General features: G+C 68.4%; 48 protein-coding genes and 1 pseudogene (1 of these 49 cut by a window edge). 33 read left to right on the forward strand and 16 right to left on the reverse strand.

Going from position 1 to position 46683, the window contains the following annotated elements:
- Positions 1 to 212 carry the final stretch of an acyl-CoA dehydrogenase gene (locus tag ACFWF2_RS04175; RefSeq protein WP_379304447.1) on the forward strand. 1618 nt of this gene lie to the left of the window's left edge, so only the last 212 of its 1830 coding nucleotides appear in the window; the start codon falls outside the window, past its left edge; the stop codon is at positions 210 to 212.
- 25 nt (positions 213 to 237) lie between these two features.
- On the opposite strand, the gene ACFWF2_RS04180 is transcribed toward ACFWF2_RS04175, so the two are convergent.
- Positions 238 to 609: a hypothetical protein gene (locus tag ACFWF2_RS04180; protein WP_379304449.1), complete on the reverse strand. Its 372-nt coding sequence runs from the start codon at positions 607 to 609 to the stop codon at positions 238 to 240.
- 237 nt (positions 610 to 846) lie between these two features.
- Here ACFWF2_RS04180 and ACFWF2_RS04185 point away from each other — a divergent pair, with 237 nt between their 5' ends.
- Together ACFWF2_RS04185 and ACFWF2_RS04190 are read left to right on the forward strand one after the other, a co-directional pair.
- Positions 847 to 1191, forward strand: coding sequence for a hypothetical protein (locus ACFWF2_RS04185; protein WP_379304451.1), 345 nt, complete (start codon positions 847 to 849; stop codon positions 1189 to 1191).
- A 19-nt stretch (positions 1192 to 1210) separates the two neighbouring features.
- Entirely contained in the window at positions 1211 to 1456 is a 246-nt protein-coding gene (locus ACFWF2_RS04190; RefSeq protein WP_379304453.1) for a ribbon-helix-helix protein, CopG family, read from the forward strand.
- Positions 1457 to 1471: 15 nt separating this feature from the next.
- Here ACFWF2_RS04190 and ramB read toward each other — a convergent pair whose 3' ends face one another.
- Positions 1472 to 2878 carry an acetate metabolism transcriptional regulator RamB gene (gene ramB, locus ACFWF2_RS04195; RefSeq protein WP_379304455.1) on the reverse strand — a complete coding sequence of 469 codons (1407 nt, stop codon included), beginning with the start codon at positions 2876 to 2878 and terminating at the stop codon, positions 1472 to 1474.
- A gap of 94 nt (positions 2879 to 2972) precedes the next feature.
- On the opposite strand from ramB, the gene ACFWF2_RS04200 reads away from it, so the two are divergent.
- From ACFWF2_RS04200 to ACFWF2_RS04220, 5 genes are all read left to right on the forward strand, one after another.
- On the forward strand, positions 2973 to 4490 hold the full coding sequence (locus ACFWF2_RS04200) for an ATP-dependent DNA ligase (RefSeq protein WP_379304457.1): 1518 nt from the start codon (positions 2973 to 2975) through the stop codon (positions 4488 to 4490).
- 64 nt (positions 4491 to 4554) lie between these two features.
- Entirely contained in the window at positions 4555 to 5730 is a 1176-nt protein-coding gene (locus tag ACFWF2_RS04205) for an anion permease (protein WP_379304459.1), read from the forward strand.
- A gap of 12 nt (positions 5731 to 5742) precedes the next feature.
- On the forward strand, positions 5743 to 6024 hold the full coding sequence (locus ACFWF2_RS04210; protein WP_379304461.1) for a hypothetical protein: 282 nt from the start codon (positions 5743 to 5745) through the stop codon (positions 6022 to 6024).
- An 11-nt stretch (positions 6025 to 6035) separates the two neighbouring features.
- Positions 6036 to 6377 (forward strand): DUF3349 domain-containing protein, encoded by a 342-nt coding sequence (locus ACFWF2_RS04215; protein WP_379304463.1) that lies wholly within the window; start codon positions 6036 to 6038, stop codon positions 6375 to 6377.
- A 97-nt stretch (positions 6378 to 6474) separates the two neighbouring features.
- Positions 6475 to 7134, forward strand: a complete 660-nt coding sequence (locus ACFWF2_RS04220) for a TetR/AcrR family transcriptional regulator (RefSeq protein WP_379304465.1) — start codon at positions 6475 to 6477, stop codon at positions 7132 to 7134.
- Between the two features lie 59 nt (positions 7135 to 7193).
- On the opposite strand, the gene ACFWF2_RS04225 is transcribed toward ACFWF2_RS04220, so the two are convergent.
- Positions 7194 to 8213: an alpha/beta hydrolase gene (locus ACFWF2_RS04225; RefSeq protein ID WP_379304467.1), complete on the reverse strand. Its 1020-nt coding sequence runs from the start codon at positions 8211 to 8213 to the stop codon at positions 7194 to 7196.
- Between the two features lie 246 nt (positions 8214 to 8459).
- Between ACFWF2_RS04225 and ACFWF2_RS04230 the strand changes: the two genes are divergently transcribed.
- The 4 genes from ACFWF2_RS04230 (at position 8460) to ACFWF2_RS04245 (ending at position 11945) form a co-directional block, all read left to right on the forward strand.
- Positions 8460 to 9254: an ABC transporter ATP-binding protein gene (locus tag ACFWF2_RS04230; protein ID WP_379304469.1), complete on the forward strand. Its 795-nt coding sequence runs from the start codon at positions 8460 to 8462 to the stop codon at positions 9252 to 9254.
- Complete coding sequence (locus ACFWF2_RS04235; protein WP_379077959.1) at positions 9251 to 10012, forward strand: ABC transporter permease; 762 nt, start codon at positions 9251 to 9253, stop codon at positions 10010 to 10012. The genes ACFWF2_RS04230 and ACFWF2_RS04235 overlap by 4 nt, the downstream gene beginning before the upstream one ends.
- Positions 10009 to 10812: an ABC transporter permease gene (locus tag ACFWF2_RS04240; RefSeq protein ID WP_379304471.1), complete on the forward strand. Its 804-nt coding sequence runs from the start codon at positions 10009 to 10011 to the stop codon at positions 10810 to 10812. The genes ACFWF2_RS04235 and ACFWF2_RS04240 overlap by 4 nt, the downstream gene beginning before the upstream one ends.
- A 68-nt stretch (positions 10813 to 10880) precedes the next feature.
- Positions 10881 to 11945, forward strand: coding sequence for an ABC transporter substrate-binding protein (locus tag ACFWF2_RS04245; RefSeq protein WP_379304473.1), 1065 nt, complete (start codon positions 10881 to 10883; stop codon positions 11943 to 11945).
- A 3-nt stretch (positions 11946 to 11948) separates the two neighbouring features.
- Here ACFWF2_RS04245 and ACFWF2_RS04250 read toward each other — a convergent pair whose 3' ends face one another.
- The gene (locus ACFWF2_RS04250) at positions 11949 to 12965 is read right to left on the reverse strand and encodes an XdhC family protein (RefSeq protein WP_379304475.1); all 1017 of its coding nucleotides are present in this window, start codon (positions 12963 to 12965) and stop codon (positions 11949 to 11951) included.
- Between the two features lie 14 nt (positions 12966 to 12979).
- On the reverse strand, positions 12980 to 13567 hold the full coding sequence (locus ACFWF2_RS04255; RefSeq protein ID WP_379304477.1) for an NTP transferase domain-containing protein: 588 nt from the start codon (positions 13565 to 13567) through the stop codon (positions 12980 to 12982).
- A gap of 126 nt (positions 13568 to 13693) precedes the next feature.
- Between ACFWF2_RS04255 and uraD the strand changes: the two genes are divergently transcribed.
- The 13 genes and pseudogenes from uraD to ACFWF2_RS04320 all read left to right on the forward strand — a co-directional run bounded on the left by uraD (position 13694) and on the right by ACFWF2_RS04320 (position 26505).
- Complete coding sequence (uraD, locus tag ACFWF2_RS04260; protein ID WP_379304479.1) at positions 13694 to 14188, forward strand: 2-oxo-4-hydroxy-4-carboxy-5-ureidoimidazoline decarboxylase; 495 nt, start codon at positions 13694 to 13696, stop codon at positions 14186 to 14188.
- A complete protein-coding gene (uraH, locus tag ACFWF2_RS04265; protein ID WP_379304481.1) occupies positions 14185 to 14502 on the forward strand; it encodes a hydroxyisourate hydrolase in 318 nt (105 codons plus the stop codon). The genes uraD and uraH overlap by 4 nt, the downstream gene beginning before the upstream one ends.
- A 7-nt stretch (positions 14503 to 14509) precedes the next feature.
- Positions 14510 to 15415: a factor-independent urate hydroxylase gene (gene pucL, locus ACFWF2_RS04270; protein ID WP_379304483.1), complete on the forward strand. Its 906-nt coding sequence runs from the start codon at positions 14510 to 14512 to the stop codon at positions 15413 to 15415.
- Positions 15403 to 16764, forward strand: coding sequence for an 8-oxoguanine deaminase (locus tag ACFWF2_RS04275; protein WP_379304485.1), 1362 nt, complete (start codon positions 15403 to 15405; stop codon positions 16762 to 16764). The genes pucL and ACFWF2_RS04275 overlap by 13 nt, the downstream gene beginning before the upstream one ends.
- A gap of 136 nt (positions 16765 to 16900) precedes the next feature.
- Positions 16901 to 17746: an FAD binding domain-containing protein gene (locus ACFWF2_RS04280; RefSeq protein WP_379304487.1), complete on the forward strand. Its 846-nt coding sequence runs from the start codon at positions 16901 to 16903 to the stop codon at positions 17744 to 17746.
- Between the two features lie 16 nt (positions 17747 to 17762).
- Positions 17763 to 18158, forward strand: a pseudogene (locus tag ACFWF2_RS04285) ((2Fe-2S)-binding protein); the annotation flags it as partial.
- A gap of 360 nt (positions 18159 to 18518) precedes the next feature.
- Positions 18519 to 20927, forward strand: a complete 2409-nt coding sequence (locus tag ACFWF2_RS04290) for a xanthine dehydrogenase family protein molybdopterin-binding subunit (RefSeq protein WP_379304536.1) — start codon at positions 18519 to 18521, stop codon at positions 20925 to 20927.
- Positions 20924 to 22168, forward strand: coding sequence for a DUF6986 family protein (locus ACFWF2_RS04295; RefSeq protein WP_379304489.1), 1245 nt, complete (start codon positions 20924 to 20926; stop codon positions 22166 to 22168). The genes ACFWF2_RS04290 and ACFWF2_RS04295 overlap by 4 nt, the downstream gene beginning before the upstream one ends.
- The gene (gene alc, locus ACFWF2_RS04300; RefSeq protein WP_379304491.1) at positions 22165 to 23142 is read left to right on the forward strand and encodes an allantoicase; all 978 of its coding nucleotides are present in this window, start codon (positions 22165 to 22167) and stop codon (positions 23140 to 23142) included. The genes ACFWF2_RS04295 and alc overlap by 4 nt, the downstream gene beginning before the upstream one ends.
- Positions 23139 to 24044: an allantoinase PuuE gene (gene puuE, locus ACFWF2_RS04305; protein WP_379304493.1), complete on the forward strand. Its 906-nt coding sequence runs from the start codon at positions 23139 to 23141 to the stop codon at positions 24042 to 24044. The genes alc and puuE overlap by 4 nt, the downstream gene beginning before the upstream one ends.
- Before the next feature lie 196 nt (positions 24045 to 24240).
- Positions 24241 to 25110: an NAD(P)H-binding protein gene (locus ACFWF2_RS04310; RefSeq protein WP_379304495.1), complete on the forward strand. Its 870-nt coding sequence runs from the start codon at positions 24241 to 24243 to the stop codon at positions 25108 to 25110.
- A 54-nt stretch (positions 25111 to 25164) separates the two neighbouring features.
- The gene (locus ACFWF2_RS04315) at positions 25165 to 25599 is read left to right on the forward strand and encodes a winged helix-turn-helix transcriptional regulator (RefSeq protein ID WP_379304497.1); all 435 of its coding nucleotides are present in this window, start codon (positions 25165 to 25167) and stop codon (positions 25597 to 25599) included.
- A gap of 90 nt (positions 25600 to 25689) precedes the next feature.
- Complete coding sequence (locus ACFWF2_RS04320) at positions 25690 to 26505, forward strand: MBL fold metallo-hydrolase (protein ID WP_379304499.1); 816 nt, start codon at positions 25690 to 25692, stop codon at positions 26503 to 26505.
- 39 nt (positions 26506 to 26544) lie between these two features.
- Here the strand turns inward: ACFWF2_RS04320 and ACFWF2_RS04325 are convergent, their stop codons facing one another.
- Positions 26545 to 27693: a lipase family protein gene (locus tag ACFWF2_RS04325; RefSeq protein ID WP_379304501.1), complete on the reverse strand. Its 1149-nt coding sequence runs from the start codon at positions 27691 to 27693 to the stop codon at positions 26545 to 26547.
- A gap of 475 nt (positions 27694 to 28168) precedes the next feature.
- Here ACFWF2_RS04325 and aceA point away from each other — a divergent pair, with 475 nt between their 5' ends.
- The 3 genes from aceA (at position 28169) to metE (ending at position 33070) form a co-directional block, all read left to right on the forward strand.
- On the forward strand, positions 28169 to 29458 hold the full coding sequence (aceA, locus tag ACFWF2_RS04330; RefSeq protein ID WP_379029185.1) for an isocitrate lyase: 1290 nt from the start codon (positions 28169 to 28171) through the stop codon (positions 29456 to 29458).
- Between the two features lie 181 nt (positions 29459 to 29639).
- A complete protein-coding gene (locus tag ACFWF2_RS04335; RefSeq protein WP_379029182.1) occupies positions 29640 to 30512 on the forward strand; it encodes a 3-hydroxybutyryl-CoA dehydrogenase in 873 nt (290 codons plus the stop codon).
- Positions 30513 to 30739: 227 nt separating this feature from the next.
- A complete protein-coding gene (metE, locus tag ACFWF2_RS04340) occupies positions 30740 to 33070 on the forward strand; it encodes a 5-methyltetrahydropteroyltriglutamate--homocysteine S-methyltransferase (RefSeq protein ID WP_379304504.1) in 2331 nt (776 codons plus the stop codon).
- Between the two features lie 42 nt (positions 33071 to 33112).
- Here the strand turns inward: metE and ACFWF2_RS04345 are convergent, their stop codons facing one another.
- The 3 genes from ACFWF2_RS04345 to ACFWF2_RS04355 are packed head-to-tail and all read right to left on the reverse strand — an operon-like array spanning position 33113 to position 36146.
- The gene (locus ACFWF2_RS04345; RefSeq protein WP_379304506.1) at positions 33113 to 33844 is read right to left on the reverse strand and encodes a ZIP family metal transporter; all 732 of its coding nucleotides are present in this window, start codon (positions 33842 to 33844) and stop codon (positions 33113 to 33115) included.
- 8 nt (positions 33845 to 33852) lie between these two features.
- Complete coding sequence (locus tag ACFWF2_RS04350) at positions 33853 to 35043, reverse strand: AI-2E family transporter (RefSeq protein WP_379304508.1); 1191 nt, start codon at positions 35041 to 35043, stop codon at positions 33853 to 33855.
- A gap of 50 nt (positions 35044 to 35093) precedes the next feature.
- Positions 35094 to 36146: an NAD(P)-dependent alcohol dehydrogenase gene (locus ACFWF2_RS04355; protein ID WP_379304510.1), complete on the reverse strand. Its 1053-nt coding sequence runs from the start codon at positions 36144 to 36146 to the stop codon at positions 35094 to 35096.
- Positions 36147 to 36257: 111 nt separating this feature from the next.
- Between ACFWF2_RS04355 and ACFWF2_RS04360 the strand changes: the two genes are divergently transcribed.
- Entirely contained in the window at positions 36258 to 37349 is a 1092-nt protein-coding gene (locus tag ACFWF2_RS04360; RefSeq protein WP_379304512.1) for a S1C family serine protease, read from the forward strand.
- Here ACFWF2_RS04360 and ACFWF2_RS04365 read toward each other — a convergent pair whose 3' ends face one another.
- The 6 genes from ACFWF2_RS04365 to ACFWF2_RS04390 form a co-directional block, all read right to left on the reverse strand.
- Complete coding sequence (locus ACFWF2_RS04365) at positions 37350 to 37916, reverse strand: vitamin K epoxide reductase family protein (protein WP_379304514.1); 567 nt, start codon at positions 37914 to 37916, stop codon at positions 37350 to 37352.
- On the reverse strand, positions 37913 to 38671 hold the full coding sequence (locus ACFWF2_RS04370) for a DsbA family protein (RefSeq protein ID WP_379304516.1): 759 nt from the start codon (positions 38669 to 38671) through the stop codon (positions 37913 to 37915). Before ACFWF2_RS04370 ends, ACFWF2_RS04365 begins: the two co-directional genes overlap by 4 nt.
- Before the next feature lie 74 nt (positions 38672 to 38745).
- Complete coding sequence (locus ACFWF2_RS04375; RefSeq protein ID WP_379304518.1) at positions 38746 to 39591, reverse strand: PPK2 family polyphosphate kinase; 846 nt, start codon at positions 39589 to 39591, stop codon at positions 38746 to 38748.
- A 73-nt stretch (positions 39592 to 39664) separates the two neighbouring features.
- Positions 39665 to 40297, reverse strand: coding sequence for a class I SAM-dependent methyltransferase (locus ACFWF2_RS04380; RefSeq protein WP_379304520.1), 633 nt, complete (start codon positions 40295 to 40297; stop codon positions 39665 to 39667).
- Positions 40294 to 41538, reverse strand: coding sequence for a saccharopine dehydrogenase family protein (locus ACFWF2_RS04385; RefSeq protein ID WP_379304522.1), 1245 nt, complete (start codon positions 41536 to 41538; stop codon positions 40294 to 40296). The genes ACFWF2_RS04380 and ACFWF2_RS04385 overlap by 4 nt, the downstream gene beginning before the upstream one ends.
- A gap of 10 nt (positions 41539 to 41548) precedes the next feature.
- Complete coding sequence (locus ACFWF2_RS04390) at positions 41549 to 42868, reverse strand: ABC1 kinase family protein (RefSeq protein ID WP_379304524.1); 1320 nt, start codon at positions 42866 to 42868, stop codon at positions 41549 to 41551.
- On the opposite strand from ACFWF2_RS04390, the gene ACFWF2_RS04395 reads away from it, so the two are divergent.
- Positions 42867 to 43016 carry a hypothetical protein gene (locus ACFWF2_RS04395; protein ID WP_379304526.1) on the forward strand — a complete coding sequence of 50 codons (150 nt, stop codon included), beginning with the start codon at positions 42867 to 42869 and terminating at the stop codon, positions 43014 to 43016. The two genes, ACFWF2_RS04390 and ACFWF2_RS04395, sit on opposite strands and share 2 nt — an antisense overlap.
- Before the next feature lie 111 nt (positions 43017 to 43127).
- Here ACFWF2_RS04395 and ACFWF2_RS04400 read toward each other — a convergent pair whose 3' ends face one another.
- Complete coding sequence (locus ACFWF2_RS04400; RefSeq protein ID WP_379304538.1) at positions 43128 to 43814, reverse strand: TetR/AcrR family transcriptional regulator; 687 nt, start codon at positions 43812 to 43814, stop codon at positions 43128 to 43130.
- A 260-nt stretch (positions 43815 to 44074) separates the two neighbouring features.
- Between ACFWF2_RS04400 and ACFWF2_RS04405 the strand changes: the two genes are divergently transcribed.
- The 3 genes from ACFWF2_RS04405 (at position 44075) to ACFWF2_RS04415 (ending at position 46600) form a co-directional block, all read left to right on the forward strand.
- A complete protein-coding gene (locus tag ACFWF2_RS04405; RefSeq protein WP_379304528.1) occupies positions 44075 to 45406 on the forward strand; it encodes a DUF445 domain-containing protein in 1332 nt (443 codons plus the stop codon).
- 94 nt (positions 45407 to 45500) lie between these two features.
- Complete coding sequence (locus tag ACFWF2_RS04410; protein ID WP_189025424.1) at positions 45501 to 45947, forward strand: helix-turn-helix domain-containing protein; 447 nt, start codon at positions 45501 to 45503, stop codon at positions 45945 to 45947.
- Positions 45947 to 46600 carry a heparin-binding hemagglutinin gene (locus ACFWF2_RS04415; protein ID WP_379304530.1) on the forward strand — a complete coding sequence of 218 codons (654 nt, stop codon included), beginning with the start codon at positions 45947 to 45949 and terminating at the stop codon, positions 46598 to 46600. Before ACFWF2_RS04410 ends, ACFWF2_RS04415 begins: the two co-directional genes overlap by 1 nt.
- Positions 46601 to 46683 lie beyond the last annotated feature (83 nt).

A 46683-nucleotide genomic window follows, 5' to 3' on the forward strand; every position in this document is an offset into this window, starting at 1 on the left:
TCCTCATCGCCTGGCGCCTGCTCGTCCAGGCCGACATCGCCGCCGCCGCCCTCGCCGCCGAGGCCACCCCCAAAGACCGCCCCTTCTACCAGGGCAAAATCGCCGCCGCGAGCTTCTTCGCCAAGAACGTCCTCCCCGAACTCACCGCGACCAAGAACATCCTCGCCACCCTCGACAACGACATCATGGCCGTCCCGGAGGAAGCCTTCTGACCTCACCTGGAGTCGGGGCCCGCGGTCAGGAGACCGAGATGCTGGAGCGCATTCCGAGCGAATGGTGTTTGCCGACGGAACACCAGAGCGCATAGGTGCCCGACCGCAAGGTGACCTTCAGTTCGCTGCTGGTGCCTGCCTCGAGCGCCGGGGTGCGGGAATCGACGCCGGGGCCCGCGATGACCAGGTCGTGGCGGGTTCCGCCGTTGTTCCGCACATCGAGGGTGTAGTTACCCGCCCGGACATTGGTTCTGGACACGGTGATCGAGTACTCGGTCTCGATCACGGTGATCCGGCTCGAATCCTGTGCGTGCGCATCCACGCCGGACAGCGAAACGGCCAGAGCGAAGGGGACGCCGACAGCGATTCGGGCTACTCGTCGCGATGGGATCTGCATCGACGCCTCCTGACTTTCGGCGTCCGAGAGGTTGTTGCGGTTTCTGCGCAATCTATGATTCCGCGTTTACGCGGCGGACGGTAGCCCCCTTGTCCGGCCGTTCGATCCGATAGCGGTGCCGCGACGGCCCACCTGAGGCGAGCAGAGGTGATTTCGGCCATCCCGGAGGAGATGCCTTCTTGGTCGGCCCTTGCCCCGGTGATGGCACTCGGCGGGTAAGTGTCATACACTTAAACAGTGCGGATCCACGTCAACCAATCTGCGTTGAAGCACGGCATCCTGGAAGACGAGATTCGCGCAATCATCTCGTATCCGGCCCTGCGATACGCGGTGAAATCGAGGACGGCCCCGGAAGCATTCGTGTTCGTTTTCGTCGGGCGGCTGGAGAACGAGCCGTGGCTCGAGGTTGTAGCCGAGAACGTCGAGGACGTCAGTTGGGAGGTGTTTCACGCGATGAGACTCACCGCGAGGGTGGCTGCGGAGGTGTGCGCGCTTTCCGGTCTCGAGCTGCCGACAAATGTCCGGCAGCGGCCGCAACGGGCGCATGAAGCGGAACGGAGATCCAGTGATGGCAAGGCGTAGCCCTGAAGAGTATGAAGCGATGGCGGCCGAGTTCGAGAACGGCGACTACGCGGTGGTCGGCCCGATCGAAGTGGGGCCCGAGCTGGTGATGGGCCGCCCGGTGGGGGGCACGCGTGGTGGAAACAGTCCGGTGCGGACCGTGCGACTTCCCGCAGAGTTGGATGCGCGCCTGGCCGCCTATGCCGATGCGGCGGAAACAACGCCGAGTGACATACTGCGCCGGGCGGTGGCCGAATATCTGGCGAGTCACCCGCTCAGTGCGTGAGTCGCCTGGTGCGGGCTATTTGATCAGGTAGGGGGAGACCGAGCTGCGGTGTTCGCTGATGTCGAGGGCCTTGCCCAGGGGTGGGAAGGCTCGTTGGGGGCAGTTGGAGCGGACGCAGACCCGGCAGCCCGCGCCGATGGGGGTGGCGGTGGCTTCGCCCAGGTCGATGCCGTCGGCGTAGACGACGCGGCCCGCGTGGCGGAGTTCGCAGCCGAGGCCGATGGCGAAGGTTTTACTGGGCTGGCCGTAGCGGGTGGCGCGGCGTTCGACCGTGCGGGCGACCCAGAGGTATTTGCGGCCGTCGGGCATCTGGGCGATCTGGGTCATGATCTTGCCGGGGTAGGCGAAGGTCTCGTAGACGTTCCACAGCGGGCAGGTGCCGCCGCTGGCGGAGAAGTGGAAACCGGTGGCGGACTGGCGTTTCGACATGTTGCCCGCGCGGTCGACGCGGACGAAGGAGAACGGGACGCCGCGCAGGCTCGGCCGCTGCAGGGTCGAAAGCCGGTGGCAGATGGTCTCGTAACTCTGCGAGAAGAAGGCCGACAGGCGCTCGATGTCGTAGCGGAAGTCCTCGGCCACCTCGTGGAAGTGGGTGTAGGGCAACACCGTCGCCGCGGCGAAGTAGTTGGCCAGGCCGAGCATGGCCAGCTTGTGCGAGGCGTCGGAGGCGAAATTGCCCTCCTCGACCAGCTTGTCGAGCAGCGGCCCGCACTCGAGGTAGGCGAGCTCGGCGGCCAGTTTGAAGGTGCGCTGCCCGCCGGACAGGTGCGGGGAGATCTCGAGCTGCTTGGTCTCGGGGTCGAAATGGTGCAGCACGCCCTCGCCGAGGTCGATCCGCTCGACGATGCGCACGCCGTGCGAGCGCAGCAGCCGGACGATCTCGGTGCTCACCTCGCCGCCGTGGAAGCGGATGCGGGCGGTCAGGTCCTCGGCCGCGGTGTCGAGTTCGTGGATGTAGTTCTGGCGCTGATAGAAGTAGTCGCGCACTTCCTCGTGCGGCTTGCTGATCGCGGCGCTGCCGGAACCGTCGGAGAAGCGGTCCTCGGTGGCGGCGGCCAGCTGGGCGCTGGTGTTGCGGTACCGGTTGTGCATGGCGACCAGGGCCCGCGCCATGCTCGGATGCGCCGAGACCATGTCGGCGATCTCCTGGGTGTCGGCCTCGATGCCGAGCTCGGCGTCCATCACGACTTCCTGGAGTTCGGCGATGAGCCGGGTGTCGTCGTGGGCCGAGAAGAAGGCGGGGTCGACCCCGAAGACCTCGTTGATCCGCTTGAGCACCGGCACCGTGAGCGGGCGCACGTCGTGCTCGATCTGGTTGAGATAGCTGGCCGAGATCTCCAGCTTCTGGGCCAGTGAGACCTGGCTCAGCCCGCGCTCGGTGCGCAGCTGGCGCAGCCGCGCACCGACATAGGTCTTGGCCATATGTCCAGTTTATGGGCGGTTTCGCAGCCTTGCCAATGGATTCTTAACAGCGTGGGCTGAGCGATGTGTCACACCGCCGGGTTACGGTCGTCGAGTGCTGTTCAGCGATGTCGTCGCGGCCTCGGCGGCGGTGCGAGCGACCCGGTCGCGCAAGGCGAAGATCGCCGCGCTGGCCGAGCTCTTCGCTGCCGCGAGCCCGCAGGAAATCGGGACCGTGGTGGCCTGGCTGTCCGGTGAGCTGGTGCAGGGCCGGATCGGGGCGGGCTGGCGCACGGTGGCCGGGTTGGACACGCCGCCGAGCGCGGCGGCGCACCTCACCGTCGGCGCGGTCGACGATGTCTTCTCGCAGCTGACCGGGCTCAGCGGCACCGGCTCGACCCTGCGCAGGCGCGAACTGCTGACGTCGCTGTTCACGGCCGCGACAACGGACGAACAGTCCTTCCTGATCCGGCTGCTCACCGGCGAACTCCGCCAAGGCGCGCTGACCGCGGTCGTCGTCGAAGCGCTGGCCGAGTCCACCGGCATCCCGGTCGAGGTGGTGCGGCGCGCGCACATGCTGTCCGGGCAGCTGCCCGCGACCGCCGCCGCCGCGGTCACCGGCGGCGAGGCGGCGCTGAGCGCGTTCCGGCTCGAGGTCGGCAGGCCCGTCGCGCCGATGCTCGCGTCACCCGGCGGCTCGCTGGACGAGGCGCTGGCCGAACTCGGCACCCAGGTGAGCGTCGAACACAAACTCGACGGCGCCCGCATCCAGGTGCACCGCAGCGGCGAGCAGGTGTGGGTGTTCACCAGGACCCTGCGCGACATCACCGCGGGCGTTCCCGAGCTGGTCGAGCTGGTCGCGGGCCTCGACTGCACCAGCGTGGTTCTCGACGGGGAGACCCTGGCGCTGACCGACGCGGGCCGCCCGCGTCCGTTCCAGGAGACGATGAGCCGGTTCGCCACCGTCGGCGACACCAGGGAACTGCTGCTGCACCCCTACTTCTTCGACTGCCTGCACCTCGACGGCGTCGACCTGCTCGACGAGCCGCTGCGCGTGCGCCGCACCATGCTCGAGCGGGTGGCGAGGGAGCACAGCATTCCCGCGCTCGTCGCGCCCGATGCCGAGGCCGCCGCCGAGTACTACGACGACGCGCTGGCGGTCGGCAACGAGGGCGTGATGGTCAAGTCGCTCGACGCGCCGTACGCGGCGGGCAGGCGGGGCAAGTCCTGGCAGAAGATCAAACCGGCGCACACCCTCGACCTGCTGGTGATCGGCGCGGAGTGGGGGTACGGCAGGCGCACCGGATTCCTGTCGAACCTGCACCTGGCCGCCCTCGATCCGGAGACGGGCGAGCCGGTGATGGTCGGCAAGACCTTCAAGGGCCTCACCGACGAGCTGCTGCGCTGGCAGACCGAACAGTTCCCGCGCTACCAGACGCACACCGACGGTCACGCCGTGTTCCTGCGCCCCGAACTCGTCGTCGAGATCGCGCTCGACGGCGTCCAGACCAGCACCAGGTACCCCGGCGGCGTCGCCCTGCGGTTCGCCAGAGTGCTCCGATACCGGCCGGACAAGGAACCCGCGCAGGCTGACACGATCGACGCGGTCCGCGCGCTGGGGGCGGCCGGCTGACCCGGCGGGGGATTTTCCCGCAACGGTTTGGCAATCCGGTGCGGGCATACGACACACTGTTCGGGTGAGCGCCGAACTAATGGTCCTGTTGATCGTCATCGCCACAGCTCTCGTATTCGACTTCACCAACGGATTCCACGACACGGCCAATGCCATGGCGACCTCGATCGCCACCGGTGCCTTGAAGCCGCGCGTGGCGGTGGCGCTCTCCGGCGTGCTGAATCTGATCGGCGCTTTCCTGTCGGTATCGGTGGCGGCGACTGTGGCCAAGGGCATCGTCCAATTGAACGAGGTGGGCGGACAAGATCTGCTGGTCATCGTGTTCGCCGGCCTGGTCGGCGGCATTCTGTGGAATCTGCTGACCTGGTTGCTCGGCCTGCCGTCGAGTTCCTCGCACGCCCTGTTCGGCGGGCTCATCGGCTCCACGATCGCCGCGCTCGGCTGGAGCGGCGTGATCTGGGTGTCGGGCTCCGAAGGCGTGCTGATCAAGATCGTGATCCCCGCGATTCTCGCCCCGGTGATCGCCGCGCTGGTCGCCGCCATCGCCACCTACCTGGTGTACCGGATCACCCGCGGCATCGACGAGGACAAGTCGAACGAGGGCTTCCGCTGGGGCCAGATCGGGTCGGCGTCGCTGGTCTCGCTCGCCCACGGCACCAACGACGCGCAGAAGACGATGGGCGTCATCTTCCTGGCGCTGGTCGCCTACGGCTCGCTCGACAAGGACGACCACATGCCGCTGTGGGTGATGTCGGCCTGTGCGGTCGCGATCGCCCTCGGCACCTACCTCGGCGGCTGGCGGATCATCCGGACGCTGGGCAAGGGCCTGGTCGAGATCGAGTCGCCGCAGGGTCTCGCGGCGGAGTCGACCTCGGCGGCGATCATCCTCACCTCCGCGCACTTCGGCCTGCCGCTGTCGACCACCCAGACCGCGACCGGCTCGATCCTCGGCACCGGCATCGGCAAGGGCGCCGAGGTGCGGTGGCGGGTGATGGGCCGGATGGCCGTGGCCTGGCTGCTGACGCTGCCGATGGCAGGCGTCGTCGGCGCGATCTGCTGGGCGATCGCGCACTTCATCGGTGGCCTGCCCGGTGTCCTCGTCGTCTTCGGGATCCTGATCTTCGGTGCGCTCGGCATCTATCTGCGGTCGCGGCGTGACCCGGTCGGCACCCACAATGTGAACGAGTGGCCCGACGGTGCGCCGCCGCAGTCGTCGATCGAACAGAACCACGCCGGGTAGAGGGGAGCGAACGTGCATACCGTGATCACGAATCTGAGTTCACTGTGGGAAGTGGTGCTGGCCGCGCTGGTCTTCGGCGCCGGCGTGCCCGCCGTGTTCGCCTTCGCGGTGCGCTGGTGGGCCAATGCCGAGACGGTGGACCCGCAGGGCCGCGTGCGCCGGAACTACCCGGCACTGGCGGGCGCGCTGATCTGCCTGGTCATCATCGTCACCGTGGTGATCGCCGGAATCCTGTTCACCGCCAAGGCGTTCATCGCCCACCAGTTCGGTATTCATCTGTTCGGTCAAGCATGAGCGAGGACTCGATGACAGAGCCGTCCCCCCACCCCGCCGTCCGGCCGAACCTGCTCTCGCGCGTCCTCGGCTGGCTGCGCGCCGGATATCCGCAGGGTATCCCGCAATCGGACTATGTCGCGTTGTTCGCGGTGCTGCATCGGCACCTCACCGACTACGAGGTGGTGGTGGTCGGCGAGAAGCTGATCGAGGCCAACCCGAATCGGGAATCCATCAGTCAGGCCGAGATCGAAGCGGCGATCGCCGATTTCGCCAAAGAGCAGCCCGATCCCGACGACGTCTCCCGAGTGGCCTCGCATCTGGCGGCCGGTGGCTGGCCGCTGGCCGAGCCACTCGATGACAGCGAGGGCTGACAATTCCGCTGTGCCAGTGGAATTCATGACCTGGACAGTTTTCGATTCGCCCGGATGCCCGGCGGTTGCGCGCTAGCATTCACGGGTGGTTCGGCGTGTGAATGAAACCGATAGTGGTCGTAGTTACGGTGGATTGTCGCGTCAGCAGCGAGTAGCCATGCGCCGCAACCGGTTGACCGACGCGGCGCTGGAACTATTCGGTACCCAGGGTTATGCGTCGACATCGATCGAGCGCTTGTGCGCGACGGCGAATGTGTCGACCCGCAGTTTCTACGAGGACATCGGCAGTCGCGAAGCGCTGTTGATCGCGCTGGTCGACCGGCTGAACACCGCCGCGCTGCACCGCGTCGACGAGGCATTGGAACGGGCAAGCGAGCAGCCGCTGGTGGTGCGCGTGGTGGAGAGCTTCCGTGCTTTTCTCGCGGTGACCTGCCGCGACCGGCGCGCCGCCCGGGTGTTCTATGTCGAGGTGGTCGGCGTGAGCCCGGCGGTGGAGGAATGGCGGCGCATGCAACGGCGGTCGGTCTCCGGCCTGCTCACCAGGGAAGCGCAGCGCGCCGCCGCGCGCGGTGAAGCGGAATCGCGCAGTGTGCACCTGTTCACGCTCGCCCTGATCGGCGCGGTGAATTCCCTGGCCCAGGAGATGGTGCACGCGACCGTTCCCGGCGACGCGATTTCGGTCGACGAGATCTGCGACGAGATCGCCTATTTCATCCGGTCCGGGCTCTCGGTCCGGCCGTCGGCACTGCCGACCTGACCGAACGCGAAACGGGAGGCATCCGATCGGATGCCTCCCGTTTGCGGGTGTTCGCTGAATCAGATACCCATGCCCTGGGCGAGCAGCGGCCACGACTCGTGCAGCGCCTGCTCCCAGTACGGCCAGTAGTGGGTGCCCATCGGGGTGAACTGGTAGGTCGCCGGGATACCCAGCGAGTCCAGCTTGGCCTTCAGGTTCTGGCTGCACGCGTTGGTCGCCGCTTCGATACCGATACCGAGGCCGAGGTTGACCACGCCCATCGGGCCGGGCGAGCCGTTGAGGTAGTACGCGACGTCGGCGTTGGTCGGCATGCCGCTACCGCTGGAGATGTAGAGGTTGGTGCCGCGCAGCTTCTCCGCGTTGACGACCGGGTCGTTGTCGACCCAGGCCGGGTCGTTGTCGGCGCCGTACATGTTCGCGGTCTTGCCGCCCGCCCAGGTCTCCACGGAGAACTTGACGGCCTGCTTGCCCATCGGGTCGGCGATCTGCGCGCAGCCGCTGTAGGCGGCGACGGACTTGAACAGCCCCGGCTTGGCCTCGGCCAGCTGCAGCACCGAGGTGCCGGAGGTGGACAGCCCGGCCAGCGCGTTGAGACCGGTCGAGTTGAGGGTGGCGTCGAGCAGCGGCGGCAGCTCCTGGGTGAAGAAGGTGGTCCACTTGTTCAGACCCAGCCGCGGGTCTTCCTGCTTCCAGTCGGTGTAGTAGCTGCCACGGCCACCGATCGGCTGGATGACATTGACCTGCTTGTCGGCGAGGAAGCCGAGCGCGTTGGTCTGCGCGGACCAGCTCGCGGAGCCCTCGCCGGCGTCGAGGCCGTTGAGCATGTAGAAGTTGGGCGCCGGCTTGGACTCGTCGACAGGCCGCTGCACGTCGATGGTGATGTCCTTCTTCATCGCCGCCGAGTACACCTTCAGATGCCAGGTGCGACCGTCCTTGACGACGGACGACACGGCAGAGGGCTTCTCGGGCTCGGCGGATGCGGCGCCGCCTGCGGCGATCACGGCCACCGACAGGGCGGCAGTCAGAGCCACGGCGGTGGTGCGCAGGGCGGCCACGTTACGTAGTGCAGAGAGCTTCATCGAACAGTCGGTTCCCAGTCCACGGGCCCTGTCGGCCCCGTCATCGCAGTGTTTCCCCCGTCGGCCGAGCGGTATGCGCTCGACGGCCGTTGGGCTGTCAGATCCTCCGACACTCTATGTCCTCCGGCGGGACATAATCGTTACCGGTGCAGAATTGTCAGTGACCTCGAGCACGGTTAACGGCCGCGCAATACTGCCTGCGAATCGGAAATACCGCCGCAACCAGCCACTCTTATGGTAACGAGCATGGGTAAGGAAATCCCCGGCAGCGTTACAACCGGGATCGATATCACCGGGTTGAGCAAGACCTTCCGGGCAGGCCGCAATACCGTCGAGGCGCTGGACTCGGTCGATCTGCAGACCTCGACCGGGGCATTCCTGTCCCTGCTCGGCCCGTCGGGGTGCGGCAAATCGACGGTGCTGCGGATTCTGGCGGGCCTGGACGCGCCGAGCGCGGGCAACGCCCGGATCAACGGGCAGACGCCGGAACAATTGCGCGGCGGTCATCAGCTCGGGATCGCCTTCCAGGATTCGGCGCTGCTGCCGTGGCGCAGCGTCGAGTCGAATATCCGGCTGCCGTTGCAGGTGGCCGGGCTGCCCGCCGAACCGGAGCGGATCGCCGAGCTGATCGCGCTGGTCGGCCTGGAGGGGTTCGAGAAGGCCAAGCCCGCGCAGTTGTCCGGCGGAATGCGCCAACGGGTTTCGATCGCGCGGGCGCTGGTGGTACAGCCGTCGGTGCTGCTGCTCGACGAACCCTTCGGCGCGCTCGACGACATGACCAGGCAGCGGCTGAACCTGGAACTGCTGCGCATCTGGACCGAGAAGCCCGCGACGACGCTGATGGTCACCCACGGCATCGGCGAGGCGGTGTTCCTCTCCGATGTGGTGGCTGTGATGAGCCCGCGCCCGGGGCGGGTGCTCGAGGTGGTCGAGATCGATCTGCCCCGGCCGCGCACGCCCGAGATGATGCGAACCCCGGAATTCCACAAGCTCTGCGACTACCTGTCCGAGCTGCTGTTCGGGCGCGGCAGCGTGGCATGAGTGGCGCGCAGCGGGTCGCCGGTGCCCTCGGCGTCGCGGCGCTGATCGCGCTGTGGTGGATCCTGGCCGCGGCCGGGGTGGCCGGAGGCACGATTCCCACGCCGTGGCGGGTGCTGTCGACCATGTGGTCGGACGGCTGGGGGCTGTACGGTCCGAACTTCCAGGTGACCGCGGCGGGCGCGCTCCAGGGTTTCCTCTGGGGCAACGCGCTCGCGATCGGGATCGCGGCGCTGATCATGCTGATCCCGCGGATCGAGCCGCTTGCCACCCAGCTGGCCATCCTGAGCTACTGCACGCCGCTGGTGGCGCTGGGCCCGATCATCCTGGTGGTTTTCGGCGGCCGCACGCCGACGGTGTTCCTGGCCGCCATGTACTGCTTCTTCACCACCATGGTCGGCGCGGTCACCGGCTTGCGCTCGGCCGATCCGGCGAGCCTCGACCTGGTGCGCGCCTACGGTGGCGGGCGCTGGCAGCAGCTGTACCGGGTGCAGGCGATCGCGGCGCTGCCGAATACGTTCGCCGCCTTGAAGATCGCCGCGCCGTCGGCGGTGCTCGGCGCGATCATCGGCGAGTATCTGGGCGGGGTCGACAGCGGGATCGGGGTCGCGCTGACGGCCGCGCAGACCGCCTACAACGTGCCGCGCACCTGGGGCATGGCGCTGGCCGCCGCCGCGCTGGCCGGGCTCGGCTATCTGCTGGTCGCGGTGGCCGCGCGACTGATCACGCCGTGGACGGCGACCGCGGAGGAGGGGCGATGACGGCCACCGTGCTGCGCCGGATCGGCCGGTTCCTGTTGCCGCTGGCGACCTCGCTGATCCTGCTGCTGATCATCTGGTCGCTGTTCCTGCGGGCGTTCCCGCAGATCGGGCCGAGGGTCGGCAAGACGCCCTCGGACATCTGGCGCTACCTGGTGACCGCGCCGGGTGCCGGGACCGCCCGGCAGGCGATTCTCGACGACCTCACGATCACCCTGCGCGACGCCGCGATCGGCTTCACCGTCGGCATGCTCGGCGCGCTGGGGGTGGCTGCGCTGTTCGTGCTGTATTCGGCTGTGCAGCAGACGTTCATGCCGGTGGCGATGCTGCTGCGATCGGTGCCGCTGGTGGCGTTGAGCCCGATCGTGGTGCTGGTCTTCGGCCGCGGCACGGCGGGGGTGGCGGTGCTGACCGCGATCGTGGTGTTTTTCCCGGCGCTGGTGATGATCATGACCGGTCTGCGCGAGGCGCCAAGGCAGGCAATGGAATTGGTGACGGCCTACGGTGGCTCGCGCTGGACCAGGCTGCGGATGGTCGCGGTCCCCGCCGCGCTGCCCTCGGTGTTCGCCGCGGCGCGCGTCTCGGTGCCCGGTGCGTTGATCGGCGCGTTGCTCGGTGAATGGCTCGGTAGTGGAACGGGTTTGGGCGCGAGTCTGGTGCGCGCCATTCCGATGTTCCAGTACAACCGGCTGTGGGCGTCGATCGTGGTGGTGACCGTGGTGTCGGTGCTGCTGTACGCGCTCGTCGGCGTGATCGAGAATCTGGTGCTCGCGCGGTTCGGGCCGAGCGCGGGTAAGGCGTAGTCCGGGCGGGAATAGCGGCGGAACGCAGACGCAAAGAGAACGAAACGCACCGAAACTACATTCGGCGCATGAACAGTATCGACCGTCGTTCCTTTCTCCGCTATTCCGCGCTGACCGGCGCCGCGCTCGGTGGGGCAGGTCTGCTCGCCGCCTGCGGTGGCGGTTCGGGCAGTTCTCCGAACGGTTCGACCGACGACGGTTCGAAATACGGCAAGGTCGCGGTGCAGTTGTCGTGGCTGAAGAACATCGAATTCGCGGGTGAGTATTTCGCCGATTCGAAGGGATACTTCAAGGATGCGGGATTCGGTGCGGTAGATCTCATCGCGGGTGGCGCGGCGAGTACCTCGGTGGAGGCAGGGCTCGACACCGGCAAGGTGTGGATCGGCCTGTCCGCGCCGCAGACCACCGCGCCCGCGATCCTGGAGGGGCTACCCGCCAAGATCGTCGGCGCGACCTATCAGAAGAATCCGTTCGCGATTGTCAGCTCGGCAGGCAAGCCGATCACATCACCCGCCGATATGAAGGGCCGCAAGATCGGCGTGCAGGACACCAACCAGCTGATCTTCAGCGCCCTGCTGGCCGCGAACGGCATCGCGCCGGGCGAGGTGACGGTGGTGCCCGCCCAGTACGATCCGACGCCGTTGGCCAACGGCGAGGTCGACGGCTGGGTCAGCTATGTGACCAACGAGCCGATCACCCTGGCGGCCAAGGGCTTCGCGAACGAGAACTTCCTGTTCGCCGATTTCGGCTTGCCGCTGGTCGCGGAGACGCTGACGGTCACCCAGTCGACCATCGACAACGAGCGCGACAAACTCAAGGCGTTCCTGATCGCCGAGATCAAGGGCTGGCGCGATGCCGTCGCCGATCCGGCCGAGTCGGCCAGGCTCGCCGTCGAGGTCTACGGCAAGGACCAGAAGCTCGAGCTCGGTGAGCAGACCAAGGAGGCCATAGCGCAGAACGACCTGGTCGTGTCGGCAACGACCAGGACCGACGGCCTGCTGTCGATGACCGACGCGCTGATCGAGCAGAACATCGCAGCCTTGCGCACCGCGAAGATCGACATCAAGGCCGAGCAGCTGTTCGACCTGTCGGTCCTGCGCGAGGTGTACGCGGAGAACCCGGGCTTGAAGTAGGCCCTAGATCGCCAGGCCGACCGCCGCCGACCCGTAGTCGCGGCGGGCGGCCAGGCGCAGGCCCGCGCGCGAGGCGAGGAAGTCGGCGGTGACGAAGACGGCGGTCTCGGCGGGCGTGCGCGGGCCGGACTCGAGCCCGGCCGGCACGTGTAGTCGAGCCAGGGTCGGCTCGTCGAAGCCGCCCGCGCGCAGGTCGTCGAGGCGGCGGGCCTGGTCGGCGGGGGTGCCGAGGGCGGCAAGATAGCCCAGCTCGGGCAGGCGAAGGGCGACGGTGAGCAGCGGGATCTCGAAGCGCGGTTCGTTGGCCAGCACGACAATGCCCGTGCTGCTGTCGATTTCGCCCGCGGCCGAGAGGGTGTTCAGGTAGCGGTGCGGCCAGTCCACGACGACCTCCGCGCCGGGGAACGAGGCCGGGTCGGCGAACTCGGGCCGCGAATCGCAGATGCTGACCCGGTAGCCGATCATCCGCGCCTGGGCCGCCAGGGTGGCCGCGTAGGCGTTGGCGCCGAAGATGATCAGGCGCGGCGGCGGGCAGTAGGACGCGACGAACAGGTCCGACTCGGGCAGGGCGACGAGCTCGGTGGCGTGCTTGCGATCGGTGACCAGGTGCTGGCCGATGACATCGGGGTCCTGATTCCACACCACGGTGAAGACGGTGACCCGGCGATGGGCCTGGATGTCGGCGGCGATGGCGGGGAATTCGGGAAAGTCGCGGCAGGAGAATGGCTCGACGAAGATGTCGACCAGCTGGCCGTCGTCGGAGACCGATTCCATTCCGGTGATCAAACTGTAGCGACGTAGTTGCCGCACCCCGGTCTGCGCGGCTTCCAGTGCCGCGGCGTAGACGGTCTCTTCCAACCGCCCGGACGCGATGGATCCGAAGACTCCGCCATTGGGTGTGACGAGCATTCCCGACCCGATAGGCAGCGCGTTGGTGCCGATGGTACGGACCACGGTGGCGAGGCCACCGGTACGGCCCGAATGCCACACTCGCAGAAGGTCATCGACGATATCGCGCATATCTCAAACTCCGATCATCGTGCGCCGACTTCCGGGAAATCGCGATCGGCCCCTGTCGCCAAGTCGTCGCACGTGACGCACACCATATCCTGTCTACCGCCCAAATAGGAACCGGCGCCGATATCGCCTGCGGACCCTGCCGAAATGGCGTCCCAGTGCTTGTTCTCGATCACAACGGGGTGCCCAGGTGTGTCGGAGAACACACCACGGGCGAGCCCGCTCTCGCTCGCGCGGGCCGCGGCGAGCACCCGCGCGACGACATCGGCCCCGATATCGGGAATGTCGACGGGCAGGAAGGCCACATAGCGCGTGCCCGCCTCGGCGGCCGCGCGCAGGCCGGCGCGCACCGTCGCGGAGAGCCCGATGGCCCAGTCGTCGACCCATCGCCACGCGGTGTCCGGTGGCAGTCCGAGCCCGGCTGGATCGGGTCCGGTGGCGCCGAGCAGAACGACCACCGGCTCGCAGCCGCCCTCGCGCAGGGCGGTGATCGCCGAACGCAGCCAGGCACCGTTCTCGGCGAGTGCCTTGGGTTTGCCATAGCGGGTGCCCGCGCCCGCCGCGAGGACGATGCCGGTGCACGCCGCCGGGTCGATAGGGGGCATGGCGGTGAAATTAATAGGGCAATGTTGCCGGTCGATGACAGCAGGGGAGCACAAGGACGACGACACGCCGACGTGACCGAGTGCACAACGGTGGCGACTGCCGGGAGATCGGGCGATGCTGGATCGATGACGAGCGAAGCGATCGGCCTCGCGGGATTCAACGCATTACCCGCCCCGGCCGCCGAGGCGGCATTGCTTTCCTGTTGCTCCGCGCCACGCTGGGCGCGGGCGGTCGCCGCCGCCCGTCCCTATGCCACCGCGGAGTCGCTGTTCGACGCCGCCGACGCCGCGCTGGCCGCGCTCGACGACGCCGAGATCGACGAGGCGCTCGCCGGTCACCCGCGGATCGGCGAACGCCCGACCTCGGCGGCATCGGCCCGCGAACAGTCCGGGGTGTCCGGTGACGTGGTCAAGGCGGAGCTCATCGCGGGCAACCGCGACTACGAGGCGAAGTTCGGCCATATCTACCTGGTCTGCGCGGCAGGGCGCAGCGGCGAGGAACTGCTCGCCGTCCTGCGGGCGCGGCTGGACAACGATCCGTCGACCGAAAGGCAGGTCATGCGTAGCGAATTGGCGAAGATCACCCGGCTGCGTCTCGCGCGAACGGTGGCAGACGCGTGACCGGCCTGAGCACGCACGTACTCGACACCGTGCGCGGGGTGCCCGCCGAAGGCGTCGCGGTCTGGCTGATGCGCGGCGACCAGCGCCTGACCGAGGCGCTGACCGATGCCGACGGCCGGGTGAAAGAACTCGCGGCCGGGCTGAATCCGGGCGACTACCGGTTGTTCTTCGACACCGGCAGCTATTTTGCGGCGCAGGGTACCGAGACCTTCTATCCGGAGGTTTGTGTCGCGTTCACGGTGGGTGAGCAGCCGCATCTGCATGTGCCGCTGCTGTTGTCGCCGTTCGCCTATTCCACCTACCGAGGGAGCTGAGCAGCAGATGGCACTGAGTGGCCCGATCGTGTTGACCGACAACAGTTATGGAAAGTCCGAGAACCGGGTTGTGCGGTTCTACAAGGAGAATGCGCGCCACGAGATCCGCGATGTGAATGTCTCGACCACCCTGCGTGGCGATTTCGCGGCGGCCTACATCGAGGGCGACCAGCGTCATGTCCTGCCCACCGATACCCAGAAACACACCGCCTTCGTGTACGCGAAGAAGCCCGGCCTGGACACCGTCGAGGATTATGCGATCGCGCTGGCGAAGCATTTCGTCGACACGGTCGAGCCGGTGTCGAGCGCGCGGATCGACGTGGATTCCTATGGGTGGCAGCGGGTCTCGGTGGACGGACGCGAGCACGACCACACCTGGGTGCGGCAGGGCCCTGAGGTGCGCACCGCCGCGGTGACCGTGGCGGGTAAGGGCGACGCGCGGCAGACGTGGGTGGTCGGCGGGATCAAGGACCTGGTGCTGCTCAAGTCCACCGGATCGGAGTTCGCCGACTTCCTCACCGACGAGTACACGACGCTGGCACCCACACACGATCGTGTGCTCGCCACCTCGCTGATCGTGCGGTGGCGCTTCGCCGAGATCGGCGGATTCGACTGGGACGAGGTGTACGAGGGCATCAGGGCCACGCTGCTCGAACTGTTCGCGACGACCTACTCCAAGGCATTGCAGCAGACGCTGTACGCGATGGGAAACGCGGTGCTGGAACGGTTCCCGGTACTCGCCGAGATCCGGCTGTCGGCGCCGAACAAACACCACTTCGAGTACGACCTGGCGCAGTTCGGGATCGAGAACAAGGGGGAGGTCTGCTGGGCGGCGGATCGTCCGTACGGCTCGATCCACGCGACATTGCAGCGCGCGGACGCTCCCGAAGCGGGGCTCGCATGGCTGCCGTGACCGATCTGGTGATCGACGGGTGCGCGGTGGTGACCGTCGACGCGGCGGGTACCGAATACCGCGACGGCTGGGTCACGGTGCGGGGCAATCGGATCGATGCTGTCGGCGCGGGCAAGCCGCCCGCGTTCGGGCCCGAGGTGACGCGGATCGACGGCCGCGGCTGCGTGCTCACGCCCGGTCTGGTGAACACCCATCACCACCTGTACCAGTGGATCACCCGCGGCCTGGCCGCCGACAACACCCTGTTCGAGTGGCTGACCACGCTGTACCCGGTATGGGCGCGGATCGATGAGAAGTCGGTGCGGGTGGCGGCGACCGGTGCGCTGGTCGCGCTGGCGCGCAGCGGCTGCACCACGTCGTCGGACCATCACTATGTCTTCCCGCGTGGTGGCGGCGATCTGCTCGCGGCCGAGATCGGCGCGGCGGCGGCGGTCGGGCTGCGGTTCCACCCGGCGCGGGGGTCGATGGATCTGGGAGAGGGCAACGGTGGGCTGCCACCCGACGCGGTGGTGGAGTCGATCGACGACATTCTCGCCGCGAGCGCCGCGGCGATCGAGCAGTGGCACGACCCGTCCTTCGACGCGATGGTGCGGATCGCGCTCGCGCCGTGCTCGCCGTTCTCGGTGACCGGTGATCTCATGCGGGAGTCCGCGGCGCTGGCCAGGTCGGCCGGGGTCCGCCTGCATACCCATCTGGCCGAGACCGACGACGAGCTGGACTTCTGCCTGGAGAACTTCGGGTGCACGCCAGCGCAGTACATGGAACAGCTGGGCTGGCTGGGTTCCGACGTCTGGTTCGCCCATGCCGTGCACCTCGACGATCCGGCGATCGCCGCGATGGCGCGGACGGGGACCGGCGTCGCGCACTGTCCCACGTCCAACGGCAGGCTCGGGGCGGGGATCGCGCGCACCGCGGATCTGGTGGCGGCCGGGGTACCGGTCGGCCTCGGTGTCGACGGCGCGGCCAGCAACGAGTCGAGCTCGATGATCGAGGAACCGCGCAACGCGCTGCTGTACGCGCGGGCGGTCGGCGGGCCGCGGGCGATGACCGTGCGTGCCGCGCTGGAACTGGCGACCATGGGTGGGGCGCGGGTGCTCGGGCGGGACGCCGAGATCGGGTCGATCGAGCCGGGCAAGCTGGCCGATCTGGCGCTGTGGCGGCTGGATACGCCCGCGCACGCGGGTATCGACGATCCGGTCGTCGCTCTGGTGCTCGGGTCAGCGCCACCCTTGGCCGCGCTGCTGGTGAACGGGCGTGAAGTCGTGCGTGACGGTGTTGTCACGACGGTGGACGAGGCCGCGGTCGGTGCCGATGCCGCCCAGGCACAGGCCACGCTGCTGGCGTTCTGAACTGCGGTTTCGTTCTGGTCGGCGCACACTGGATGGCGAACACCGGGTTAACCGCCCCGCAATCCGGCGCGGGTGTCGCGCAACATCGTGGCAACTCCAGGCCCCTACTGTGGCTGGTGAGGCAAGCGAGGTGAACGTGGATCTGGACACTGTTCGGGAGGTGGTTCTCGCCCGCGACCGGGCCGACCTGGCACAGGTCGGCCCGGGTAGCGCGGTCCTGGCGGGCGGCACCTTCCTGTTCTCCGAACCGCACGACCACCTCGACCGGCTGATCGACATCACCACGCTCGGCTGGACGCCCCTGCTGGAGCGCGGCGACGGCCTCGAGATCGCCGCGACCTGCACGCTCGCGCAACTGGCCGGCGCCAGGCCTGGCCGGGAACTCGGGTCGGCGGTCCTGCGGCCGCAGTGGCCCGGCACCGCATTGTTCGCGCAGGGCTGCCGGGCGCTGCTGGCCTCGCACAAGATCTGGCGCACGGCGACGGTCGGCGGGAACGTCTGCCTTTCGCTGCCCGCGGGCGCCGTCCTCGGTGCGCTGGTCGCGCTGGACGCGACGGTGGTCATCTGGCCGCGTGGTGGTGGTGAGCGGCTGATTCCGTTGCGCGACTTCGTCACCGGCGTTGGTGAGAATGTTCTTGCGACCGGTGCGGTGGTGCGGTCCTTCCTGGTTCCCGCATCGAGCTTGTCGGCGCGCACCAGTTTTCGCAAGATCGCGCTGGCTCCGCTCGGCCGTTCCGGTGCGGTGGTGATGGGCAGGCGCACCGCCGACGGCCGGTGCGCGATCACCGTGACCGTGGCGACGGTGCGCCCGATCGTCCTCGACTTCGACACCGTGCCAGCTGATTTCGACGTCGCGGCGGCGCTGGCCGAGATCGAGCCGGAGCTGTGGTTCGACGACCCGCACGGCGCGCCGGACTGGCGCGCGCACGTGACCGGGCTGCTGGCCGCCGAGGTGGCCGCCGAGCTCAGGGAGTCGGCGTGAACTCAGGTGGTGGTTCATGAGGCTGAACATCGACGGCCGCGCGGTCGAGGTGACCGCGCGCGCCGGCCAATGCCTGCGTACCCTGCTCCGCGAACAGGGCGAACTCGCGGTCAAGAAAGGCTGTGACGCGGGCGATTGTGGGGCCTGCTCGGTCCTACTCGACGGCGATCCGGTCCACTCCTGCTTGATCCCCGCCTACCGCGCCGAGGGTCGCAATGTGACGACGGCTGCCGGGCTGAGTGGCGGCGACGGCCCGAACCCGGTGCAGCGCAGCTTCGTCGAGCATGCCGGGTTCCAATGTGGGTTCTGCACTGCGGGAATGGTTGTCACAGCGACGGGCCTGTCGGCCGGGCGGACTGCCGACGGCGACTCACCAGTGTCGGCATCCCCCGTCACAGATGCCGAGCGCGCCGAGCTGCTGAAGGGAAACCTGTGCCGCTGCACGGGCTACCGCGCCATCGCCGACGCCTTGGAGTCCTGTGCATCACAGTGCACAACTTCCCGGCAAGCTCCCGCGCCTACACCGGCACCTGTGCCCACACCGGCGGGTGATCTGCGGACGGGACGATCGACCGTCGGTGCGGAGGAAGTCGAGGCGGAGGGAGCTCCATCAGGGGCGGACAGGTCGGCTCGGGACGCGTCGGCCGTCGGAGCGCAAGAGCGTTCTTCCGCAACACCTTCGGGTCCTGACGGGCGAGAGTCGTCGACCTCGGCCGGCTTTCCCGACGACGGCGAGGAGGTCGTCGCCGCAGGGCCTGCGGTCGGTTCGTATGTGAAGGGAGCTCACGAGCTCGGCGGCGAGCGCACCACCGTTTCGGCTGGTGAAGGACCGACGGTCGGGGATTCGGCGGTGCGGGCTGTCGAGGCGCGGATCGATGGGGCGACGCGACAGAAGTACGGTGCCGGGCAGATCGGGGATGGGGTGGGGGCTCCGGCTGGGGTGCGGATCGTGCGTGGCGGGGAGGCGTTCACGTTCGACGTGGTGCCGGGATCGGGGGAGCAGATGCCGCCGAGTGCGCCCTGGCATCTGGCTGTGCTCGCCAGTCCGCATCCCCACGCGCGCATCGTGTCCATCGATACCGCTGCGGCGCAGTCAGTTCCGGGGGTGCGGCTGGTGCTGACCCATGCGGACTCGCCCGCGACGGCGTTCTCGACGGCGCGGCACGAGCTGCGGGAGGACGATCCGGACGACACGTTCGTCCTTGATCGGACGGTGCGCTTCGCTGGACAACGCGTGGCCGCGGTGGTGGGAGAGACGCTGGATGCCGCGCGGGCAGGCGTGCGCGCGCTGCGCGTCGAATATGACCTGCTGCCCGCGGTGTTCGAACCCGAAGCCGCAGTGGCCGACGACGCCCCGAAGCTGCACGCGGACAAGCCGGACTCGGCGCGCATCGCGGACAGCAGGCGCAATCTCGTTGCCGAGATCCACGGTGGGGTAGGTGACTTCGATGGCGGAATCGAGCAGGCGGCGAAAGTAGTTCGTGGGGTGTGGCATTCGCCGCGGGTGCAGCATGTCCATCTGGAGACCCACGGTGGCATCGGCTGGCTCGACGACGCGGGCAGGCTCGTCGTCCGGACGAGTTCACAGGTGCCGTTCCTGGTGCGCGACGAACTCTGTCATGTGTTCGGGCTCGATCGGGACCGCGTGCGGGTGTTCACGGCCAGGGTCGGCGGCGGGTTCGGGGCGAAGCAGGAGATGCTGGTCGAGGATCTGATCGCGCTGGCGGTGCTGCGGACCGGGCATCCGGTGCAGTACGAGTTCACTCGCACCGACGAATTCACCTCGGCTCCCTGCCGTCACCCGATGCGGGTCGCGGTGACCGCGGCCGCCGACGCGGCGGGCATCCTGACCGCGCTCGCGGTCGACGTCCTCGCCGACGCGGGCGCCTACGGCAATCACAGCGCGGGCGTGCTGTTCCATTCCGTCGGCGAATCGGTGGCGGTGTACCGCTGCCCGAACAAGCGGGTCGACGCACAAGCGGTGTACACCAACAACGTTCCCTCCGGCGCGTTCCGCGGCTACGGGCTGGGGCAGGTGATCTTCGCCGTCGAGTGCGCGATCGATGAGCTGGCCCGCGAACTCGGGGTCGATCCGTTCGAATTCCGCCGCCGCAATGTGGTGGTCCCCGGCGACCGGTTCACCGGCGCCGAAGTCGACGAGGGCGACCTGACCTTCGGCAGCTACGGCCTCGACCAGTGCCTCGACACCGCCCAGCGGGCGCTGCGCCGCGGCAACGGCGTCACCGCGCCGAGCCCGGACTGGCTGGTCGGCGAGGGCATGGCCGTCGCGATGATCGCCACCGTGCCACCACGCGGCCACCGCGCCGACGCCACCGCGCGCCTGCTCGCCGACGGTTCCTACGAGATCGGGGTCGGCACAGCCGAATTCGGCAACGGCACCACCACCGTGCACGCCCAGCTGACCGCGACCGCACTCGCCACCACCGCCGACCGGATCAGGATCCGCCAGTCCGACACCGACGTCGTCGGTCACGACACCGGCGCCTTCGGTTCCACCGGCATCGTGGTCGCGGGCAAGGCCTCCTACGCGGCGGCGCTGGAACTGCACGCGATGCTGCTGGCCAGGGCCGCCGAGATCAGCGGGCACCCCGAACGCGAATGCCTGCTCGAAGCGGGTGGCGTGCGCTGCGGCGGGGAGCTGATCACCGCTACCCAGCTGCTCGCCGACGGTGACCTCCTCGCGCACGGCACGCACGCGGGGACGCCACGCTCGGTAAGTTTCAATGTGCACGCCTTCCGGGTCGCGGTCCGGCCGAGCACCGGTGAGGTGCGGATTCTGCAATCGGTCCAGGTGGCGGACGCGGGCACGGTGCTGAACCCGGTGCAGCTGCGCGGGCAGGTGGAGGGCGGGGTCGCCCAGGCGCTGGGCACCGCGCTCTACGAGGACATGCGCACCGACCACGGCGTGGTGACCACCAGGACGCTGCGCCACTATCACATTCCGCAGTTCGCGGACCTGCCCCGCACCGAGGTCTATTTCGCCGAAACCAGTGACGAGCTCGGCCCGCTGGGTGCCAAATCGATGAGTGAGTCCCCCTACAACCCGGTGGCACCGGCCCTGGCGAACGCGATCCGCGACGCCGTCGGCGCCCGACCGGACCGACTACCGATGACCGCCGACCGGGTGTGGCGGACCATCAAGGAAGGAGCCGCCGGGTGAACGCCCATCTCCCCGAGCACATCCGCGCCCGCATCGAGGCCAGGCTCGACGCCGTCGACGCCGAGCTGCGGACGCGCTACCCGGGAGCGGGTGACCGGGTCCAGCCGGTACACACCGCTTATGTGGGCGCCGACCGCGCCACCGCCGACACACCGGCCGACTGGGGCGCCGCCGCGCTCGACCTGCTGCACCGGCACGCCAACTTCCTCGTCGGCCTCGATGTCACCAACGCACTGCCCGCCGTCCGGCGCAGGCTCACCGAGCAGCCGGTGCAGGACCTGCGGATCGACTTCGAGGACGGCTACGGCTTCCGCGCCGACGACGAGGAGGACGCGGCGGCGACCGCCGCGGGCAAGACGCTGGCGGGTTGGGCCGGAAAGCCAGGAGCCCCTGACTCATTCGGCATCCGCACCAAGGGGCTGGCCGCGAACGAGCGCGGACGCGCACTCCGCACGCTCGAGCTCGTGCTCGACGGAGCAGGCGGAGTGTTGCCGGGCTTCGTGTTCACGGTTCCGAAAATCAGAGCGGCCGATCAGGTCTCGGCGATCGTCGACCTGTGCTCCGGCATCGAGCGTGGCAATGGTCTGCCCGATCGGACCCTGCGCTTCGAACTGCAGATCGAGAGCCCGCAGGCGATCATCGCCCCCGACGGCAGCGCGCCGATCGCCCGCATGATCGCTCTCGCCGACGGACGCTGCAGCGCGCTGCATTTCGGCACCTACGACTACACCGCGGCCTGCGGCATCGCCGCCACCGATCAGGCGCTCGACCACCCGGCGGCCGACTACGCCAAAGCGGTGATGCAGGTGGCCGCGGCGCAGACCGGGGTGTGGATCTGCGACGGGTCCACCCAGATCGTCCCCGGCGACGACCCCGAAGGCGCGTTCCGCAATCACCACCGCCTGGTCGAGCGGGCGCTGCGCCGCGGCTACTACCAGGGCTGGGACATGCACCCCGGTCACCTCGTCACCCGCTGGCTGGCGACCTACGATTTCTTCCGCACCGCCACCGACGTCGCCCTTCCGCGCCTGCAGGCCTACCTGGACCGGCGTTCCGGTGGTGTCGTCGACGAACCGGCGACGGCGGAGGCGTTGTCGACGACAGTCCTGCGTGGGCTGCGCTGCGGCGCGATCACCGAGGAGCAATTGCGCGCCCGCGCACCGGAACTCACGGTGCCGTCGCTCGAGGCGTTGGCCGCTCGCCGCACACCACCGCAGGATCAGAAACAGGAGGCACGGTGAGCGAACACCAGGGCAGCGAAGACTTCACGCTCCTACCCGATCTGGCGGTGCGGCCGCTCGGCGGATCGGTGATCTGGGCGAACGACGAGTTCTTCGCGGAGAAGGAGAACCTGGTCAACCCGGGTCCGGCCGAATACCAGCCGTCGACGTTCGGGCACAAAGGCCAGGTCTACGACGGGTGGGAAACACGCAGGCACCGCGGCAAACCCGGTGACGACAGCGCGATTGTGCGGCTCGGTGTACCCGGGGTGATCCGCGGTGTCGTGGTGGATACCGCCTGGTTCAAGGGAAACTATCCGCCGGAGGTGTCGCTGTCGGCACTGGCGGTCGACGGCTATCCGGCCGCCGACGAGATCGCCGCGCGCACCGACTGGGTGGCCCTGCTCGACCGGGTGAAGGTGGGCGGTGACAGCCGCAACCCGTTCACCGTCGACGACGAAAACCGCTGGACCCACGTGAAACTCACCATGCATCCCGACGGTGGCGTCGCCCGCCTGCGGGTGCACGGCGAGGGCAGGCCCGACCCGGCGCTGCTCGGTCTCGGCCCGCTCGACCTGGCCGCGCTGGACAACGGCGCGCTGGTACTCGACTGCTCGAATCGCTTCTACAGCTCGCCCAACCAGCTGCTCTACCCCGGCCTCGCCCGCGTCATGGGCGACGGCTGGGAGACGGCCCGCCGCCGCGACGACGGAAACGACTGGGTGCGCATCAAATTGGCGGGCCCGGGTGCGATCCGGCTCGCCGAGATCGACACCTCCTGCTTCCTCGGCAACAGTCCCGGCGCCGCCTCGCTCACCGGATTCACCACCGACGGAACCGAAGTCGAGCTGCTGCCGCGCACGGACCTGCTGCCCGACACCAGGCACCGGTTCGCCCTCACACCCGCGGCCGCCTCCGTCGAGGAGGTGCGGCTCGATATCTACCCCGACGGCGGGCTCGCCCGGCTCCGTCTGTACGGCGAGCTGGGCGGATGAGCGAGGTCCGCGACTTCGTCGGCTACGGGCCGACACCGCCGGACCCGCGGTGGCCCGGCGACGCGCGCATCGCGGTGCAGTTCGTGCTGAATTACGAAGAGGGCGGGGAGAACAACGTCCTCGACGGTTCGCCGCACTCGGAGACGTTCCTGTCCGAGATGACTCCGGCCGAGGCCTTCCCGAACCGGCACATGAGCATGGAATCGGTGTACGAATACGGCTCGAGGGCAGGCCTGTGGCGGGTCCTGCGTGCCTTCGAACGGCGTGACCTCCCGCTCACCGTCTTCGCGGTGGCGCGCGCCATGCAGCGCAATCCCGAAGCGGTGGCGGCCTTTCGGGAGCTCGGCCACGAGATCGCCTGCCATGGGTTGCGGTGGACGTCGTATCAGCTCGTCGACCGCGACACCGAACGCGCCGACATGGCCGAAGCGGTGCGCATCCTCACCGAGCTGACCGGCGCGGCCCCGCTCGGCTGGTACACCGGCCGCGACTCGCCGAACACCCGCGAGCTGGTAGTCGAGCACGGCGGCTTCGTCTACGACTCCGACTCCTACGCCGACGACCTCCCGTACTGGACCGAGGTCGACGGCCACGATCACCTGGTCGTCCCCTACACCCTCGACACCAACGACATGCGCTTCGCCTCCCCGGCCGGCTTCCCCAGCGGCGAGCAGTTCTTCGCCCACCTGCGCGACGCCTTCGACGTGCTGTATCGCGAAGGGGCCGAGGGCAGTCCGAAGATGCTGTCGATCGGTCTGCACTGCCGCCTCGCGGGTCGTCCGGCCCGTACCGCGGCCCTGGAACGCTTCCTCGATCACGTGCAGACGCACGACGGGGTATGGGTTGCCCGGCGCATCGACATCGCCGAGCACTGGCGGGAGGTGCACCCGCCGAAGGCGTGAGTGAGCTGCGTCACCATGCCGGTTGCTCGCGGTGCGGGGACGTCGTCGGATACATCGGTGTGCGTGGGGATCACGAATGTGCCTTCTGGTGCGGTGGTCGGCGGTGCGGCCAAGATCGAGGCGTCCTGAACAGCCGGTTCCCCGGCGGGATGGGCGCTCGAACGGCCTAGGCGGCCGGCTGGATGAGGAGGCAGTTTTGATCTTGGTTACCGGGGTGGGCGGTCAGCTCGGAAGGCTGATCTTCGACGGACTGGTCGCGACGGGGGCGGAGGTCACGGCGGGGTCGCGTGCGCCCGAGTCGTTGACGGTTCCGGCGCGGCGCGTCGATTTCGATGATCCGTCGAGTCTGGTGGGAGGATTCGACGGGGTTCGGACGCTGGTGCTGGTCTCGGCTGGGTTCGGTGAGGACGATGTCGTCATGGCGCGGCATCGGGCCGCGATCGAGGCGGCCGGGCGCAGCGGTGTGGCACACGTGATCTACACCAGCCTGTTCGGCGGCGGTGATCACCTGAGCCTGGCCACCGCGCATCGCTATACCGAACATCTGTTGAGTACAGCGCAATTCGGGTACACCATCCTGCGGAACGGCCTGTACGCCGAGCTGTTCGCCCTCGAAGTGATGCGCGCCGCGACGCAGGGGGTCGTGGCGAGCGCTTGGGGCGAAGGCAGAGTGCGGCCGGTCGCGCGGGCCGACCTCGCCGCCGCGGCGGTTGTCGTGGCCGATGAGGTGGAACGCGCCGCGCGACGGGGGGTTCCGAGCAGGCACCGGAATCGCAGCTACGACCTGGGCGGGGTCGAGCCGGTCGGGGCTGTCGAGATAGCCATTATGGTCGCCGGTGCCACCGGTCGGGAGATCGAGCGCCGGGACGTGTCGCTGGCCGATGTGCGGGCCGAACTGGCCGAGCTGGGATTACCCGCCTATCAGGTCGGGCACGTGCTCTCGATCGTGTCCGGTATCCGGGCCGGGCACCTGGACAACGACACCTCCGATCTGGCGGATCTGATCGGCCGCGCACCCTTCTCCGTGGAACATGCGCTACTCGATGCCGCGGGGGTGCCGGCCTGATCCGCGGTGAATCGACTGTCTGCGAAAGCTATTCGGTGCGGGCATGATGGAGGGATGCAGAACGAGATCGCCCTGGCGCGTGCCTCGGTGCACGACGCCGAGACGGCGCAGCAGGGTCCCTGCGGTGACGACGACTGTGGTGTCCGCGAACTACTGGATCGCCTCGGCGACAAATGGACCATCCTGATCCTGGTCGAATTGTCCAAGGGAACGCGGCGTTTCGGCGAACTCCAGCGCGCGATCCCCGGCATCTCCCAGCGCATGCTCACCTTCACCACCAAACGCCTGTGCCGCGACGGCTTCGTCGAACGCACCGCCCACCCGACCATCCCACCCCAGGTGGACTACACGATCACCGACCTCGGCCGCGGACTGGTCGAGATGGGAACCCGGGTGATCGACTGGACCAGGGAAAACGCCGACACCATCGCGTCTGCCAGGCGGGAATGGGATGCGGACAACCCGGCACCGACGACCGCGCGCCGCTGAGTCGGGGCCATCTGGTGATCTGCCGGATAGGAGGCGGAAATACCAGGTTTGTGGGATGCCGGGCACGCCGGGAAAGTCCTAGCGTCGTGTATGCGAATCAATCGAATCGAGCGCGACATCACCGCTCTTGCCGACGAGCTGGAAGTTCCGGGTATCGGCCACCTGCCGGTGAACGCCTATGTTCTGCATGCGGCGGAGCCGGTCGTCGTCGATACCGGGCTCAGCCTGCCCGGTCGCGGATTCATCGAGGCGCTGTCCTCGGTGGTCGACCCCGCGGACGTGAAATGGATTTGGCTCACGCACCCCGATCGTGACCACACCGGATCGCTGTTCGACCTGCTCGACGCCGCGCCGAACGCGCGGCTGGTCACGACCTTCCTCGCGGTCGGCATCATGTCGTGCGCGCGGCCGGTCCCGCTCAACCGCGTGTTCCTGCTGAACCCGGGGCAATCCCTCGACGTCGGCGATCGGCGTCTCACCGCGTTTCGCCCACCGCTGTTCGACAATCCGAGCACGGTCGGGTTCTACGACGAGAGCAGTAACTCGTGCTTCTCCTCGGACTGCTTCGGCGCGCCGATGCCCAGCGCCGAACTCGCGACCGCCGACGACGTGGGCTACGCACCGGGCGCTGCGGTGCGCGCGGCGCAGCACCTCTGGGCGGCGGTGGACAGCCCGTGGGTGCGCATCGTGGACGAGGGCAAGTTCCTCGCCACCGTCTCGGAGTTCCGCGCCATGGACCCGCAGCGGATCCTCAGCACACACCTCCCGCCTGCCGAGGGACGTACGCCGGAGTATGTGGAGATGCTGGCCACGGCGCCGTCCACCGATCCGTTCGTCGGGCCCGATCAGGCCGCGCTCGAACAGATGCTGGCGAGCTTCGAGCCGCCGACGAGTTCGGAAGTCTGATCACAGATTCGTGGAAGGGCGCTCTGCCGGTCCGGAGGATCAGGCGAACAGTTCGGCGACGAAGGGGAGGGAGTCGGTGAGGGAGGCGTTGACGGTGCCGTCGTGGTCGGTGGGGTAGGTGCGGATGGTGACCGGCTGGTGGTTGGCTTCGAGGACCGCGGCGAAGCGGAGTGTCGCGGGGGTGACGACATCGGTGTCGCGGAGGCCCTGGCCGAGGAACAGAGGGCGGTCGTAGCCGGATTCCGGCAGGCCCATGTAGCGCGCGAGCAGGCCGTGCAGGTCGGGGATCGAGGACAGGGGGCGGGTGAACATGCTGCCGAGGCTGGGCTTGGCGGCGGCTAGTTCGTCGCCGAGCGGGCCGATGCAGGCGGTCTTGGCGCGCTCGATCCAGTCGCGGCCCGAGTCGGTGAGCAGGCCGTCGATGTCGAGGTCGGGGAAGGTGGTGCGCAGGCCGTTGAGGATGTAGAGCACGTAGGCCGACAGGTGGGAGCTCAGTGCGATCGGTGGCATGCCGGGGCCGAGTAGCTGGATGACGTCCTCGATGTAGGCGGGGACGCCGGTGCCGACGGCGCCGCGGTAGTCGAGGGTGGGGCCGCCGAATTCGGTGGCGTAGCGGGCGGTGAACACCGCGGCGCCGCCGCCCTGGGACTGGCCGACCACGGCCCACTTGTTCGACAGGTCCGGGTACTGCGCGGTGGCCGCGTGGACGGCGTCGACCACGTTGTGCGCTTCCACGATGCCGTTCAGGTACGGATGCTCGCCAGGGCCGCCGAGGCCCGCGTAATCGGCGGCGACGACCGCGTAGCCCTGGTTCAGCCAGGTGCCGAGGTAGGCCCAGTCGCGCTCGACCGCTGCGGGTCCGGCCACGCTGTACGCGCAGTCGTCGCCGAGGCCGACCGTGCCGTGCGCCCACGCGATCACCGGCCAGCCGCCCGCCGGGGCCGCGCCTGCCGGGAAGTACACGGCGGCGCTCGTGGTGGTCGGCTGGTCGCCCGTGGTGGTCGACCGGTAGATCAGTCGCTCGGCGCGCGCCGAGGCGGGCAGTGTCGCCGCGGCGGACAGCGCCTCGACGCCGACGACCGTGCCCGCCGCGCCGGGCTGCGCGCCCGCGGCCGCCGGAACCAGACTCACCGCGGCCGTCGCCGCGACCACTGCCAGCGATGTCGCCGCGATCTTGGAAATCCTCATGGGGTCACCTTGTCGTCTTCGCGGACGAGTGTCCAGGACGCGATCCGAGGTGCCGGGCCAGTGACGACACGCACACCATTCCCGCCCGGCGTGGTGTGTGAAACAGGTCACAGGGTGGCAGGCTTGGGCGTGTCGGGTCGCACCCGGCGGGCGAGCGCTAACAGTACGGGCGTTATGCTAAAACTCCTGGTCAGCGCTACCCGTCGGTAGGCTCGGTGCTTGCAATCAACCCGCAAATTTCGCAAAGTTAGCAAACGCGGCGGCAAACCTAGCTGAGATTCACATAAGCAACAGGTAGACGGCTATTTCCTGGTGTGCCATCGTGTGGAAGTACACCCCTTGGGCCCTAGCTAGTCCTAGCAAGCCTGCAAATTGCTCCAGCAGTACGAATCGTGCAACCGAAAGCGTTCAGCCGCCGGTTGTTTCAGGATCGGATCGCCGGAGCACCGACCACACCGAGGAAGTGGAGTCAGAGATGTCGACTGTCGGCACCCCGAAGACCGCTGCGGAGATCCAGCAGGATTGGGACACCAACCCGCGCTGGAAGGGCATCACCCGCAACTACACCGCCGAGCAGGTCGTCGCCCTGCAGGGCAACGTTGTCGAGGAGCACACCCTCGCCCGCCGCGGTGCGGAGATCCTGTGGGACCTCGTGAACAACGAGGACTACATCAACTCCCTCGGCGCCCTCACCGGCAACCAGGCCGTGCAGCAGGTTCGCGCCGGCCTGAAGGCCATCTACCTGTCGGGTTGGCAGGTCGCCGGTGACGCGAACCTGTCCGGCCACACCTACCCCGACCAGTCGCTGTACCCGGCGAACTCGGTCCCGTCGGTGGTCCGTCGCATCAACAACGCGCTGCTGCGCGCCGACGAGATCGCCAAGGTCGAGGGTGACACCTCGGTCGCCAACTGGCTGGCCCCGATCGTGGCCGACGCCGAGGCCGGCTTCGGTGGCGCGCTGAACGCCTACGAGCTGCAGAAGGCGATGATCGCCGCTGGTGCCGCCGGTGTCCACTGGGAGGACCAGCTGGCCTCGGAGAAGAAGTGCGGCCACCTCGGTGGCAAGGTGCTGATCCCGACCCAGCAGCACATTCGCACCCTGACCTCCGCGCGTCTCGCGGCCGACGTCGCCGACGTGCCGTCGGTGATCATCGCCCGCACCGACGCCGAGGCCGCCACCCTGCTCACCACCGACGTGGACGAGCGCGACCGTGAGTTCCTGGACGGCACCCGTACCGCCGAGGGCTTCTTCGGTGTGAAGAACGGCATCGAGCCCTGCATCGCGCGTGCCAAGGCCTACGCCCCCTACGCCGACCTCATCTGGATGGAGACCGGCGTCCCGGACCTCGAGGTCGCGCGCAAGTTCGCCGAGGCCGTCAAGTCGGAGTTCCCGGACCAGCTGCTGTCCTACAACTGCTCGCCTTCGTTCAACTGGAAGGCGCACCTGGACGACGCGACCATCGCGAAGTTCCAGCGTGAGCTCGGCGCGATGGGCTTCAAGTTCCAGTTCATCACCCTGGCCGGCTTCCACTCGCTGAACTACGGCATGTTCGACCTGGCGCACGGCTACGCCCGCAACGGCATGACCTCGTTCGTCGACCTGCAGGAGCGCGAGTTCCAGGCTGCCGCCGAGCGTGGCTTCACCGCCGTGAAGCACCAGCGTGAGGTCGGTGCCGGCTACTTCGACACCATCGCCACCACCGTGGACCCGAACACCTCGACGGCTGCCCTGAAGGGCTCCACCGAAGAGGGTCAGTTCCACTGATCCGCACGGGGTTGCTTTAAGTAGCAACACCATTCCTCTACTCCGGTAGGGGTGTACGGACGCTCCGCGTCCAGCACGCCCTCCCACGCCGAACAGCCCCGGCGTGGGAGGGCATCCCTATAGCTTGGTCGACATGACCACCCCAGCCACCCCACAGCCAGACACACAGCAGGAGCGGGACGTGAGCAGCAGCGAGAAGATTCAGCGCGTCGGGATTATCGGCGCGGGACAGATGGGCGCTGGCATCGCCGAGGTGTGCGCACGCGCGCACGTCGACGTCCTCGTCTACGAGACCAGTCGCGAACTCGCCGCCGCGGGCCGCGCTCGGATCCTGCGCTCGCTGGACCGTGGCGTGAGCAGCGGCAAGATCACCGAGCGCGAGCGGGAGCAGGCGGCCTGGCGGCTGCGCTTCACCTCCGATCTCGGCGACTTCGCCGACCGTCAGCTGGTCGTGGAGGCCGTTGTCGAGAACGAAGAGGTCAAGACGGCCATCTTCAGCGAGCTGGACAAGGTCGTCACCGACCCCGACGCCGTGCTCGCCTCCAACACCTCCTCCATCCCGATCATGAAGATCGCGGTCGCCACGGCGAACCCCGAGCGCGTGGTCGGTCTGCACTTCTTCAACCCGGTGCCGGTGCTGCCGCTGGTCGAGCTGGTCACCACGCTCAAGACCAGCGAGCCGGTCGCCAAGCGCGCCGAGCAGTTCGCCGCCGACATCCTGGGCAAGCAGGTCGTGCGTTCGGCCGACCGCTCCGGCTTCGTCGTCAACGCGCTGCTGGTGCCGTACCTGCTCTCGGCCATCCGGATGGTCGAGTCGGGCTTCGCCACCAAGGATGACGTCGACAAGGCGATGGTGCTCGGCTGTGCCCACCCGATGGGCCCGCTGGCGCTGACCGACCTCGTCGGCCTCGACACCGTCAAGTCGATCGCGGACTCGATGTACGCCGAGTTCAAGGAGCCGCTGTACTCGGCTCCGCCGCTGCTGATGCGCATGGTCGAGGCGGGCCTGCTGGGTAAGAAGACCGGCGCCGGCTTCTACCAGTACGGCAAGTAGGGGTTTGCTCCCCGGAGGCCACCGTCATCACCCACTGAGCGATGACGGTGGCCTTCGGCCATTTCGGGGGTGTTTGCAGGGGGAACGGCGAAGGGCCGCGTTCGCGGCCTAAGCTGCTGTAGCCGGACGCGCTCGCGCGGCCCGGTGATATGTCGAGCGCAGCAATGCGTGGGAGCCGGCGTCGCCCGGGGAGACCGCGCAGGTGATCGAAAGGGAGTATCCCGGTCATGGTCAACGTCACCGATGGATTCGGGTCGAGCGTTCTCGGATATCCGAGGATCGGTCCGCACCGCGAGCTCAAGCGTGCGCTCGAGTCGTATTGGCGCGGATCGCTGGAGCGCGACGAACTGCTCGCGGTAGGCCGCGACATCCAGGAGCGCCAGTTCAACGAGCTGGCCGCGACCGGACTCACGCAGGTGCCGGGCAACACCTTCTCCTTCTACGACCACATCCTCGACAACGCGCTGCTGTTCGGCGCGGTGCCGTCGCGGTTCTCCGAGTACCAGGAGGGCATGCACCCCCTGGACTTCTACTTCCTGATGGCGCGCGGCAATCCCGACCTGCCGCCGCTCGAGCTGGTGCGCCTGTTCGGCTCCAACTACCACTACCGCCAGCCCGAACTCGACGCCGACACCACGTTCTCGCTGCATCCCGAGGCCCTGCTCGACGAGTGGGACCGGGCGATCGAGCGCGGGATCGAACTGCGCCCTGTCGTGCTCGGCCCGGTGTCGCTGCTGCTGCTGTCGAAGGCGGGGCACGTGCCCGGCGAGGCGGAGTTCGACACGCTGAGCCTGCTCGACAAGCTGCTGCCGTTCTATGAGGAGCTGTTCGAGATCCTCGCCAAGCGCGGCTCGACCTGCGTGCAGCTCGACGAGCCGTGCTTCACCGGCGAGCGCTCGCCCGCCGAGCTGGCCGCGTTCGAGAAGGCCTACCAGCGGCTGTCCAAGGCGCCGCTGCGCCCGCGCATCCTGGTCACCGGACAGTACGGCGATTTCGGTGAGGCGCTACGCATCCTGGCCGCGACCAATGTCGAGGCCATCGGGCTCGACCTGTCCGCCTACCGGATGACGCCGGAGGAGCTGGCCGCGATCCCCGGGATCAAGCGCAAGCGGATCTACGCCGGTGTCATCAGCGGCACCAATGTCTGGCGGGCCGATCGTTTCGTCACGTTGAACTACCTGAACTCGATCGCCGAGGTCTGCCCCGACCTGGTCGTGTCCACCGGCACCACGCTGCTGCACGTGCCCTACGACGTGCTCGCCGAGTACGACATCGACGGCAACGTGGCCGACCGGCTCGCCTTCGCCAAGCAGAAGGTGGGCGAGGTGGTCTCGCTGGCCAAGGCGCTCACCGAGGGCCCGTCGGATCACTGGCGCAAGCGGCCCACCGAGGTGCACTTCAAGCAGAAGCACGCGGTGCGCCAGCGGGTGTACGCGGTGACCGCGGACATGCGCGAGCGCGAACCCTACGTCGAGCGCCGTGCCGCCCAGCAGGAACGGCTGAACCTGCCGGTGGTGCCCGCGACGACGCTCGGCTCGTTCCCGCAGAGCGTGCGGCTGCGCCAGGCCCGCCACGAGGTGGCCCAGGGCAGGCTGTCCGAGCAGGACTACCGCAAGCAGGTCGAGGCCGAGATCGAGGCGACGATCCGGCTGCAGGAGGACATCGGTCTCGACGTCTTCGTGCACGGCGAGCACGAGCGCAACGACATGATCCAGTTCTTCGCCGAGCAGCTCGACGGTTTCGCCACCACCCGCTTCGGCTGGGTGCAGGTCTACGGGTCGCGGTGTGTGCGTCCGCCGATCATCTACGGCGACGTGTCGCGGCCGGCGCCGATGTCGGTCGACTGGACCACCTACGCGCAGTCGCTGACCGACAAGCCGGTCAAGGGCATGGTCACCGGACCGGTCACCATGCTGGCCCGCTCGTTCGTGCGCCAGGACCAGCCGCTCTACGAGACCGCCGACCAGGTGGCGCTGGCCATCCGCGACGAGGTCGTCGACCTGGAGAAGGCGGGCATCGCGATCATCCAGGTCGACGAGCCCGCCATCCGCGAGCTGCTGCCCGCGCGTCCGATGGGGCGCGAGGAGTACCTGCGCTGGGCGGTCGGCGCGTTCAAGCTGGCCACCTCCGGCGTGCGGGCCGACACCCAGATCCACACCCACATCGGCTATTCCGGCCGCACCGAGGTGGTCGACGCGATCGAGCAGCTCGACGCCGACGTCACCGCGATCGTGGCGACCCGCTCGATCGAATGGGTCATGCAGGCGCTGACCGAGGACGTCGCCACCGGCCACGGCCTCAGCCACGGCGTCGGCCCCGGCGTGTACGAGAGCCGCTCGGCGCGGATCCCGGACATCGACGAGCTCGACGAGCTGCTCACCCAGGCCGCCGAAGCCGTGACGCCGCAACGGCTCTGGGCCAACCCGGACGGCGGTCTCAAGACCCGCCACTACTGGCAGCTCGAGCCGTCGCTGCGCAATATGGTCGCGGCCGCGCGTCGCGTGCGTCGCCGGACACTGGCCGCCGAAGCCGAGGCAGCGGCTGTCGCGGCGGAGTAGGCGAGCCGACCAACGGGCGCACCGGAAATCCGGTGCGCCCGCTCAGTGGCTGAGGGCGGCGACGCCGAACATCGCGCCGACGCCGGTGACCGTGCACAGCAGGGTGAGGCGGGACGGGTGTTCGGCGTGGGCTTCGGGGAGGATGTCGGCGGTGGCGAGGTAGAGCAGGAAGCCGGCGAAGTAGCCGAGGTAGAGGCCGATCCACTGTTCGGGGACGTGGATGAGGGTGCCGAGGATGGCGCCGAAGACGGGGGCGATGGCGTCAAGGCCGAGGAGGGTGAGGGCGCGTTTGCGGGCGTTGCCGTAGAGGGTGGGGATGGTGAAGGTGTTGAAGCCGTCGGCGAAGTCGTGGCAGATCACCGCGATCGCGACCGAAAGGCCGACCGCGGCGCCCGCCTGGTAGCCCAGGCCGATACCGAAACCGTCCAGGGTGCTGTGGAAGATGAGGCCGGCCGCGGCGAGCAGCCCGACCGACTCGAATCCGTGGTGGTGGGCGCCGAATTCGGACTCGTGGCCGGTGTGGATGGCGACGGCGCGTTCGATGATGTGGATGCTCAGGAACCCGATCACGGCGGCGATCAGCACCACCGGTACCCCGTACACCTCGCCGGTCGACTGCTCCAGCGCCTCGGGAATCAGGTCGAAGGCGACCAGTCCGAGCAGGACACCCGCGGCCAGGCCGAGCACCAGGTGCTTGCGGTCGCCGATACGCATGGCGACGAATCCGCCGAACAGGGTCGACAGCATGGACACGAGCGACAGCAGGATGGCCATCGCGCCGCCTACTCGTTCGACGGTTCGGCGGGCGGCTGCTTGGGCTTCTTCTTCCCCGTCGGCGCCTCGGCCTCCTCGGTGACCTCGTAGCGCCGGACATAGGCGCCTGCGAAGCCCTGCAGGGTGGCGGTGACCGGGATGGCCAGCAGCGCACCCGTCGGCCCGAGCAGCGCCGCGCCCGCGATCACCGCGCCGAAGGCCACCGCCGGATGCATGTCCAGGGTGGTCGCGGTGATCCGCGGCTGCAGCACGTAGTTCTCGAACTGCTGGTAGGCGACGATGAACAGCAGGATCCACAACGCCGAGATCGGGTCGTGCACCAGCGCGACCAGCACCGGCAGCGCACCGGCCAGATAGGTGCCGACGGTCGGGATGAACTGCGAGACCACGCCGACCCACAGCGCCAGCGCGAACGCCGATGGCACGTCGAACAGCCGCAGCGCGACATAGTGGGCGAGCGCGGAACACAGCGCGAGCAGCGCGCGCGAATAGATGTAGCCGCCGGTCTTCTCGACCGCGATGTCCCACGCCCGCAGCACGTGCTTCTGCTGTTTGGGCGGCAGAAACGAGCACACCCAGGTGCGGAAACGCGGTCCGTCGGCGGCGAAATAGTACGTGAACAGCAGCACGCCGAGCAGCTGGAACAGCGCGCCGATCGCGACAGTGCCGATGCCCCAGACGTTTCCGGCCAGGCCGACCAGATAGCCCTCGATCGTCGAGCTCCACTCCGAGGCGTACTTGGTGAGGTCGTCGCCGGACAGGTCCTGGTCGAAGGTCGAGTTGATCCAGTCGACCACGTCCTGGATGTAGTCCGGCGCGTTGCTCACCAGCATGGTCACCTGGTTGACCAGCAGCGCGCCCAGCGTCCACACGAACGCGACGACCACGAGCAGCAGCCCGCCGAACACCACACCGGTGCCCGCCCCGCGCCGAACACCGCGCGCGGCAAGCCAGTTCACGGCGGGTTCGATCGCGAAGGCCAGGAACAGCGAGACCATCAGAATGGTCAGCAGGCCTTGCAGCTTGCCGAGCACCCAGAACGCCGCGATCAGCCCGGCGACGGCCAGCGTCGCGTAGAGCAGCGACCGCGGCAGCCAGCGCGGTGGGGTGCGCACCGACCAGCCGACCGGCAGTATGTCCGCCGCGGCGACCGGTACCGCCGCGGCGGGGCCAGAGGTCGATTCGTCATCGGCAGCCACCTGGCCCACGGTACCGAGGACGGCGGGATTCGCGCGCGCTGGCGCGCGGCTCAGATCGTCGCGGTGTCGATGACGAAGCGGTACTGCACGTCGCTGGCCATGACCCGCTCGTAGGCGGAATCGATCTCGTCGGCCGAGATCAGCTCGATCTCCGCGCCGATGCCGTGCGCCGCGCAGAAGTTGAGCATCTCCTGGGTCTGCGCGACGCCGCCGATCATCGAACCGGCCAGCGAGCGGCGGAACGCGGCGAGGTTGCGGCCGGTGACGCTCATCGGCTGATCGGGCAGGCCGAGGATGACCAGGGTGCCGTCGAGAGCGAGCAGGCGCAGGTAGTTGTCGATCGGCAGGTTCGCGGAGACGGTGTTGATGATCAGGTCGAACGAGCCGCGCAGCTGCCGGAAGGTCTCCTTGTCGCTGGTGGCGTAGTAGTGGTCGGCGCCCATCCGCAGGCCGTCGTCGCGCTTGCGCAGCGACTGGCTGAGCACGGTCACCTCCGCGCCGAGGGCGGCCGCGATCTTCACCCCGACGTGCCCGAGTCCGCCCATGCCGATGATCGCGACCTTCTTGCCTGGCCCGGTGTTCCAGTGCCGCAGCGGCGAGTACAGGGTGATGCCCGCGCACAGCAGCGGCGCGGCGACATCGAGGCCGATGCCGTCGGGAATGGCGACGACGAAGCTCTCGGTCACCACGATCTGGGTGGCGTAACCACCCATGGTGTAGCCACCCGGCTGCGCGGTTTCGGGGACCGGGTTGTTGTAGGTCCAGGTGGCGCCCTTGGCGCAGTACTGCTCCTCGCCCGCCAGACACGGCACGCACTTGCCGCAGGAGTTCACCAGGCAGCCGACGCCGACCCGATCGCCCACCTTGTACTTGCGCACCGCCGAGCCGGTGGCCGCGACGATGCCCGCGATCTCGTGACCGGGCACGCAGGGGTACTTGGTGCCGCCCCATTCGTCGCGGGCGGTGTGGATGTCGGAATGGCAGATGCCCGCGTATTTGATGTCGATCAGGACGTCGTCGGGGCCGAGTTCACGGCGCTCGATCGTGACCTTCTCGAAGGACCCGTCGGGGGCGGGGACGGCGTAGGCGGCTGCGGTGCTCATGGACTTATGCCTACCGTCGCATGCGGCGTTTGCCAACCGGCGCGTTCGGATCGATACCCGGTCTGGCTCGAATCCGGGTCACAATGGAGTAGTCGGCTCGCGAGAGAGGACATGCGCGTGCACGCTCTTGGCCGGGTGTTTGCGACGCTGGTCGTCGCGCTGATCGGCGTGTGCGCATTCCTCGGATATCGCGGTGAGCTGGCGTTTCCCTGGGAGCCACCGGCGGGCGAGATCGTCGCTGTCGCGGAGCAACCGCCGCCGATCCCGCTCGACCCGGTCCTGGTCGCCGCGCAGGTGGAGCCCGCGCTGGTCAATATCGCGGTCGACGCGACGCGGTTCGGCAGCAGCGCCGCCGGGTCGGGCATCGTCCTCACCGAAGACGGGCAGATCCTCACCAGTCATCACGTGATCAAAGGCGCCGACGAGCTGAAGGTCACCGATATCGGGAACGGGCTGGTCTACCCGGCCACCGTGCTCGGCTACGACTCGACCGCCGATATCGCGCTGCTGTCGCTGGCCGGGGCATCGGGGCTGCCGACGGCGCGCCTCGGCTCCTCCGCGGAGCTGCGGATCCGCCAGGACGTGCTCGCCATCGGCGACGCGGGCGGCGACGGCGGCGAAGCGACCGCGGTCGCCGGGCCGATTACCGATCTCGACGCGAGCATCGTCGCGATGAACTCCGCCGACCTGACCCGCAAGTCGTTGCGTGGCATGGTGCAGATCGCCGCGCCCGTCGTCGGCGGGCAGTCCGGGGGCGCGCTGGCCGACAGCACCGGCGCCGTCGTCGGGGTGATCACGGCGGCCTCGGGGGAGCGGCCCGGCACCGAATACCAGCCGAAACAGGCCAACGGCTACGCGGTGCCGATCGATACCGCCCTGCGGATCGTGGCGCAGATCCGCTCGGGGACGCCGACCGAGACCGTGCACATCGGGCCGACGGCCACGCTCGGGGTGCAGATCGTCGACGCGAAACCGTCCGGCGCCCAGGTGAACTGGGCCTTCTACGGGCAGCCTGCGCGTTCCGCCGGGATCACCACCGGTGATGTCATCACCGCCGTCGACGGGCAGCCGATCACCACCGCCCGCGCGCTGAGCGCCGCCGTGAATGCGCGCAAACCGGCCGATCTGATCCGGCTCGACGTCACCGCGCCCGACGGAACGACCCGCACGGTCGAGGTGGTGCTGGCGAAGGGAACGCCCTAGCTAGACCAGGCTCAGCCAGTAGTCCTGGAACTTCAGGAAGACCAGCAGCAGCACCACCGCGTAAAAGACCACGACCAGCGTCCACCGCCATTCGGCGAGGATCCCCATCGGACCGCGCGACCCGCCCCAGGTCTCCTGCGTGGTGACCGCGAACAGCACCGGCACCACGACCCACACCACCATGCAGTACGGGCACAGCGCGTTGATCCGGTACAGACTCTGGAAGATCAGCCAGCAGATCGCGGCGACACCGAGGACGGTGCCGAGCCACAGCCCGCCCCAGATCCAGCGCGGGAAGCCGACGCCGACCACCGAGAGCACGGCGAGCGTGACGACCACCGAGAACCCGACGATGCCGAACAGCGGATTCGGGAAGCCGAACACCGAGGCCTGATCGGTCTGCATGATCGACCCGCACGACAGCACCGAGTTGATGCTGCAGGAGGTGACGTAGTCCGGGTCGACGAACAGCTTGAACCGTTCCACGGTGAGCGTGAACGACGCCAGCCAGCCCGCCAGCCCGGCGATCAGCAGCAGCCACGCCGAGCGGGCGGGCGTGGTGATCACTTGGCCGCGTCGGCGATCACGGACGCCAGGCCGTTCTCGGCGTACAGGACATCCTTCGACTGCTGCGGCTGACCGTTGACGTACACCGACGGGGTCCCCTTCACACCCGAGGCGAACGCGGCTTCGGTGAGCTGGTTGATGGCGTCGTTGTAGGGCTTGTCGTTGATGCAGGTGGCCACTGCCGGATCGGTGTAGCCGGCGTCGACGGCGATCTGGACGAGCTCGGCGTTGCTCAGGCCGGCGCCGCCCTCGGCGGGCTGCTTCTCGAACATCGTCTGCAGCCAGCCCTGGTACTTGCTCGTGTCCGACTTCGCGACACAGAACGAGGCGTTGGCCGCGCGCGAGGAGTACTGGTTGGTGGAGGCCTTGTCCAGGAACGAGATGATCTGGTACTCGATGACAGCCGTTCCGTCGGCCGCCGCGTCGGCCAGCGCCGCGGCATTGGCGGCCTCGAACTGCTGGCAGGCCGGGCACTGCAGGTCGGCGACCACGCGGACCTTCACCTTCGCGTCCGGGTTGCCGATCACCACCGAGCCGTTCTCCGAGATCGAACCCCCGACCGCGGGCAGCTGTGCGGCGGTGGCGGAGGAGTCGGTGTCGGAGTCCGACCGATTCACGGCGATGCTGATGCCGATCGCCGCGATCAGGGCGACCAGGACGCCGGCGACACCGATCTGGATCGCCAGCTTGCGCCGCTTGTCGGCCGCCTCTGCCGCCGCCAGCGGATTCTGCTTGCCCGTGCTCACCGTCGTCACACGCCTTTCGTTGGTTGTCTCCCCACGGAGCACATCATTGCGGCCGAACCTGAGAGTTTGTTCAACGATCGATGTCAGGACGCGTCGAGCCGGCGCAGTTGCTCGGCGATGTCGAAATCAGCGGGCGGCCAATCCAGCCCGAGCCCGGTCAGGGCGTCGATCAGCAGTTCGGTGACAGCCAGGCGCGCATACCACTTGTTGTCGGCGGGCAGGATGTACCAGGGCGCGTAGTCGGTGTTGGTGCGTTCGAGAACAGCCTGGTAAGCCTTCTGATATTCGGGCCAGTAGCCGCGTTCGGTGATGTCGGCGGGGCTGAATTTCCAGTACTTGTCGGCACGCTCGAGGCGTTCGCGCAGCCTGCGCTTCTGCTCGTCGAGGGAGATGAACATGGCCACCTTCACGATCGTGGTGCCCGCGTCGGCGACCTCACGTTCGAAGGCGTTGATCTGGCCGTAGCGCTGCTCCCACTCCGCGCGCGGCACGAGTTCGTGGACCCTGGCCACCAGCACGTCCTCGTAGTGGGAGCGGTCGAAGACACCGAGCTGGCCGGGGACGGGCAGCCGCTTGCGGATGCGCCAGAGGAAGTCGTGCCGCTTCTCCTCCTCGGTCGGCACGCCGAAGGAGGCGTGGTCGACGCCCTGTGGGTCGACCGAACCGATGACGTGGCGCACGATACCGCCCTTGCCCGCGGTGTCCATGCCCTGCAACACCAGCAGCACGCTGCGCTTGTCACCGGTGCGGCCGTTGGCGAACAGCCGCTCCTGCAGGTCCGACAGGACGACGCCACGCTCGCTCAGCAGCGTCTTGCCCTGCTGCTTGTCACCGGCGAAACCGGGTGTACTCGACGTGTCGAGCCCGGCGATGCGCTGACCATCGGCGCGCAGCGCGGTGGTGACGGGTTGTGCCCAGTTCTTCGCCATTTCCCATGCCTACCACTAGTGCGTGCGATCGACCGGCAAGCTCGACGCAATCGGGCCTGCGCGCCCTGACCGATCAGGCGGGACGGGTGGCGTCGACGTACTGCATGAAACGGCGCACCCGCTGGTCGATTTCGACCAGCCCCGCCTCGGCGAACAGTGTCGGGAAGGTGTCGCGGTCGAACAGCCGCAGCCCGCTCAGGCCCGCGGCCATGGTGCTGGCCCGGCCGAACAGGTTGTCCTCGCGGTAGCTGGTGGTGATCGCGATGCGGCCGCCCGGCGCGAGTACCCGGATCATCTCGCGGGTGGCCGCGATCGGATCGGGGATCAGGTACAGCGCGCCGAAACAGCAGACGGCGTCGAAGGTTCCGTCGGCGAACGGCAGCGTGCGCGCGTCGCCGCGGACATAGCCGACCCGAGGGCCCGCGTTGTCGGCCGCGGCCCTGGCCAGCATCGGTTCGGAGTAGTCCAGGCCGGTGACGAAGCCGTCGCCGGCGAGGAATTCGCTCAGGTACTTGGTGAAATTGCCTGGCCCGCAGGCGAGATCGAGCACCTTCTTGCTGCCGCTGAGCCGCAGGGTGTCGACGGCTTCGCGGCGGTCGCTGCCGGTGGTGCGTCCGCTGGCCAGATAGAACAGCGTCGGCCGCCACGCGTGCTCGTACACCGCGGCCAAGGCAGGCGCGTTCATGGTCTTGCGGGCTAGGTTCACCGCCGTGCGACCTCGATCGTCATGCCCGCGTCGCGCAGCCGGGCGGTGAGCGCTTCGCCCATGGCCGAGGCGGGGGTGAGAATGCCTGCGCGCTGGGGGAGTTCGTCGAAGGCCAGGCAGAGGCCGCTTTGGCCGAGCAGGACGGCGGTGGCCTGGTAGCCGGGGTCGCCGGTGCCGGAGAAGGTGGCCTGGTACTTGGCGCCGGAGCTGGTGCGCGCGAAGGTCTTCATGGTGAACCAGCCACTGAGGCGGGCCTTTTCGCTGGGGCCGGTGCCCGGCTTGGGCAGGATCCGGTCGAGCAGCTTGCGGCCGAGCGAGACGCGCGAGAGCACGGCGCCCGAGGCCATACCGGCCACGATGCCGCCCGCGATGCCGGCGGCGACCAGCGGCGCGGCGGCCGAATTGCCCGCGTTCATCACCTCGCGGTAGCGGAACTGCTTGCCGTAGGCCCAGCCGAGCAGGCCGTTGGTGCGGCGCACGACCTTGGTGTTGTGCGAGGCCATGACGAAGGTGGTTACCCAGCCGTCGAGGCTGGGATCGATGGTGTTGGCGCGGGCCAGCGCCTGATCGGACTGGCGGCCCACATCGGGCTCCATCGTGCGGTCCGGGCTCAGCGAGTACGGGTGGGTCAGGATCTTGACGCGAGTGGAATCGGCGGCGACGTCCTCCCACATGGCCCGCCCCGAATCGATGGTGCCGCCGCTCGCGCCGCCCTTGAGGTAGGCAACCAGGGTGGTGTCCTCGAGCTCGCCGGTGTCGTCGGCGACGGTGGCGCGGTAGAGCTCGTAGACGCTCAGGTCCGACGGAATCGAGTCGTAGCCACAGGAATTGACGATCTTGGCGCCGGAGTCGACAGCGATCTGCTCGAACTGCTCGATGGCGTCGTGGATGAACAGCGGCTCACCGGTGAGGTCGGCGTAGTGGGTGCCCGCGGCGGCGCACGCGCCGAGCAGCGGCATGCCGTAACGCAGGTACGGGCCGACCGTGGTGACCACGACCTTGGTCCGCTCGGCCATCGCGGCGAGCGAGGCGGGGTCGGTCGAATCGGCCACCACCAGTTCCCACTTCGCCGCGGCGGGACCCAGCTCGGCGCGCACAGCGGCCAGCTTGTCGGCCGACCGGCCCGCCAGGGCGATCTTGGCGCCCTCGGGCGCGGCGGTGAGCAGGTATTCGGCGGTGAGTTTGCCGACGAAACCTGTCGCGCCGAACAGGATCAGGTCGAACTCACGGTGCTGCGGCATGACGCGCCTTTCATCGAGTGCCTGCCTTGCGGGCACGCGGCTTCTTCGCCGGTTTCGGCGGATGGGTGGTGAGCCACTCACGGTGGGCCAGACCGAGTTCGGTGACCGGCGGCTCGTCGTAGAGCCATTCCCGGGCGATCAGATGCCAGTTGTTGGTGCTGTCGAGCTGGCCGAGCATACCGAAGGTGAGGAAGTCGGCGCGGCGGGAGAACAGGTGCTCCGGCGGCAGGTTCTGCTGCTTCATCCCGGTGAACTCGCTGGCCCGCGGGTCGACGGCCAGCAGGAACGCGCCGCTGGCCAGTTCGGGGGTGATGGTCAGTTCCTCGTCGACCAGGCACCACTCCGAGGCGGAGAGCACGTACTCGAGACACTCCTCGGCGCCGATCTCTTCCGGGGAATCGATCACGCCGCGTTCGATCATCAACTGCCGCAGGTCTTCGGCGCGGTCCTCCGCGGCGGCGCGCAGGCACAGGATCTCGAAGTGCACCAGCTTGGGGTCCATGCGGTTGAACAGGCCGAAGTCGAGGAAGGCCACCCGGCCGTCGCGGGCGAGCAGCACATTGCCAGGGTGCGGATCGCCGCAGAACTCGTTGAAGGTGAACAGCGAGCCGACGTAGAAGCGGTAGATGATCTCGCCGACCCGGTCGCGCTGGGCGTCGGGCAGGTTGCGGATCTCGTCGAACCCGGTGCCCTCGATGAACTCGCTGACCAGCACCCGGGTGGTCGAGAGCTCCTGCACCGCGGCGGGCACCACGATGTACGGGTGATCCCGGTAGAGGTGCGCGATCTCGGTCTGGGTCGCGGCCTCGGCGACGTAGTCGAGTTCGGCCTCCATGTTCAGCTTCAGCTCGTCGAGCACGGCCGGGGTGATCCACGGCATCGCCGAGGCCAGCACCCGGCGGAACATCGTGAGGTTCTTCAGGTCGGCGCGCACCGCGATGTCGACGCCGGGGTACTGGACCTTCACCGCGACGGCCCTGCCGTCGTGCAGGGTGGCCCGGTAGACCTGGCCGATCGAGGCTGCCGCGATCGGCTCCGGGTCGAATTCGGCGAACGCCTCGGCCAGCGGGCGACCGAAATCCTCCTCGATCACCGCGCGCATGGCCTCGAACGACACCGTCGGCGCCGCATTGCGCAGCACGGCGAGCCGCTGTTGGAACCGGTCGCGATGGTCCGGCGGCACCAGGTCCAGGTCGAGCACCGACATCATCTGGCCCAGCTTCATCGCCACGCCCTTCATGGTGCCGAGCACCATGACCACCTGCTCGGTGGTGCGGATCATCGACTCCTCGGCCATCTTGGCGCGCACGGCCTCGGACCGTCCGCGCATGGAGAGTCTGGTCTTCTTCGAACGGATGACCGAGCTCGCCGCTACCGCCCCCAGTTTCGTCCCGCGGGCAAGCCGGGATGTCGGCACGTTCTTCGCCATCGAGGTACCTCCATTGGTGCCGACGCGCAGGGCGGCCGTAGACGCGTAGCGTCACACGACCGCCGGCGGTGACGCAAGCCACAGCGCCCCGCTCGGTTCAGCGTAACCAACCGCGCCGCGATGTCGAGCCCGGCTCCGGCGGTAGTGAGGAAACCCCAGTTCAGGAAGGCTGTGCGGGAATCTCGGGCAGCTCGTGGGTCTGCGCGGTGAAGATCTCGGGCGAACCGCCCGCCCTGGCGACGCCCTCGATCGCCGACCACGCCATCATCGTCAGGTAGTCGATGACGTCCTGGCGTGGCATGGCCTTGTCGGTGGTCGTCCACCAGTGCGTGGCCAGCTGGATGCCGCCGACCAGCACGTACGACCACAACAGCGCGCCGTCGGTGCGCACGCCCTTGGCGCCTGCCCGGTCGACAAGCACGGCCGTGACCACCTCGGCGAAGAGCCGTTCGAACTCGGCGAGCGAGGACTTGTCGCCCGCGGAGTTGCTCATGATGAACCGGTAGACCTCGGGGTCGTCGTCGACGGTGCCGACGTACTCGGTCATCGCGGCGCGCACCAGCTGGTACTCGTCGGCGTCGAGGCTGATCGCGCCGTACACGCGGGGCAGCAGCGTGGTCTCGATGAACCGCTGCATGGTGGCGTGCACCAGGTCGTTCTTGTCGGCGAAGTAGCGGTACAGGACGGTCTTGGACACGCCGATCTCGGTGGCGATCTCGTCCATGCCCGCCTGGCTGCCGCGCGCGCGGATGGCATTGAGCGTGCCGTCGACCAGCTCTTCGCGCCGGTCGATCTTGTGCTGCCGCCACCGCCGTTTGCGGCCGTCGACAGGACCCCCGCCGCGCACGGTCGCGCGCCCGGTCTGCTCGCCGATCTCGACAAGGTCTTCGGTGGACAGAACAGCCCCCTTGTGGTCGATGTGGCGTGTCTCGTTGTACAGCTTAGGCGCGCCGGTGTGGGGTGGCGCTCGTTTGGCCGACGTTGCGGCATTTACCACACCCAGGTGTTTACCCGCGCGTACGGAAAACCGGCTGGTTTGGTGTGTCGCGGGCGACGCGGCGGGGTTCACGGCGGCGCCGTTACGGCGCGCACAGCAGAATGGGGGCTATGGAGAAAGCTCCCGGCAATACGGCGGTTCTCGCGCCGCGCACCGAACCCGCTGCGCAACCCGCGGGTTTCGCGGTCATGACCGACGAGGCTGGTAAACGACGTGACCTCTTCAAGATGAAAGCACTGGCCACCGGATTCCTGCTGGTGGCCAGCGTGGTGTACCTGCTGTGCCGCTGGCTCGAATCGCGCGGCGGCGGCGGCGAGTGGGTCGGCTATGTGCGCGCGGCCTCCGAGGCGGGCATGGTCGGCGCGCTCGCCGACTGGTTCGCGGTCACCGCGCTGTTCAAGCATCCGCTCGGCCTGCCCATCCCGCACACCGCGATCATCCGCAAGAAGAAGGACCAGCTCGGCGAGAGCCTCGGCGCCTTCGTCGGCACGAACTTCCTCGCTCCCGATGTGGTGTCGGCGCGGCTGGACTCCGCGCAGATCTCGCTGCGGGTCGGCCGGTGGATGGCCGATCCCGGCCACGCGGCCCGGGTGGCGCAGGAGAGCTCGACGATCCTGACCGCGGTGGTCGGCGTGCTGCGCGACGAGGACGTCGAGCAGATCATCGACAACACCATCGTCAAGCGGATCGCCGAACCGCTGTGGGGTCCGCCGATCGGGCGGGTGCTCTCGGAATTGATCGCCGACAATCGGCAGCTGCCGCTGATCGATCTGCTGGCCGAACGCGCGCATCAATGGGCGCTCGGTTCGCAGGAGACGATCGATCGCATTGTCATGCGGGACGCGCCGCAATGGGCACCGAAATTCGTCAACACGTTGCTTTCCGAGCGAATCTATCGGGAATTGGTCGAATTCACCTGGAAGGTGCGCTCGAATCCCGATCACGAACTGCGTCAGGCCGCCGATCGTTTTCTGCAGGATTTCGCCGACGATCTCCAGCACGACGAGGCGATGATCGCCAAGGCCGAGAAGGTCAAGGCCGAGATCATGGGCCGCGAGCAGATCACCGGAATGGCCGAGGCGACGTGGCGCGCGGCCAAGCGGTTGATTCTCGAGTCGGCCGAGGACCCCGATTCCACCCTGCGCCGCAAGGTGGCCGAGAATGTGCAGCAGCTCGGTGAGCGCTTGCGCGACGACCCGGCCACGCGCGGCAAGGTGGACGGCTGGATCGACCGCGGCGCGCGCTATCTGGTCGGTAACTACTCGGCCGAGATCTCTACCCTGGTAACCGACACCGTCGCCCGCTGGGACGCGGACGAGGCGAGCCGGAAGATCGAGCTGCAGGTCGGCCGGGATCTGCAGTTCATCAGGATCAACGGCACGGTCGTCGGTTCGCTCGCGGGCCTGGCCATCTACACGATCTCGCAGCTGCTGTTCCACTGAGCCCGGCCGTTAGCCGACCCTGTGCTAACAGAAGTGCTTGCAATAGCTAGCACCCTGATTTAGTATTGACCGTACAACCGCCAGAAGGTGAGTGATGGCAGACCAGCCCGAGGGACGTGTAGCGCACGCGGCACAAGACATCGGAGGGTTCATCAGGTCCCAGCGCGAAGCTGCGCAGGTGTCCTTACGTCAACTCGCCGCGCTGGCGGGGGTGAGCAATCCGTACCTGAGCCAGATCGAACGCGGATTGCGTAACCCCTCCGCCGAAGTACTCGCGCAGATCGCCAAGGCGCTGCGCGTTTCCTCGGAGGTGTTGTATGTGCGGGCCGGATATCTCGAACAGCGTCCGCACAGCCCGGTCCGGGACGCCCTGCTAGCGGACACTTCGGTGACCGAGCGGCAGAAACAGGTGTTGCTGGAAATCTATGAGTCGTTTCGCCGGGAAAACGGGGAAGAAGCCGGCTCAGGGGGGATCGAACGGGACAGCGACGTTTCGTTCACGACAATTGACACTCCGCCACGCCAGGAGAGCGAAGACTGATGACCGAGAAGACCGCTACCGTGACCAAGCCGCTGTTCGCCACCGTCGGTGCCGGTGACGCCATCTACACCGCCGTGAACGAGGTCGTCGCCGACGTCCGCGAGCGCGTCGTCGCCACCGATGCCAAGGCCCGCGTCGACGAGGCCCGTGAGCGCATCGCCAACGTCCCCGCCGACGTGCAGGCCCAGTTCGACACCCTGCGCGAGCGCATCGCCGGCCTGCCGTCGGAGCTGCCGGAGGACCTCGCCGAGCTGCGCGAGAAGTTCACCTCGGAGGAGCTGCGCAAGCTGGCCGAGCAGTACTACCGCCAGGCGCTCGACATCTACGCCGACCTCGCCGTCCGCGGTGAGGAGACCGTCGACCGGCTGCGCGCCAACCAGGCCGTCGACGAGCAGATCGGTCGCGTCGAGAACCTGTACAAGGATGCCTCCGCGCGTGCCGAGGACGCCCTCGCCAAGGTCACCGACCTGCTGGGCCGTGGCAAGGCCGAGGCCGAGAAGGTCGCCGACGAGGTTGTCGATGCCGAGGTCGTCGCCGTGAGCACCGAGCCCGCCCCGGCCGAGGCTCCGGCCGCCAAGGCGCCCGCCGCCAAGAAGGCCGCCCCGGCCAAGAAGGCGCCCGCCAAGAAGGCAGCACCGAAGAAGGCCGAATAAAGGTCTGCCTTCCGGGCCCGGACATTCGACCCAGCGCCGAAGAAGGCCCAGTAAGGCTGACGTAGCACCGCCGACAGCGGCCC

The sequence above is a fragment of the Nocardia sp. NPDC060259 genome, assembly GCF_042728775.1.
Taxonomy (GTDB): Bacteria; Actinomycetota; Actinomycetes; order Mycobacteriales; family Mycobacteriaceae; genus Nocardia.

What these genes read in the sequence shown, in the direction of transcription:
- ACFWF2_RS04180 (WP_379304449.1), bottom strand. Translation starts at nt 609, where the DNA reads ATGCAGATCCCATCGCGACGAGTAGCCCGAATCGCTGTCGGCGTCCCC.
- ACFWF2_RS04190 (WP_379304453.1), top strand. Translation starts at nt 1,211, where the DNA reads ATGGCGGCCGAGTTCGAGAACGGCGACTACGCGGTGGTCGGCCCGATC.
- ramB (WP_379304455.1), bottom strand. Translation starts at nt 2,878, where the DNA reads ATGGCCAAGACCTATGTCGGTGCGCGGCTGCGCCAGCTGCGCACCGAG.
- ACFWF2_RS04215 (WP_379304463.1), top strand. Translation starts at nt 6,036, where the DNA reads ATGACAGAGCCGTCCCCCCACCCCGCCGTCCGGCCGAACCTGCTCTCG.
- ACFWF2_RS04225 (WP_379304467.1), bottom strand. Translation starts at nt 8,213, where the DNA reads ATGAAGCTCTCTGCACTACGTAACGTGGCCGCCCTGCGCACCACCGCC.
- ACFWF2_RS04230 (WP_379304469.1), top strand. Translation starts at nt 8,460, where the DNA reads ATGGGTAAGGAAATCCCCGGCAGCGTTACAACCGGGATCGATATCACC.
- ACFWF2_RS04235 (WP_379077959.1), top strand. Translation starts at nt 9,251, where the DNA reads ATGAGTGGCGCGCAGCGGGTCGCCGGTGCCCTCGGCGTCGCGGCGCTG.
- ACFWF2_RS04240 (WP_379304471.1), top strand. Translation starts at nt 10,009, where the DNA reads ATGACGGCCACCGTGCTGCGCCGGATCGGCCGGTTCCTGTTGCCGCTG.
- ACFWF2_RS04245 (WP_379304473.1), top strand. Translation starts at nt 10,881, where the DNA reads ATGAACAGTATCGACCGTCGTTCCTTTCTCCGCTATTCCGCGCTGACC.
- ACFWF2_RS04250 (WP_379304475.1), bottom strand. Translation starts at nt 12,965, where the DNA reads ATGCGCGATATCGTCGATGACCTTCTGCGAGTGTGGCATTCGGGCCGT.
- ACFWF2_RS04255 (WP_379304477.1), bottom strand. Translation starts at nt 13,567, where the DNA reads ATGCCCCCTATCGACCCGGCGGCGTGCACCGGCATCGTCCTCGCGGCG.
- uraD (WP_379304479.1), top strand. Translation starts at nt 13,694, where the DNA reads ATGACGAGCGAAGCGATCGGCCTCGCGGGATTCAACGCATTACCCGCC.
- pucL (WP_379304483.1), top strand. Translation starts at nt 14,510, where the DNA reads ATGGCACTGAGTGGCCCGATCGTGTTGACCGACAACAGTTATGGAAAG.
- ACFWF2_RS04275 (WP_379304485.1), top strand. Translation starts at nt 15,403, where the DNA reads ATGGCTGCCGTGACCGATCTGGTGATCGACGGGTGCGCGGTGGTGACC.
- puuE (WP_379304493.1), top strand. Translation starts at nt 23,139, where the DNA reads ATGAGCGAGGTCCGCGACTTCGTCGGCTACGGGCCGACACCGCCGGAC.
- ACFWF2_RS04315 (WP_379304497.1), top strand. Translation starts at nt 25,165, where the DNA reads ATGCAGAACGAGATCGCCCTGGCGCGTGCCTCGGTGCACGACGCCGAG.
- ACFWF2_RS04320 (WP_379304499.1), top strand. Translation starts at nt 25,690, where the DNA reads ATGCGAATCAATCGAATCGAGCGCGACATCACCGCTCTTGCCGACGAG.
- ACFWF2_RS04325 (WP_379304501.1), bottom strand. Translation starts at nt 27,693, where the DNA reads ATGAGGATTTCCAAGATCGCGGCGACATCGCTGGCAGTGGTCGCGGCG.
- aceA (WP_379029185.1), top strand. Translation starts at nt 28,169, where the DNA reads ATGTCGACTGTCGGCACCCCGAAGACCGCTGCGGAGATCCAGCAGGAT.
- metE (WP_379304504.1), top strand. Translation starts at nt 30,740, where the DNA reads ATGGTCAACGTCACCGATGGATTCGGGTCGAGCGTTCTCGGATATCCG.
- ACFWF2_RS04345 (WP_379304506.1), bottom strand. Translation starts at nt 33,844, where the DNA reads ATGGCCATCCTGCTGTCGCTCGTGTCCATGCTGTCGACCCTGTTCGGC.
- ACFWF2_RS04355 (WP_379304510.1), bottom strand. Translation starts at nt 36,146, where the DNA reads ATGAGCACCGCAGCCGCCTACGCCGTCCCCGCCCCCGACGGGTCCTTC.
- ACFWF2_RS04360 (WP_379304512.1), top strand. Translation starts at nt 36,258, where the DNA reads ATGCGCGTGCACGCTCTTGGCCGGGTGTTTGCGACGCTGGTCGTCGCG.
- ACFWF2_RS04375 (WP_379304518.1), bottom strand. Translation starts at nt 39,591, where the DNA reads ATGGCGAAGAACTGGGCACAACCCGTCACCACCGCGCTGCGCGCCGAT.
- ACFWF2_RS04385 (WP_379304522.1), bottom strand. Translation starts at nt 41,538, where the DNA reads ATGCCGCAGCACCGTGAGTTCGACCTGATCCTGTTCGGCGCGACAGGT.
- ACFWF2_RS04395 (WP_379304526.1), top strand. Translation starts at nt 42,867, where the DNA reads ATGGAGAGTCTGGTCTTCTTCGAACGGATGACCGAGCTCGCCGCTACC.
- ACFWF2_RS04390 (WP_379304524.1), bottom strand. Translation starts at nt 42,868, where the DNA reads ATGCGCGGACGGTCCGAGGCCGTGCGCGCCAAGATGGCCGAGGAGTCG.
- ACFWF2_RS04405 (WP_379304528.1), top strand. Translation starts at nt 44,075, where the DNA reads ATGGAGAAAGCTCCCGGCAATACGGCGGTTCTCGCGCCGCGCACCGAA.
- ACFWF2_RS04410 (WP_189025424.1), top strand. Translation starts at nt 45,501, where the DNA reads ATGGCAGACCAGCCCGAGGGACGTGTAGCGCACGCGGCACAAGACATC.
- ACFWF2_RS04415 (WP_379304530.1), top strand. Translation starts at nt 45,947, where the DNA reads ATGACCGAGAAGACCGCTACCGTGACCAAGCCGCTGTTCGCCACCGTC.